56 protein-coding genes, 2 tRNA genes and 3 pseudogenes (2 of these 61 cut by a window edge) are annotated in these 54,492 nt (G+C 66.2%); 35 read left to right on the top strand and 26 right to left on the bottom strand.

All coding sequences use genetic code 11. The features are described from left to right. Positions 1 to 646, bottom strand: the 5' portion of a protein-coding gene (locus ACMVY4_RS19065) for a haloacid dehalogenase type II (protein ID WP_416897541.1). Its footprint begins 62 nt before the window's first position; the window shows 646 of its 708 coding nt (coding positions 1–646); its start codon is at positions 644 to 646; its stop codon lies beyond the left edge, outside the window. 123 nt (positions 647 to 769) lie between these two features. Between ACMVY4_RS19065 and ACMVY4_RS19060 the strand changes: the two are divergent. Next, positions 770 to 2,037: pseudogene (locus ACMVY4_RS19060) on the top strand (LLM class flavin-dependent oxidoreductase). Further along, positions 2,034 to 2,738, top strand: a complete 705-nt coding sequence (locus ACMVY4_RS19055) for a hypothetical protein (protein ID WP_416897540.1) — start codon at positions 2,034 to 2,036, stop codon at positions 2,736 to 2,738. Before ACMVY4_RS19060 ends, ACMVY4_RS19055 begins: the two are co-directional and overlap by 4 nt. Here the strand turns inward: ACMVY4_RS19055 and ACMVY4_RS19050 are convergent. Next, entirely contained in the window at positions 2,731 to 3,363 is a 633-nt protein-coding gene (locus tag ACMVY4_RS19050; protein WP_416897539.1) for a TetR/AcrR family transcriptional regulator, read from the bottom strand. The genes ACMVY4_RS19055 and ACMVY4_RS19050 overlap by 8 nt on opposite strands. A 151-nt stretch (positions 3,364 to 3,514) precedes the next feature. Between ACMVY4_RS19050 and ACMVY4_RS19045 the strand changes: the two genes are divergently transcribed. Continuing rightward, complete coding sequence (locus ACMVY4_RS19045) at positions 3,515 to 4,708, top strand: amidohydrolase family protein (RefSeq protein WP_416897538.1); 1,194 nt, start codon at positions 3,515 to 3,517, stop codon at positions 4,706 to 4,708. Between the two features lie 9 nt (positions 4,709 to 4,717). Here the strand turns inward: ACMVY4_RS19045 and ACMVY4_RS19040 are convergent, their stop codons facing one another. Then, positions 4,718 to 5,068, bottom strand: coding sequence for a hypothetical protein (locus ACMVY4_RS19040; RefSeq protein ID WP_416897537.1), 351 nt, complete (start codon positions 5,066 to 5,068; stop codon positions 4,718 to 4,720). A 93-nt stretch (positions 5,069 to 5,161) separates the two neighbouring features. Here ACMVY4_RS19040 and ACMVY4_RS19035 point away from each other — a divergent pair, with 93 nt between their 5' ends. The 10 genes and pseudogenes from ACMVY4_RS19035 to ACMVY4_RS18990 all read left to right on the top strand — a co-directional run bounded on the left by ACMVY4_RS19035 (position 5,162) and on the right by ACMVY4_RS18990 (position 12,387). Further along, complete coding sequence (locus tag ACMVY4_RS19035) at positions 5,162 to 5,857, top strand: glutathione binding-like protein (protein ID WP_416897536.1); 696 nt, start codon at positions 5,162 to 5,164, stop codon at positions 5,855 to 5,857. After that, complete coding sequence (locus ACMVY4_RS19030) at positions 5,854 to 6,993, top strand: trans-sulfuration enzyme family protein (RefSeq protein WP_416897535.1); 1,140 nt, start codon at positions 5,854 to 5,856, stop codon at positions 6,991 to 6,993. Before ACMVY4_RS19035 ends, ACMVY4_RS19030 begins: the two co-directional genes overlap by 4 nt. Positions 6,994 to 7,019: 26 nt before the next feature. Then, complete coding sequence (locus ACMVY4_RS19025) at positions 7,020 to 7,637, top strand: glutathione binding-like protein (protein ID WP_416897534.1); 618 nt, start codon at positions 7,020 to 7,022, stop codon at positions 7,635 to 7,637. A gap of 108 nt (positions 7,638 to 7,745) precedes the next feature. Next, complete coding sequence (locus ACMVY4_RS19020; RefSeq protein WP_416897533.1) at positions 7,746 to 8,495, top strand: TVP38/TMEM64 family protein; 750 nt, start codon at positions 7,746 to 7,748, stop codon at positions 8,493 to 8,495. Continuing rightward, positions 8,476 to 8,967: a YbaK/EbsC family protein gene (locus ACMVY4_RS19015; RefSeq protein ID WP_416897532.1), complete on the top strand. Its 492-nt coding sequence runs from the start codon at positions 8,476 to 8,478 to the stop codon at positions 8,965 to 8,967. Before ACMVY4_RS19020 ends, ACMVY4_RS19015 begins: the two co-directional genes overlap by 20 nt. 103 nt (positions 8,968 to 9,070) lie before the next feature. After that, positions 9,071 to 9,343: a hypothetical protein gene (locus ACMVY4_RS19010; protein ID WP_416897531.1), complete on the top strand. Its 273-nt coding sequence runs from the start codon at positions 9,071 to 9,073 to the stop codon at positions 9,341 to 9,343. Between the two features lie 48 nt (positions 9,344 to 9,391). Beyond that, the gene (locus tag ACMVY4_RS19005) at positions 9,392 to 10,054 is read left to right on the top strand and encodes a hypothetical protein (RefSeq protein WP_416897530.1); all 663 of its coding nucleotides are present in this window, start codon (positions 9,392 to 9,394) and stop codon (positions 10,052 to 10,054) included. After that, on the top strand, positions 10,032 to 10,769 hold the full coding sequence (locus ACMVY4_RS19000; protein ID WP_416897529.1) for an enoyl-CoA hydratase/isomerase family protein: 738 nt from the start codon (positions 10,032 to 10,034) through the stop codon (positions 10,767 to 10,769). Before ACMVY4_RS19005 ends, ACMVY4_RS19000 begins: the two co-directional genes overlap by 23 nt. Before the next feature lie 4 nt (positions 10,770 to 10,773). Next, a pseudogene (locus tag ACMVY4_RS18995) lies at positions 10,774 to 11,810 on the top strand (LLM class flavin-dependent oxidoreductase). A 19-nt stretch (positions 11,811 to 11,829) separates the two neighbouring features. Then, a complete protein-coding gene (locus ACMVY4_RS18990; RefSeq protein WP_416897528.1) occupies positions 11,830 to 12,387 on the top strand; it encodes a TMEM165/GDT1 family protein in 558 nt (185 codons plus the stop codon). Here ACMVY4_RS18990 and ACMVY4_RS18985 read toward each other — a convergent pair. Genes ACMVY4_RS18985 through ACMVY4_RS18970 form a run of 4 tightly spaced genes read right to left on the bottom strand, consistent with a single transcriptional unit; the run spans position 12,384 to position 16,193 of the window. Then, on the bottom strand, positions 12,384 to 12,770 hold the full coding sequence (locus ACMVY4_RS18985) for an MAPEG family protein (RefSeq protein WP_416897527.1): 387 nt from the start codon (positions 12,768 to 12,770) through the stop codon (positions 12,384 to 12,386). The two genes, ACMVY4_RS18990 and ACMVY4_RS18985, sit on opposite strands and share 4 nt — an antisense overlap. Before the next feature lie 55 nt (positions 12,771 to 12,825). After that, positions 12,826 to 13,797 carry a dienelactone hydrolase family protein gene (locus ACMVY4_RS18980; RefSeq protein ID WP_416897526.1) on the bottom strand — a complete coding sequence of 324 codons (972 nt, stop codon included), beginning with the start codon at positions 13,795 to 13,797 and terminating at the stop codon, positions 12,826 to 12,828. A gap of 21 nt (positions 13,798 to 13,818) precedes the next feature. After that, the gene (locus ACMVY4_RS18975; RefSeq protein ID WP_416897525.1) at positions 13,819 to 14,871 is read right to left on the bottom strand and encodes an LLM class flavin-dependent oxidoreductase; all 1,053 of its coding nucleotides are present in this window, start codon (positions 14,869 to 14,871) and stop codon (positions 13,819 to 13,821) included. A gap of 23 nt (positions 14,872 to 14,894) precedes the next feature. Further along, a complete protein-coding gene (locus ACMVY4_RS18970) occupies positions 14,895 to 16,193 on the bottom strand; it encodes a paraquat-inducible protein A (RefSeq protein ID WP_416897524.1) in 1,299 nt (432 codons plus the stop codon). A gap of 164 nt (positions 16,194 to 16,357) precedes the next feature. Here ACMVY4_RS18970 and ACMVY4_RS18965 point away from each other — a divergent pair, with 164 nt between their 5' ends. The 4 genes from ACMVY4_RS18965 (at position 16,358) to ACMVY4_RS18950 (ending at position 19,547) form a co-directional block, all read left to right on the top strand. Next, positions 16,358 to 17,143 carry a 3-hydroxybutyrate dehydrogenase gene (locus ACMVY4_RS18965; protein WP_416897523.1) on the top strand — a complete coding sequence of 262 codons (786 nt, stop codon included), beginning with the start codon at positions 16,358 to 16,360 and terminating at the stop codon, positions 17,141 to 17,143. 47 nt (positions 17,144 to 17,190) lie between these two features. Beyond that, positions 17,191 to 17,934: an acetoacetate decarboxylase gene (locus tag ACMVY4_RS18960; protein ID WP_416897522.1), complete on the top strand. Its 744-nt coding sequence runs from the start codon at positions 17,191 to 17,193 to the stop codon at positions 17,932 to 17,934. Between the two features lie 13 nt (positions 17,935 to 17,947). Continuing rightward, on the top strand, positions 17,948 to 18,973 hold the full coding sequence (locus ACMVY4_RS18955) for a patatin-like phospholipase family protein (protein ID WP_416897521.1): 1,026 nt from the start codon (positions 17,948 to 17,950) through the stop codon (positions 18,971 to 18,973). 85 nt (positions 18,974 to 19,058) lie between these two features. Continuing rightward, a complete protein-coding gene (locus ACMVY4_RS18950) occupies positions 19,059 to 19,547 on the top strand; it encodes a hypothetical protein (protein ID WP_416897520.1) in 489 nt (162 codons plus the stop codon). A gap of 6 nt (positions 19,548 to 19,553) precedes the next feature. On the opposite strand, the gene ACMVY4_RS18945 is transcribed toward ACMVY4_RS18950, so the two are convergent. The 3 genes from ACMVY4_RS18945 to ACMVY4_RS18935 form a co-directional block, all read right to left on the bottom strand. Next, positions 19,554 to 19,826, bottom strand: a complete 273-nt coding sequence (locus tag ACMVY4_RS18945; protein ID WP_416897519.1) for a hypothetical protein — start codon at positions 19,824 to 19,826, stop codon at positions 19,554 to 19,556. A gap of 92 nt (positions 19,827 to 19,918) precedes the next feature. After that, positions 19,919 to 19,993: transfer RNA gene (locus ACMVY4_RS18940), tRNA-Thr, on the bottom strand. Between the two features lie 35 nt (positions 19,994 to 20,028). Beyond that, the gene (locus tag ACMVY4_RS18935) at positions 20,029 to 20,190 is read right to left on the bottom strand and encodes a DUF2256 domain-containing protein (RefSeq protein ID WP_416897518.1); all 162 of its coding nucleotides are present in this window, start codon (positions 20,188 to 20,190) and stop codon (positions 20,029 to 20,031) included. Positions 20,191 to 20,350: 160 nt separating this feature from the next. Here ACMVY4_RS18935 and paaA point away from each other — a divergent pair, with 160 nt between their 5' ends. From paaA to ACMVY4_RS18905, 6 genes are all read left to right on the top strand, one after another. Next, positions 20,351 to 21,325 (top strand): 1,2-phenylacetyl-CoA epoxidase subunit PaaA, encoded by a 975-nt coding sequence (gene paaA / locus ACMVY4_RS18930; protein WP_416897517.1) that lies wholly within the window; start codon positions 20,351 to 20,353, stop codon positions 21,323 to 21,325. Positions 21,326 to 21,342: 17 nt separating this feature from the next. Continuing rightward, positions 21,343 to 21,633 (top strand): 1,2-phenylacetyl-CoA epoxidase subunit PaaB, encoded by a 291-nt coding sequence (gene paaB / locus ACMVY4_RS18925; RefSeq protein ID WP_416897516.1) that lies wholly within the window; start codon positions 21,343 to 21,345, stop codon positions 21,631 to 21,633. After that, positions 21,633 to 22,403, top strand: a complete 771-nt coding sequence (paaC, locus tag ACMVY4_RS18920) for a 1,2-phenylacetyl-CoA epoxidase subunit PaaC (protein ID WP_416897515.1) — start codon at positions 21,633 to 21,635, stop codon at positions 22,401 to 22,403. Before paaB ends, paaC begins: the two co-directional genes overlap by 1 nt. Positions 22,404 to 22,414: 11 nt before the next feature. Then, on the top strand, positions 22,415 to 22,909 hold the full coding sequence (gene paaD, locus ACMVY4_RS18915) for a 1,2-phenylacetyl-CoA epoxidase subunit PaaD (RefSeq protein ID WP_416897514.1): 495 nt from the start codon (positions 22,415 to 22,417) through the stop codon (positions 22,907 to 22,909). Between the two features lie 153 nt (positions 22,910 to 23,062). Next, entirely contained in the window at positions 23,063 to 23,527 is a 465-nt protein-coding gene (locus ACMVY4_RS18910) for an FAD-binding oxidoreductase (RefSeq protein ID WP_416897513.1), read from the top strand. Further along, positions 23,410 to 24,141, top strand: a complete 732-nt coding sequence (locus ACMVY4_RS18905; protein WP_416900353.1) for a 2Fe-2S iron-sulfur cluster-binding protein — start codon at positions 23,410 to 23,412, stop codon at positions 24,139 to 24,141. The genes ACMVY4_RS18910 and ACMVY4_RS18905 overlap by 118 nt, the downstream gene beginning before the upstream one ends. On the opposite strand, the gene ACMVY4_RS18900 is transcribed toward ACMVY4_RS18905, so the two are convergent. Next, positions 24,138 to 24,836, bottom strand: a complete 699-nt coding sequence (locus ACMVY4_RS18900) for an alpha/beta fold hydrolase (protein ID WP_416897512.1) — start codon at positions 24,834 to 24,836, stop codon at positions 24,138 to 24,140. The two genes, ACMVY4_RS18905 and ACMVY4_RS18900, sit on opposite strands and share 4 nt — an antisense overlap. Positions 24,837 to 24,919: 83 nt before the next feature. On the opposite strand from ACMVY4_RS18900, the gene ACMVY4_RS18895 reads away from it, so the two are divergent. The 3 genes from ACMVY4_RS18895 to pncA are packed head-to-tail and all read left to right on the top strand — an operon-like array spanning position 24,920 to position 27,432. Beyond that, positions 24,920 to 26,545, top strand: coding sequence for a DEAD/DEAH box helicase (locus tag ACMVY4_RS18895; RefSeq protein WP_416900352.1), 1,626 nt, complete (start codon positions 24,920 to 24,922; stop codon positions 26,543 to 26,545). A 16-nt stretch (positions 26,546 to 26,561) separates the two neighbouring features. Next, positions 26,562 to 26,804, top strand: coding sequence for an Lrp/AsnC ligand binding domain-containing protein (locus tag ACMVY4_RS18890; protein WP_416897511.1), 243 nt, complete (start codon positions 26,562 to 26,564; stop codon positions 26,802 to 26,804). Between the two features lie 7 nt (positions 26,805 to 26,811). Further along, positions 26,812 to 27,432, top strand: a complete 621-nt coding sequence (pncA, locus tag ACMVY4_RS18885; protein ID WP_416897510.1) for a bifunctional nicotinamidase/pyrazinamidase — start codon at positions 26,812 to 26,814, stop codon at positions 27,430 to 27,432. A gap of 5 nt (positions 27,433 to 27,437) precedes the next feature. Here pncA and ACMVY4_RS18880 read toward each other — a convergent pair whose 3' ends face one another. After that, positions 27,438 to 28,496 (bottom strand): Leu/Phe/Val dehydrogenase, encoded by a 1,059-nt coding sequence (locus tag ACMVY4_RS18880; protein ID WP_416897509.1) that lies wholly within the window; start codon positions 28,494 to 28,496, stop codon positions 27,438 to 27,440. A gap of 289 nt (positions 28,497 to 28,785) precedes the next feature. On the opposite strand from ACMVY4_RS18880, the gene ACMVY4_RS18875 reads away from it, so the two are divergent. The 8 genes from ACMVY4_RS18875 to ACMVY4_RS18840 all read left to right on the top strand — a co-directional run bounded on the left by ACMVY4_RS18875 (position 28,786) and on the right by ACMVY4_RS18840 (position 37,679). Further along, the gene (locus ACMVY4_RS18875) at positions 28,786 to 29,775 is read left to right on the top strand and encodes a DUF3179 domain-containing protein (RefSeq protein ID WP_416897508.1); all 990 of its coding nucleotides are present in this window, start codon (positions 28,786 to 28,788) and stop codon (positions 29,773 to 29,775) included. A 77-nt stretch (positions 29,776 to 29,852) separates the two neighbouring features. After that, complete coding sequence (locus ACMVY4_RS18870; protein ID WP_416897507.1) at positions 29,853 to 30,665, top strand: division plane positioning ATPase MipZ; 813 nt, start codon at positions 29,853 to 29,855, stop codon at positions 30,663 to 30,665. 170 nt (positions 30,666 to 30,835) lie between these two features. Beyond that, positions 30,836 to 33,613 carry a DNA gyrase subunit A gene (gene gyrA / locus ACMVY4_RS18865; protein WP_416897506.1) on the top strand — a complete coding sequence of 926 codons (2,778 nt, stop codon included), beginning with the start codon at positions 30,836 to 30,838 and terminating at the stop codon, positions 33,611 to 33,613. 34 nt (positions 33,614 to 33,647) lie between these two features. Beyond that, entirely contained in the window at positions 33,648 to 34,145 is a 498-nt protein-coding gene (coaD, locus tag ACMVY4_RS18860; protein ID WP_416897505.1) for a pantetheine-phosphate adenylyltransferase, read from the top strand. Positions 34,146 to 34,154: 9 nt separating this feature from the next. After that, entirely contained in the window at positions 34,155 to 35,180 is a 1,026-nt protein-coding gene (gene queA / locus ACMVY4_RS18855; protein ID WP_416897504.1) for a tRNA preQ1(34) S-adenosylmethionine ribosyltransferase-isomerase QueA, read from the top strand. Then, entirely contained in the window at positions 35,177 to 36,304 is a 1,128-nt protein-coding gene (gene tgt, locus ACMVY4_RS18850; protein ID WP_416897503.1) for a tRNA guanosine(34) transglycosylase Tgt, read from the top strand. Before queA ends, tgt begins: the two co-directional genes overlap by 4 nt. 20 nt (positions 36,305 to 36,324) lie before the next feature. After that, the gene (locus tag ACMVY4_RS18845; protein ID WP_416897502.1) at positions 36,325 to 37,524 is read left to right on the top strand and encodes an acyl-CoA dehydrogenase family protein; all 1,200 of its coding nucleotides are present in this window, start codon (positions 36,325 to 36,327) and stop codon (positions 37,522 to 37,524) included. Positions 37,525 to 37,603: 79 nt separating this feature from the next. Further along, a tRNA-Lys gene (locus tag ACMVY4_RS18840) sits at positions 37,604 to 37,679 on the top strand. Between the two features lie 477 nt (positions 37,680 to 38,156). Here ACMVY4_RS18840 and ACMVY4_RS18835 read toward each other — a convergent pair. Both ACMVY4_RS18835 and ACMVY4_RS18830 read right to left on the bottom strand, forming a co-directional pair. Beyond that, a complete protein-coding gene (locus tag ACMVY4_RS18835) occupies positions 38,157 to 40,088 on the bottom strand; it encodes a cation:proton antiporter (protein WP_416897501.1) in 1,932 nt (643 codons plus the stop codon). Further along, the gene (locus ACMVY4_RS18830; RefSeq protein ID WP_416897500.1) at positions 40,081 to 40,698 is read right to left on the bottom strand and encodes an NAD(P)H-dependent oxidoreductase; all 618 of its coding nucleotides are present in this window, start codon (positions 40,696 to 40,698) and stop codon (positions 40,081 to 40,083) included. Before ACMVY4_RS18830 ends, ACMVY4_RS18835 begins: the two co-directional genes overlap by 8 nt. Positions 40,699 to 40,986: 288 nt before the next feature. On the opposite strand from ACMVY4_RS18830, the gene ACMVY4_RS18825 reads away from it, so the two are divergent. After that, positions 40,987 to 41,760: an enoyl-CoA hydratase/isomerase family protein gene (locus tag ACMVY4_RS18825; RefSeq protein ID WP_416900351.1), complete on the top strand. Its 774-nt coding sequence runs from the start codon at positions 40,987 to 40,989 to the stop codon at positions 41,758 to 41,760. Positions 41,761 to 41,769: 9 nt separating this feature from the next. On the opposite strand, the gene ACMVY4_RS18820 is transcribed toward ACMVY4_RS18825, so the two are convergent. From ACMVY4_RS18820 to ACMVY4_RS18765, 12 genes and pseudogenes are all read right to left on the bottom strand, one after another. Further along, positions 41,770 to 43,407, bottom strand: a complete 1,638-nt coding sequence (locus ACMVY4_RS18820) for an AMP-binding protein (protein WP_416897499.1) — start codon at positions 43,405 to 43,407, stop codon at positions 41,770 to 41,772. Beyond that, entirely contained in the window at positions 43,404 to 45,044 is a 1,641-nt protein-coding gene (locus ACMVY4_RS18815; RefSeq protein ID WP_416897498.1) for an AMP-binding protein, read from the bottom strand. Before ACMVY4_RS18815 ends, ACMVY4_RS18820 begins: the two co-directional genes overlap by 4 nt. Positions 45,045 to 45,092: 48 nt before the next feature. Then, on the bottom strand, positions 45,093 to 46,142 hold the full coding sequence (locus ACMVY4_RS18810) for a peptidylprolyl isomerase (protein WP_416897497.1): 1,050 nt from the start codon (positions 46,140 to 46,142) through the stop codon (positions 45,093 to 45,095). Further along, positions 46,139 to 46,636 carry a DUF4340 domain-containing protein gene (locus ACMVY4_RS18805; protein ID WP_416897496.1) on the bottom strand — a complete coding sequence of 166 codons (498 nt, stop codon included), beginning with the start codon at positions 46,634 to 46,636 and terminating at the stop codon, positions 46,139 to 46,141. The genes ACMVY4_RS18810 and ACMVY4_RS18805 overlap by 4 nt, the downstream gene beginning before the upstream one ends. A gap of 1 nt (position 46,637) precedes the next feature. Next, positions 46,638 to 48,170: a DUF7088 domain-containing protein gene (locus tag ACMVY4_RS18800; protein WP_416897495.1), complete on the bottom strand. Its 1,533-nt coding sequence runs from the start codon at positions 48,168 to 48,170 to the stop codon at positions 46,638 to 46,640. Next, on the bottom strand, positions 48,167 to 48,877 hold the full coding sequence (locus ACMVY4_RS18795; RefSeq protein WP_416897494.1) for an ABC transporter permease: 711 nt from the start codon (positions 48,875 to 48,877) through the stop codon (positions 48,167 to 48,169). The genes ACMVY4_RS18800 and ACMVY4_RS18795 overlap by 4 nt, the downstream gene beginning before the upstream one ends. Continuing rightward, entirely contained in the window at positions 48,874 to 49,827 is a 954-nt protein-coding gene (locus ACMVY4_RS18790; protein ID WP_416897493.1) for an ABC transporter ATP-binding protein, read from the bottom strand. The genes ACMVY4_RS18795 and ACMVY4_RS18790 overlap by 4 nt, the downstream gene beginning before the upstream one ends. Continuing rightward, complete coding sequence (locus tag ACMVY4_RS18785) at positions 49,820 to 51,070, bottom strand: CaiB/BaiF CoA transferase family protein (RefSeq protein ID WP_416897492.1); 1,251 nt, start codon at positions 51,068 to 51,070, stop codon at positions 49,820 to 49,822. The genes ACMVY4_RS18790 and ACMVY4_RS18785 overlap by 8 nt, the downstream gene beginning before the upstream one ends. Beyond that, positions 51,067 to 52,260, bottom strand: a complete 1,194-nt coding sequence (locus tag ACMVY4_RS18780; RefSeq protein ID WP_416897491.1) for a CaiB/BaiF CoA transferase family protein — start codon at positions 52,258 to 52,260, stop codon at positions 51,067 to 51,069. Before ACMVY4_RS18780 ends, ACMVY4_RS18785 begins: the two co-directional genes overlap by 4 nt. Further along, positions 52,257 to 53,230, bottom strand: a pseudogene (locus tag ACMVY4_RS18775) (ABC transporter ATP-binding protein). The gene ACMVY4_RS18780 and the pseudogene ACMVY4_RS18775 overlap by 4 nt, the downstream one beginning before the upstream one ends. After that, complete coding sequence (locus ACMVY4_RS18770) at positions 53,227 to 54,234, bottom strand: ABC transporter ATP-binding protein (RefSeq protein ID WP_416897490.1); 1,008 nt, start codon at positions 54,232 to 54,234, stop codon at positions 53,227 to 53,229. The pseudogene ACMVY4_RS18775 and the gene ACMVY4_RS18770 overlap by 4 nt, the downstream one beginning before the upstream one ends. Continuing rightward, positions 54,231 to 54,492 carry the final stretch of an ABC transporter permease gene (locus tag ACMVY4_RS18765; RefSeq protein WP_416897489.1) on the bottom strand. It continues 671 nt past the right edge of the window, so 262 of the gene's 933 nt are visible here — the last part of the coding sequence; the start codon falls outside the window, past its right edge; the stop codon is at positions 54,231 to 54,233. Before ACMVY4_RS18765 ends, ACMVY4_RS18770 begins: the two co-directional genes overlap by 4 nt.

Below are 54,492 nucleotides of genomic sequence, written 5' to 3'. Positions count from 1 at the left end.
TTGCGGGGTAGGGGCCGCCGTCGTCCTTGAACTCCAGCGGCCGCTCGACATAGGCGGTCATCAGGCCGAAGCTTTTCGCCGCGGCCAGGTCGTCATTGTGGGCGGCGACCATGCAGCACTCGCCCGGATCGAGACCCAGCGCAGTGGCGGAGCCCAGGTAGCATTCCTGCATCGGCTTGTAGGCCTGCGTGACCTCGGCGCCGAGGATGACATCCCAGGGCAGGCCCGCATTCTTGGCCATGTTCACCATCAGCGCGATGTTGCCGTTGGAGCAGGTCGCGAGAATGTGCCGGCTCTTCATCCGGTTCAGGCCGCCCACCGAATCCGGCCAGGGCGCGAGGCGGTGCCAGGCCAGATTCAGATCCTGCTTTTCGGCTTCGGACAGGCCGTCGACGCCGAGATCGCTCAGCACCTGATCCAGGTTCTCCCGATGAAGGACATCCAGCTTCACGAAGCCCCGGTTGCCGGCGCGGATGCGTTCCATGGCCGGCTGGTAGAGCTTGCGCCAGCTGATGGCGAAGTCATTGCCGTCGATACTCCAGCCGCGTTCGGCCGCCATCCTGTCGACCTCGCGCGCGATGGAGCGCCGCCAGTCGACCACCGTGCCAAACACGTCGAACAGCAACGCCCTGGGTTTTCTGCTCATCCCGTCCTCCCCTTCGCCAAGAGACTGGCGCGGCATGGCCCGGACGGCAAGGCTGCGCTTCTACCCACGGGTCAGGGCTGCTACCATCGCGTTTCGGGAACCGTTGCGACTGGGGAGGACACAATGGAATTCGGCGTTTTCTATGAGCTGCAGCTGCCGAAGCCTTGGAACGAGGGCGACGAGCATCGCCTGTTCCAGGAGGCGCTGGAGCAGGTCGAACTGGCCGACCGGCTGGGCATCGACTACGCGTGGGCGGTGGAGCATCACTTCCTCGAGGAATACTCGCACTGTGCTTCGCCGGAGGTGTTTCTTGCGGCGGCGGCCGGCGGACGAAGAACATCAAGGTCGGTCACGGCATCCGTCAGGTGATTCCGAACTACAACCACCCGGCGCGGACTGCCGAGGGCATCGCGACGCTCGATCTGGTCAGCAGCGGGCGGGCGCAGTTCGGCATCGGCGAGGGCGCGACGCGCCTGGAACTGCACGGTTTCGGCATACCGGCCAAGCAGAAGCGGGCCATGTCGCTGGAGGCTGCCGAGCAGGTGGCCAACATGATGGTTATGAACCCCTATCCCGGCTACGAGAGCGAGAACTTCTCGGTGCCCTGCCGGAACGTGATCCCCAAGCCGCTGCAGAAGCCGCATCCGCCGATGTGGATGGCCTGCACCAACCGCGACACGATCAAGGTGGCGGCGTCCAAGGGCGTCGGCGCGCTGGCCTTCTCCTTCGTGGATCCGGAAGAGGCCAAGACCTGGGCCGACATCTACTACGACATCATCAAGTCCGAGGAATGCGTGCCCATCGGCCATGCGGTGAATGCCAACATCGCCATGGTCAGCGCGTTTTCGCTGAACCACGACCGCTCGGCGGCCATCCGGGAGGGTCAGGAAGGCTTCGAGTTCTTCAGCTTCGCCATGCGCAAGCTGGTGGCCGAGGACACGGTGCCCGGCCGCACCCGGATCTGGGACGAATTCCAGGCGGCGCGGAAGGTCGACAGCGAGGAGATGATCGACGCGGCGCTGAAGGGGCGTGACCTGATGCACGCGCCGGGCATCGGCACGCCCGACGATTTCCGCGAACACATCCGCAATTACGAAAAGGCCGGCGTCGATCAGATCATCTTCCTGCAGCAGGCCGGCCGGAACAGCCACAAGCAGATCTGCGAACTCGCTGAACCTCTTCGCGGCCGAAGTGCTGCCGGAGTTCAAGGAGAAGGAAGCCGAGCGCAAGGCGAAGAAGGATGCCGAACTGGCGCCCTATCTCGAGGCGGCGATGGCCCGGAAGAAGCGGATGCCCGAACTGGCCGACGACGAGATCCCGGTCGTGAAGGCATCGGTGAAGAAGATGGTCGTCAACAAGGGCACTGCTGCCTGACAGCCGCACGCACATGAGTGAAATCATCATTGAACGGCGGTTCCAGGGACCGTCGCAATCGGCCAATGGCGGCTACTTCGCGGGCTTGCTGGCGGAACTGATCGACGGTCCGGCGGAGATCACCCTGCGTGCACCGCCGCCGCTGGAGACGCCGCTGGAACTGGCGAAGACAGCCGACGGCTACGAGGTCCTGCACGAGGGGAACGCTGTCGGCTCCGTCCGGCCCGGCAGCTTCTCCGTCGAGGTGCCGGCGAAACCGTCGGATGCCGAAATCGAGGCGGCATTACCCAACTATCCCGGCGCGAAGAACAGCCCGATCCCGCACTGTTTCGTCTGTGGGGTGAAGAACGCGCCGGGCGAGGGACTGCGGGTCTTCGCCTCGCCCATCGAGGGCCGCGATCTCGTCGCCGCGAAGTGGGACGCGCATCCGAACATGGCCGGGGATGATGGCTTCATTCTGGAGCGTCATGTCTTCGCTGCGCTGGACTGTCCGGGGGCCTATGCCTGGTTCGGTCAGACGTCGGGCAGCATGCTGCTCGGCCGCATTGCCGGCGAGGTGACGGGAAAGGTGAAGGCGGGCGACCGTTGTACGGTGCTGGCCTGGCGCGAAGGGATCGACGGCCGGAAGGCCTATGCGGGTTCGGCGGTGCTGGATGCGGACGAGCGGGTCGTCGCCAGCGCGTTCGCCACCTGGATCACGGTGCCTTCGGTCAGCTGACCGAAGGCTTGTAGATGGCGCGGCACCACATCGCGCTGAGTTCCTTGGCGACGGCCTCGAACTCGAAATCGCCTTCGTCGAGGTTCCAGCCGAAGGACAGCCAGCTGTAGGCGAAGAACTCGACCATCATGACGATGGCGTAGGAGGCGATGCGGACGTCGAAATCGTGGCAGCGTCCGGCTGCCTTCGCCCGTTCGAGGTGGCTGCGAAGGCGTTCGAGGAAGCGCCCGCGGAGATCGTTCAACGCGGTCGAGGCGTCCTGATTGTAGGTCGCCATCTGAAGGGCGCAGCGCATGAAGGCGCCATGGTTCCGGAAGGCCTCAAGATAGCTCCGGTTGGCCCGTTCGACCCGGTCCTCGAAGGAACCGCCATGCTCCGCGGGCAGGACGAACATCTCGTCGACAATGGTCGTCAGCAGGGCGAGGAACACGTCCTCACGGTCCTGGAAATAGAAATAGAAGGTGCCTCGGCTGACGCCCGCCTTGCTGACGATGTCGGCCACCGTCGCATCGAAGAACCCCTTGTCGGAAAAGATCTTCTCTGCAGCCCCGAGGATCGCCGCTTCGGTCCGGGCATCGCCGCCGCGGTGGGCGGCGGGACGGGGCTTTCTCTCGGTTGCGGTCATCCAAATTCCTTTGCCGGTCGCGCCCGGACGCTAGCAGAGGCGGTCCGTGCGGCAAACGCATTTGACACTGACATCAGTGTCAGTGACACTCCGGCCGCAATCAATCCGGCTGCGCCAGGACCATGGCGGGCGGCCGCAAGGGGAGAACGACATGCCGTACGCCGAAGGCCGCATCATCCACGATGCCGACAGCCACCTGATGGAGCCGTCCGACTGTCTCGATCCCTATCTGGAAGCACGGCTCAGGGAACGGTTGCACCAGACGCGGAAGTTCATCGATCTGAAGACGCGCCAGCAGGCGGCTCTGGATGCGGCGCGGGAGAACCACGCCGATGCCGATTTCCGTGCGGCCGCGAACGAGAACGTCATGCTGCGCAAGAACTACGACGCGCATGGCTCGTTCCTGAAGGACGACCGGTCGGAGGCGCTCGACTACATGGGCTTCGCCAGCCAACTGGTCTTCACGACCTTCTGCCTCGGCAATTTCGAGCTCGATCAGAGCGATGACATGGAGCTTTGCTACGCCGCGGCCAGCGCCCACAACCGGATGATGACGGACTTCTGCGCGACCGACCGCCGGCTGCTGCCGACCGCCTACATTCCGCTGGAGGATTTCGCCCGGACCCGCGCCTGTGCCGAGGAGGCGATCCGGATCGGCGCGAAGGCCCTGATGGTGCCGTCGAAATGCCCGCAGAATCACAGCCCCAGCCATGTCGATCTCGATCCGCTCTGGGCCATGGCCCAGGAAGCCGGCCTGCCCGTCCTGTTCCATGTGGGCGGCGAGCAGAAACTCAATCCGGCCTACAAGGAAAACGGCCTGCCGCCGGTGAAGGATTTCCACGGCGGCGACGACAACTTTACCTCGGTCAGCTACATGCCGATCCCCGAGGCCGCCATGCAGACCGGCGCGACGTTGATCTTCGACGGCGTGTTCGACCGGTTTCCAAACCTGAAATGGGGCGCCATCGAACTGGGCGCGAACTGGGTGCCGGGCTGGATGCGGGCCATGGACTCGGCGGCGCACGCCTTCGTCAGGAACGAGGAACGGCTGCAGAAGCTGAGCGCGAAGCCGTCGGAAATCGTCCGCCGTCAGTTCCGCGCGGCGCCGTACCCGCACGAGGATGTCGGCTGGATCATCGCCAATGCGGGTGAGGAAGTTGCGATGTTCTCATCGGACTTCCCGCATATCGAGGGCGGCCGGAACCCGCTGAAGCGTTTCGGCAACTCGCTGCAGGACACGCCGGCCCGCGCGGTCGATCGGTTCTACTGCGACAACTTCATCGATCTGATGGGCGAGGGCCTGGCAGCGGATCTCAGGCGGCCGGCGCATCTGGCCGTCGCCTGAGGCGGTGGCTCAGCCGATGCGCTGATAGAGGCCGAGGATGTAGTTCCGGTCGTCGGGGTCGAGTTCGCCCTTCTCCAGCGCCGCCTTGTATTCGCGCAGGTCCTCGGCGGTGTCCTCGTTCAGGTCGTCGCGCTTCAGCAGCGCGTCGATGGCCTTGCGCACCGAGTCGTCATCCTCGCCCAGTTCGATGGCGGGCCCGGTCGACGGCGGCTTCAGCCCGGTCCGGATGACCTCTTCCCACTCCATGTCCGCCTTTTCCAGCATGGCGGTCGCCTCGCGCGCGGCGGCGGCCACGGCGGCATCATCCTCGCCGGTCATGCGCTCCAGGCAATCGATCAGGGCGTCGCGGTCGAGGCTCATGTTGACGGTCTCCGTTGAGGTGCGTTCACTTGGTTCCGGAGCGCGCCATATCACGAAGCGCGCGAATTGCACAGGTTTCCCGGGGAGCGCTGCATGATCGACCTCTACTACTGGCCGACGCCGAATGGCTGGAAGATCTCCATCATGCTGGAGGAATGCGGGCTGGAATACCGCATGATCCCGGTGAATATCGGCGAGGGCGCGCAGTTCGAGCCGGACTTTCTCAAGATCAGTCCCAACAACCGCATGCCGGCCATCGTCGATCACGATGGACCCGGCGGCGACTACCACCTGATGGAATCGGGCGCGATCCTGATCTTTCTCGCCGAGAAGACCGGCAGGTTCCTGCCGGCGGATCCGCGCCGATACCGCGCTATCGAATGGCTGATGTGGCAGATGGGTGGCGTGGGTCCGATGTTCGGCCAGAACGGGCACTTCAAGCTCTATGCGACCGAGGACATTCCCTACGCCAAGAAGCGGTATCTCGACGAATCCAACCGTCTCTACGGCGTGCTCGACCGGCGGCTGGCCGAGGCCGAGTACCCGGGCGGCGACGAATACACCATCGCCGACATGGCGCTGATGCCGTGGTTCATGCTGCACCGGATGCAGGGGATCGTGATGGACGATTATCCGAATGTCCGACGCTGGTACGACACGGTGAAGCAACGTCCGGCGGTGCGCCGCGGGGTCGATTTGGGCCGGGATCTGCGCCGGAAGCCCGAGGAGATGGGCGAGGAGCAGAAGCGGAACCTGTTCGGTGACAAGCAGTTCGGAAATCGCGCGTGAGCGGCGCGGACGACAGGCCGGCGACATACCTGGCGCAGGCGCTGGGTCACGTCGAACCGAAGAGCCGCGGCCTTGCCCCGGCGATCTATCCGGCGACCACCTACGAGCGCGATCCGGATCTGAGCCTGCCGGGCGGCGCCGTCTACGCCCGCGACGAGAATCCGTCGTTCCACCTGGCCGAGGAGATGCTGGCCCGTCTTGAGGGCGGGCAGCGGGCCCTGGTCTTCGCTTCCGGCATGGCGGCGGCAGCGGCCCTGTTTCAGGCGCTGAAGTCCGGCGACAGCGTGATCGCGCCGGAGGTGATGTATTTCGCGCTGAAGGTTTGGCTGAAGGATTTCGGCGAGCGCTTCGGCCTCGATATACGCTTCGTCGGCAATGATGCGGCCTCCTATGCCGCGGCGCTGAAGGAGCGTCCGGCGCGGCTGGTCTGGGTCGAGACGCCCTGCAACCCGCTCTGGCACGTCACCGACATCGCCACCGTGGCCGAGGCCTGCAAGGCGGCCGGCGCGAAGCTCGCGGTCGACAACACCGTGCCGACGCCGCTGCATACGCGGCCGCTTGATCTGGGCGCCGACTTCGTGATGCATGCGGCGACCAAGTCGCTGAACGGGCACTCCGACGTCATGGCCGGTGCGCTGGTGACCGGCGATGCGGGCGACGCGCTCTGGCAGGGCGCGGCGGCGCAGCGCCACATGTCGGGCGCGGTTCTCGGACCCTTCGAGGCCTGGCTGCTGGCGCGGGGCATGCGCACGCTGGCGATCCGTGTCGAACGGGCTTCGGCCAACGCGATGAGGATCGCGGAATGGCTGGAAGCGCGGGACGGCGTCTCGGTGCTCTATCCGGGCTTGCAATCGCATCCGGGTCACGCCGTGGCAGCGCGGCAGATGACCGGCGGCTACGGCGCGATGCTGTCGGTCCTCATAGGTGGCGGGGCGGAGCGGGCAAAGGCTGTGAAGGCAAGGCTTCGCATATTCCGTCGCGCCACCTCCCTCGGTGGCGTGGAGAGCCTGGTCGAGCACCGCCACACGGTCGAGGGCGCGGCGACGATGGCGCCGCCCGATCTGCTCCGGCTGTCGGTCGGTATCGAGGACGCGGACGATCTCATCGCCGATCTGGCGCAGGCGCTGGACGGCTGAAAAAAGACAATCTCAGGGAGCGAACGATGATCGAGCTTTACACTTGGGGAACGCCGAATGGTCGCAAGATCTCGGTCATGCTGGAGGAATGCCGCCTCGACTATCAGGTCTATCCGGTCGATATCAGCAAGGACGAGCAGTTCGACCCGGACTTTCTGAAGATCTCGCCCAACAACAAGATTCCCGCGATCATCGACAGTGACGGCCCGGAAGGGCGGCCCATCTCGGTCTTCGAGACCGGCGCGATCCTGATCTACCTCGCCCAGAAGACCGGCAAGTTCCTGCCCGCAGACCCGCGCGGCTTCACCGATACCATGCAGTGGCTGATGTGGCAGATGGGCGGCGCCGGTCCGATGATGGGGCAGGCGCATCACTTCCGCCGCTTTGCGCCGGAGAAGATCCCCTACGCCATCGACCGCTACACCAACGAGACCCGGCGGCTCTACGGCGTTGCCGACAAGCAACTGGCCAATCACGATTGGCTGGCGGCCGATCAGTACACCATCGCCGACATTGCCACCTTCCCCTGGATCGCGCGGCATGAATGGCAGGGCATGGAACTGGAGGACTTCCCGAACCTGAAGCGCTGGTACGACACCATCTGGGCGCGCGATGCCGTGAAGAAGGGTTTCGAGGTCCCCTGACGCCTCGCACTGCGTCACACGGGGTCAAGCCCGCGTGACAGGCATGGCGCTGCGCTTTCCATCGTCCCAGATCTGTCGTCTATGCTGGCAATGAACGGGCGTTGGAACATGGGTGCGATGGCGGAAGGTGCCGGAAACGGCGAACGCAGTGGAATGCCGGCCTGGGCGAAGGCGCTGCTCGCCGCCGTTCTGGTCGGCGGTCTGATCGCGGCCTATGCCGTCCTGCCTCTCAGCGACTGGATCGAGGGTTTCCGCACCTGGATCGAGGGGCTGGGTCCCATCGGCTGGGTGGTCTTCGTCTTCGCTTACGCGTTTGCAGTCACCGCGCTGGTTCCCGGCGGGCTGGTGACGCTCGCCGCGGCGGTCGCCTTCGGGCTCTGGGCCTTTCCGCTGGTGGTCATCGGCGCGACGCTGGGTGCGGGCATGTCATTTCTGGCGGGCCGCTATCTGGCGCGGGAGCGCGTCCGGCGGCTGATCGCCGACCGGCCCAAGCTGCGCGCTGTCGATCAGGCGATCAAGGAAGAAGGCTGGAAGATCGTCGGCCTGCTGCGGCTTTCGCCCGTGGTGCCTTTCAGCCTGCAGAACTGGGTGCTCGGCGCGACCGCGGCCGAGTTCGGACCTTACATGCTGGCGACCTTCTTCGGCATCATGCCGGGCACGCTGCTCTATGTCTGGATCGGATCGATCGGCGGCGCCGCGGCGGCGGGTGAGGAGGCCTCGACGCTGCAGTATGTCTTCTTCGGCATTGGCATTCTGGCGACCCTGGCGGTAACAGTCCTCGTCGGCCGCAAGGCGTCGGCCAGACTGAAGCAACACGGTGTCGAGGAGCCGGAACAGGGTGACGGAACAATTGCTTGAGCGGGAACCGGTGCGCCGGGTGCGGGCGGCGCTGAAGGCGGCCGGGTCGGCTGCCGAGGTGATCGTCCTGGCCGACACGGCGCGGACGGCCGAGGACGCCGCCCGGGCGCTGGGATGCGAACTGGGCGCGATCGTCAAATCGCTGGTCTTCCGGTCCGGCGAGCAGGCCGTGATGGCGCTGGTTGCCGGCGACAGGCAGTGCGACCTGAAGGCGCTGCGCGACGAACTCGGCCTCTCCGGCAAGCCGAAACAGGCGGAACCCGACTTCGTCCGCGAGGCCACCGGATTCACCATCGGCGGCGTCGCTCCGCTCGGCCATACCACCGAAATTCCGGTCGTCGCGGACGCATCGCTTGGCCGCTTCGAAAAGATTTTCGCCGCCGCCGGCCATCCGCACTGCGTATTTCCGACAACTCTTCAGGAACTTGCGGGCGCGGCGGGGGCGGCGGTTTCGGAAAAGATCGCGGGTTAACCCAATCCTTACCTAACGAGAACGTCCCGTTAACCTTTACGCCCCACGATTTCCCTGACGTCGGGAACCGGTCCTGCCGGGTCCCGCATTCAGGAGAAGGCAAATGGGACATTATGAACCGAAGATACTCGACACCCTGATGGCCATGGCTGACGCCGGAGATCGTGACGCGCAGTACCGCATCGGGCTGATCTACGCGACCGAATCCGGCGAGGCTGGTCTGATCCACGCCCACAAGTGGTTCAATATCGCGGCCACTGCCGGCGATGCCCGGGCCCGCGCCGAACGCCAGGAAATGGCGGAGATGATGTCTGCAGCGCAGATTGCGGAAGCCCAGAAGATGGCCCGCGCCTGGATGAGCACCCGCGCCGCCTGACCCGCATTCCGGCTTGACCTGACGCCCGGCTGCCGCCACTTCGGCGGCATGAACGATTTTGTAGACGGCTATTGCGAACGTCTCGTGCCCGGCTTCTGGGACGAGCCCCTTAACGCGGTCACGAACCTTTCCTTCATTGTGGCCGCCGTCCTGATCGCGCGGCTGGCGGGGAAAGACGGCACGCTCGCCCGCCCGTCCCTTCTCATTCCCCTTCTTCTGCTGATCGCCACGGGCATCGGCAGCTTCCTGTTCCACACGCTCGCCAACAGCTGGAGCGGCGCAGCTGACACGCTGGCCCTGGGCTTCTGCCTGCTGGCGACGATCTACTTCGCCGCCCGGCGCTTTCTCGGCATGGGATGGCTGACCGCCTTCGTCTGGCCGGCGGCAATGATCGGCGGCGCCTTCCTGTTCGGGCGCTTCGCCCCGGTGCCCGGCGCCTTCTATCTCGGCCCCTTTGCCGCCGGCATCGCGATCTCGGCCCTGCTGCTGGTGCGCGGTCATCCGGCGGGGCGCTGGATCGGGGCCGCGGTGCTGGTTTTCGTGCCGTCCTTCATCTTCCGCACGCTCGACGGGCCGCTCTGCGAAGACTGGGCCTTTGGCACGCACTTCCTTTGGCATATCCTCAATGGCGTGGTGCTGGGGCTGGCGATACGGCCCCTCGCCTGGGGAGACGAGGGAGGACGAACCGATGGCGCTGGTCGAGCGGCATGACGACAACGGGCTTTGCATACTCACACTGAACCGGCCCGAGGCGCTGAACGCGCTGTCGCCGAAGCTGGTCATGGAACTGCGCGATCATGTGGATGCGCTACATCGCCAGACCGACGAGATCGGCGTGGTCATCCTGCGTGCGGAAGGCCGGTCCTTCTGCGCCGGCAATGACCTGAAGGCGATCCAGTCCGGCGAGGAAGCGCCGACGCCGAACTACCAGTCCGACACGGTCGATCTGATCGAGCGGCTGCCGCAGCCGGTGATCGGCGCGGTGCAGGGCCACTGCTACACGGGCGGTCTGGAACTCGCGCTCTCGGTGGATCTGATTGTTGCCGGCAGTTCCGCGAAATTCGCCGACACGCACGGCAAGTGGGGCATGACCCCGCGCTGGGGCATGAGCCGCCGTCTGCCGGACCGCGTCGGCGTGCAGCGCGCCAAGGAGATGATGTATTCGGGCCGCGTCGTGGGCGCCGAGGAAGCGGTGAAGATCGGCCTCGCCGTCGAGACCGTGCCGGACGAGCAGTTGCAGGATCACGTGATCGCCATGGCGCGGACCTTTCTCGCCAATTCCTGGCACACGCTGCGCGGCGACAAGATGCTGGTCAACGAGGGCCAGAACCGCGGTCACGCCGACGCGCTGACCTTTGAACGGGCGCACAGCCCGGGACGCTCCCCCGACGTGGCGGAGCGGGTGAAGAACTTCGGCAAGGGGTGAGGCGATGGCGCTTCTGAAGGTTTCGATCAGCGTCGGCGGCTACGACCAGTCGGGCATGGGCACGGTCTCCGAATTCGTACAGGCGGCCGAGGCGATGGGCGTCCACGCGGCATGGTCGGCCGAGGCCTGGGGCCGCGACGCTGTCAGCGCGCTGGCCTATCTCGCGGCGAAGACGGAGCGGATCAAGCTGGGCACCGGCATCATGCAGATCAGCGCCCGCGTGCCGTCGATGACGGCCATGTCGGCGCTGTCGCTGAACAGTCTCTCGAACGGCCGCTTCATCCTGGGACTGGGTGTCAGCGGCCCGCAGGTGGTCGAGGGCCTGCAGGGCCAGGACTACCGCAAGCCGCTGACCCGGCTCAGGGAGACCGTCGATGTCATCCGGATGGCGTTCCGGGGCGAGAAGATCAAGTATGAGGGCGAGACCATCACGCTCCCGAGGCCCGGCGGCGAAGGCAAGGCGATCCGGCTCGACTGGCCGCCGACCGAGATTCCGATCTATCTGGCCACGCTGGGGCCGAAGTCGCTGGAATATACCGGCGAGGCGGCGGACGGCTGGCTCGGTACCTCCTTCTCGCCCGACCGGCCCGAAGCGCATCTGGACTTCATCCGCAGAGGCGCCGAGAAGGCCGGCGCAAGCTTTCGGACATTCACCTGAACGCCGCCTGTTCGGTCGGTATCGGCGACGATCCGGAAGCGCTGATCGACGCCCGGCGGCCCGGCATTGCCTTCCAGATGGGGGCGATGGGGTCCGCCGAGACCAACTTCTACAACGAGGCCTTCCAGCGCTCCGGCTTCCAGGACGAGGCGCTGGAGATCCAGCGGCTCTGGATCGCGGGCAAGCGCGACGAGGCGGCGAAGGTCGTGCCCGACGAGATGATCACGATGTTCGGCGCGGTCGGCACGCCCGAGATGGTCCGCGAACGCTTCGAGGCCTATGCGAAGGCGGGCGTCAGCGGGATCACGGTGCGTTTCGACACCTCCCTCGACGTCGACGGGCAGCTGAAGCAGCTCGAGAAGGTGATGGAGCTGGTCGACTAGTCCGGGCCGCTCCCCATCCGTGGAAGCCTTGCTCGTATCCACCGGCGTCGTCGCGCTGGCCGAGATCGGCGACAAGACGATGCTGCTGTCGCTTGTGCTCGCGGCCCGTTTCCGTGCGCCTGTTCCACTGATCGCGGGCATTCTGGCGGCGACGTTGCTGAACCACGGTCTCGCCGCCCTTCTTGGCCAGTCGGTGGCCGGTCAGCTGGGCGACGAAATCCTCCGCTGGCTGCTCGGCCTTTCGTTTCTCGCCATGGCCGCCTGGCTCCTGTTCCCGGACAGTGCGCCGGAAGAGGAAAGGCGGTTCCGAGGGGCCGGACCCTTCGTCGTTGCCTTGATCGCCTTCTTCATCGCCGAGATGGGCGACAAGACACAGGTGGCCACCATTGCGCTGGCCGCCCGCTACGAGTCGGTTCTGCTGGTGACTGCTGGCACGACGATCGGGATGCTCCTGGTCAATGTGCCGGCCGTGCTGGCCGGTGGTGCGCTGGCCGGCTGGACTTCCGGGCCGTATTTCCGCTACCTCGCGGCGGCGGTCGTTGCAGCGCTCGGGATTGCGACGCTCGTCTTCGGCTAGACCGCGAACGCCGCGACGCACCAGATGCTCAGAATGCCGATGGTGCTCAGGGTCAGGACCATGCCCCCGACGCGTCCCGCCACGCTGCCTTTCGGCTGCGACAGCGCCCAGCCATGCATCACCCGGCCGAGCACCAGGGCGATCCCGAGGACGTGGATGGCCCAGACCGGCTGACCGTTCATTTCCAGCAGGCCGAGCAGGATCAGGCCGATGGGCGCGTATTCGACGAGGTTGCCCTGCGCACGGATGCGGCGGGCCATGTCGGGATTGCCGCCATCGCCCAGGCTGGGGCCGTCCGGCCCGCGGCGCAGCGCGATGACGCGGACGGAGAGAACGAGCAGCAACAGGCCGATCAGGCCGGCATAGAGCATGGTGACGGGCATGAGCGGCTCCGGGCGGGGAAGGAATGCCTTGGATACGCCGGCACGCCTCGGCGGATCACACCATCACGCGTTGCCAGAACTCGCTGATGTCTTCCTTGAAGAGGGTGGCGCTCTCGGCGGTGCCGCCGATCTTCGCGCCCTTTCTGCCGAACCCGGCCTTGATCCCGTAGATCATCAGGTCGCGGTCGACCAGCCGCATGTCCGGGGCATCCGACAGCGGGTGCAGGAAAGCGCCGTCGTCTGCGATGTAGGCGGTCGGGGCCGCCGGCGAGACAGAGGCCTCCGGGATGTTCACCACCGGCGCGCCCCTGTCGAAGCTGTGGTGCACGCCGCCGAGCAGCCTGAAGGACGAAACGCCGCCGGCGAGGCGGATCGCCTGCATGTGCCCCTGTGCCTGCATCGGCGAGCACCATTCATCGGCGTCGCCCATGATCGTGCGGACAATGGTGCTGCCGACGCCCGGCGACAGGAACTGGTGGCCGCTCCAGGGGTAGGCCGCATAGACCGCGCAGAGACCTTCGCCGGGGCCGAGAACCGCATTCGCGAACACCCTTGTCGCTGCGGTCAGAACCGCGGTGCCGCCGCGGCTGTGGCCTTGCGCGCCGATCCGGTCGGCGTCGATCTCCGGCAAATCCCGCAGCACCCGGACCGCGGCGAGCACATCGAGGGCGGATGCGGCAAAGGAGAACTGGGTCTGGTTGGCGACCGTCGAGGTCACGGCGCGGGCGCCGAAGCTGTCGAGGACGAAGGCCGCGAAACCGAGATCGGTGAGCGTCTCGGCGTGGCCGACATGGGAGTCCGCGACGCCCAGGCTGCCTGGCGTGACGATGACACAGGGCAGCGTCCCGCTCGCACCCGTCGGTACGAACAGCTTGCCGTCCACCGTCACTGTCGGTGCGGCTTCCGGTTCGGCGATGGCTTGATGGTAGTTCCGAGGATTGGCCGAGGTGATGTCGAGGTTCCGCCCGGCCGCCCCGTTGGCGAAGGTGACGTCCCGGTCGCGGAACCTGTCATTGCTCGTGTTCACGGCATCCTCCCTATCGCGCGTTCACGCCAGGCGCGGCATGACCTCTTTCGCCATCCGTTCAAGGCTCCGGACGGCGCGGTCGAGCGGCAGTCCGGGCGGCTTCGGCTGCCAGATCAGATGCTGCAGTCCGAAGCGCTGCTGCCATTGATTGATCCCGTCGGCAACCTGCTCCGGCGCGCCGACGAACCAGCGCGCGGACATGAACTCGCGTGACAGATAATAGGGGTCGTCGAGCGTCAGCGGAATGCGCTCCCCGGTTTCGGGATCCTTGCGGGTCAGTCCGGTCCGCGACGGCGCGTATTGCTGGCGGTAGACGAGATCCAGCGCGTCCGAATGCGCCTCGACGGCTTCCTCGAAACTGTCGCCGATCATGATCTCGCGCATCAGCGCGTGGGGCAGCAGTCCGGCGCCTTCGGCCTCGGAAGTCGCGTCGTAATCCGCGAACTGGCGGGCGGCGTGTTCCAGTTCGATCAGCGGCGCGATCAGCAGACCGGCGCGGTGACGGATCGCCCGCGCCCGCGAGACCGGGGCGGCGGCGCCGAGCCAGAGCGGGGGCTTGCCCGGCCTGACGGGCGCCGGCCGCAGAAGCCCGCCCTCGACCTTGTGGATGTCCCCGTCATAGTCGAAGCGTTCACCCGTCCAGGCGAGGTTGAGAATGTCGAGAGTCTCGTCGAAGGAACGGGTCCGGCGCTTGTAGTTCCACCCATAGGCCGCGAACTCCTCTGGCCGGTAGCCCTGACCCAGCCCGATCTGCGCGCGGCCGCCGGACAGGTTGTCGAGAACGGCGAGGTCTTCGGCCAGCCGAAGCGGATGCCCGTAGAGCGGTGCGATGGCGATGCCCTGGGAGATCAGGCAGTTCGGAGCGGCGTGCGACAGCGCAGCCCCGGCGACGACGGGCGAGGGGCAGTAGCCGTCTTCCTCGCCGTGATGCTCGCTGACCCAGATGCTGCGGATGCCGAGACGGTCGGCCTCGGCCGCGAGTTCCAGAGCCTCGGCGTAGACGCGGTCCCAGGTCTCGCCCAGCGCGGCATGGCGCTGGAAACTGATGGTGATGCCGATTTCCGGTTTCGTCATGGCAGTCCTCCCCGTCGGAAAGGCTAGCCCGTGGTTGCCGCCGCGCGCCAGCGTTGCACCCATGCAGCCATCAGGATGCCGTAGAGCGCAAACAGCAGGAAGGCCCAGAAGCCCGGCTCCAGCGAGGTGCCGTTGGTGGTCAGGACCGAGACCGCGCCGCCGTCCTGCTGCAACCCGCCGAGCTGATCGTTCACCAGGCCGCGCATGCCGAGATAGGCCATGAACATGGCGACCACGAAGACGTCGGCCATGGCCCACTTGCTGGAGTGATAGGCGAAGAACCGCATCACCGGGCCGGGCTGGCCGTCCGGCCGCCGCCAGGTCAGGGCCAGGCTGGCGATGATCTTGGCCAGCGGAAAGCCGACGCTGAACAGCGCGATCAGTCCGGCGACAAGGATCATGTCCGGTTCGGCCGTGCGGGCCAGTACTTCCACCACATCCAGGGTCGACTTGGACTGGAAATAGACGACCTGGTTCTCGAAGCGGATGCTGTCGCCGAGCAGGTCGAACTGCAGTTCGGTGATGCGGGCGTCGATCTGGATCATGGGCGCGAAAAGGCCGGCGCCGAGCAGTCCGGCTGCGGCGGTGGCGAGCATCAGCCCGGAGATGCGCGGGTTGGCCCCGTTGCGCCGGCGGGTCAGCAGCAGAAGCAGGATCGCCAGGGCTGTCATCGCTGCGAGCCAGATAAGGGCGCGCTGTTTCAACGGTTCGGCCACTTCCGCGATGGCCGCCTCGCAGGCGGCCGGATAGCCGCAGTCGTGCCGGATCTGGATGGCGGTGAGGGCGGCGCGGTCGGCAGGCGGCAGGTTCTCGGCGGCAAGTTCCGTCAGCGCGCCGTGCATCAGCAGCACGAGTTCCTTCTTCGTCTCCGGCTTCTGCAACTCGTCGATGAGCGCATCCGCCAGTTCCGGCGCCTTTTCCTTCAGGCCGGTGGCGCGAACCATCAGTTCCAGCGCCTTGTTGGTCGTGTCGCCGAACAGCCGCTCGACCGCGTTGCCACCGCTGTTCTCCAGATTCACCAGAATCGACGGCAGTTCCGTGATCAGCCGTTCGATAACCCGGGTCAGCAAGGCCTTCAGATGCGGACGGCTTTCCGGCGTGATCTCGAAGCGTTCGATCCGCTCGGCCAGGATCGGCGAAAGCCTGGCAACCCACTCGTCGGCGTCCAGCGCGCCGTAGCGGATGTTGTGCAACTCGGCGCGTTCGGTCTCCAGGCGGCTGACCCCGCGCGCGTCGACGGCCAGCAGGGCAGCGAAGGCGAGTATGCCCAGACAGGCCGCGGCGGACAGGATCAGGCTGAGGCTTCCGGGGCGCTGGCTCATGCGCTCATGAGATAGGCCTGATGCTCCGAAAACGCCAGCGGAAGCAAATACTGCATTGCAAAATCAGATTTTGCGGTGCAGCATTTGATTGAAATATAGCCGGATTGCCCATCTGCATAATTCTTATGCAGATGGGCATCCTGCAGGCATTGTGGGGGACACAAATGGCCAAACCTCAGAACGTCATCGTTACAGGATCCACCAGCGGCATCGGCCAGGGCATGGCGCACGAGTTCGCCAAGGCCGGCGCGAAGGTCATGCTGAACGGCCGCAAGCTGAACGACGCTGCGCAGGCCGTGCTGACCGAGTTCCAGGACGCATATGGCAAGGACATGGTCAGCTTCGCGTCCTGCGACGTGGCCGTGCCCGAGCAGGTCGAGGCGATGGTCGAACAGACGGTCGCGGAGTTCGGCTCGGTGGATGTGCTGGTCCAGAACGCCGGCATTCAGCACACCTCGAAGGTGCACGACTTCCCGCTGGACAAGTGGGACCAGATCATCGCCGTCGACCTGTCGTCGGTCTTCTACGGCATCCGCGCGGCGCTGCCGAAGATGCTGGCCCAGGATTTCGGCCGCATCATCAACGTCGCCTCGGTGCACGGCCTGATCGCATCCAAGGAGAAGGCGGCCTATGTCGCGGCGAAGCACGGCGTCGTCGGTCTGACCAAGGTGACGGCGCTGGAGACGGCGACCACGAACGTGACCTGCAACGCGATCTGCCCCGGCTGGGTGCTGACCCCGCTGGTGGAGAAGCAGATCCACGCCCGCGCCGAAGCGAACGGCACGACCTTCGAGCAGGAAAAGCTGGCGCTGGTGGCCGAGAAGCAGCCGTCGCAGGAGTTCGCGACCCCGTCCCAGATGGGCGCCCTTGCGGTGTTCCTGGCGTCCGAGGCGGCGGCGCAGATTACCGGGCAGTCCATGCCCGTCGATGGCGGCTGGACCGCTCAATAAGAATCCGGAGGGGAGGAGCCACAGAAGCTCAACCATAGGATCCCGCCATGGATGCCAGTGCCGTCCTGAACGCCTCTTCGATGCCGCTGATGAACCCCAGCTATCCGAAGGGGCCGTACCGGTTCATCGACCGGGAGTACTTCATCGTCGTCTACGAGTTGGATCCGGAGGCCATCCGCGCGGTGGTGCCGGAACCGCTGGAGCCCAACGGTTCCAACCGCGTCTTTTACGAATGGATCAACATGCCCGACTCGTCGGGCTTCGGCTCCTACCAGGAATCCGGCACGGTCATTCCCTGCACCTACAAGGGCGAACACATCAACTACACGGCGATGATGTTCCTCAACGACGAACCGCCGATCTCGGCCGGGCGCGAGATCTGGGGCTTTCCCAAGCGCTGGGGCGTGCCGAAACTGTCGGTCAAGGTCGACACGCTGACGGGAACGCTGGACTATTCCGGCGAACGCGTGGCGATGGGCACCATGGTCTACAAGGAAGACGGCAATTTCGGCGATCCGCAGAAGCGCGCGGAATCGCTGGCCGCGACCCAGTGCAACCTGAAGCTCATCCCCGACGTGGACGGCAAGCCGAAGGTCGCACAGCTGGTCGCCTACAACCTCACCGACATCACGGTGAAGGGCTACTGGAACGGCCCGGCGCGGCTGCATCTGGTTCCGCATGTCAACGCGCCGGTGGCCGACCTCCCGGTCCGCAAGATCGTCGGCGGCCGCCACTTCATCGCAGACCTGACGCTGCCCTATGGCCGCGTGCTGCACGATTATCTGAGCTGACCCCCGGAGTATCATGACAACACGCAACGGCAAGCCGCTGATCAACATTGCGCTACAGGGCGGCGGCGCCCACGGCGCATTCACATGGGGGGTCCTGGACCGCTTCTTCGAACGCGATCTCATCGAGGTCGAGGGCATCGTCGGAACCAGCGCCGGGGCGATGAACGCCGCGGCGCTGGCCTACGGCCTTGCCAAGGGCGGCCCGGAGGGCGCACGCGAGGTGATGCGGCAATTCTGGTCGGCGATCTCGGAGGCGGCGCGCACCAGCCCGCTGCAGCCGAGCCCGATCGACAAGCTGTTCTCGCCGGGCAACATGGACTTCTCGCCGCTCTGGGCGACCTACGACGCGATCTCCAAGATATTCTCGCCCTACCAGCTCAACCCGATGAACCTCAATCCGTTGCAGGACGTGGTGGAATCCGTGGTCGATTTCGAGGCGATCCGGAAGTCCAAGGACGTGAAGCTGTTCATCTGCGCCACCGACTGCATGAACGGCCGCATTCATGTCTTCAAGGGCGAAGAGATCTCCTGCCGCGCCGTGATGGCCTCGGCCTGCCTGCCCTTCCTGTTCCAGGCGGTCGAGATCGACGGGCACTACTACTGGGACGGCGGCTACATGGGCAATCCGCCGATCTACCCGCTGATCTACGGCACGAAGACCAGCGATGTCCTGCTCTGTCAGATCAACCCGGTGGTGATCGAGAAGCTGCCGACGACGGCGCAGGAGATCATCGACCGCATCAACACGCTCTCCTTCAACTCCTCGCTGATGCGGGAGATGCGGATCATCGAATTCGTCACCTCGCTGATCGATGACGGCCATCTCGACCAGGAGCACTACAAGCGCCTGCTGATCCACGTCGTCGAGGCCGAGGCCGAGATGCGCGAACTCGGCGTCTCGTCCAAGCTCAACGCTTCCTGGGACTTCCTGATGTACCTTTTCGAACTCGGCGTGCAGAAGGCCGACGAGTGGATCGAGGCGCATTTCGAGAAGATCGGCAAGCAGTGCTCGGTCGACATCAAGGCCAAGTATCTCTGACGCCCGGTCTATGACCGGCATCAACGGCCACCGGTTCCCGATGCGGTAACATCGCACCCGTCTGATCACGGCGAACAGGTGCGTCATGCGAATTTGCACGACACTGCGCGCGGGCCTGCTGGCCACGGGCCTCACGGCCCTCGGTCTGACCAGCGCCTGCGAGAGCGACCGGGAGCCTGTCGCCCGCATCTCCATCACCGACGTTCAGGTGCGTCGCTCGGCGACGGTTGCGGGCACGGCGCTGCCGGCTGGACTTCGCGACAGCATGATGGCCATCGTTCCGGGCTGCGCCGGCAAGGGTATTCCTCACCTGGCCATGGTCGAGGTCCTGGCCGTGCGACGTGACCGCAATGACGGCGTGCTGCGGCAACAGGGCGTGACGCTGGTGGCGGAAGTCAGCTTCATATCGCGCGTTTCCGACGACCGCTCGGCACCCTACCGCGTCAGCGTCTCGACCGCCGGGACCGGCCTTGCCGGCGCCCCTGCGGGCAACCCTGACAGCGTGTTGCCCAACCTCTTCGCTGCCGCCGTCTGCCGGGATGTCTTCGGTGTGGAGCTGGATCTGGGGCGGTAGCAGGTCTCAGCGCTGAACTGCAGGCTCGGCCGCCGATCGTCCGTGCCGGGCAAGGAGGGCTCTGCCCGCGTCGGTCGCTTCGATCCAGACGCCTTCGCCCTCGACACGGCGTCGGGTGACGAGATCGCGCTCCATGCTTTCTTCCCACACGGTCAGGCGCGGGCAGTTGGTGCGCCAGATCCCGATCACGTCGCCATAAAGGCGCGGCGCGCGCGCCACCCACTCGACGAAATCGAGAATGAGCGGTGTCAGATCGCTGCCTTCGTCCGGTGGGGACATCGCGTCGACGCTCCAGTCGCCGGGAAAGCCATTATCCGCGCCCGAGGGCCAAGCCGCAAACGGGATGAATTCGACGATGTCAGGAGGTCGGATGGTGCCGCCGGAGTGATTTGAACACTCGACCTCTCCCTTACCAAGGGAGTGCTCTACCCCTGAGCTACGGCGGCGGTGCGCGCCCAACTACCCCAAGGCGGGGGGGCGGTCAACTGCTGATCGGGGCCTTCGGGCCGCGCCGACAGCGTTCCGAGCAGTAGCGCACGTTCTCCCAGTCCCGGGCCCACTTCTTCCGCCATGTGAAAGGACGCCCGCAGGCGGCGCAGACCTTCTCCGGCAGGTGGGGCTTCGTGTGGCCGCCGCGCTTCATGGCCCAGCTACGTCCCTGAACCGCATCACGGATTAATGTGATACAGAATTATTGTAGAATCCGGAAAATCGTGTATCATATTGTCGAGAGATGACGCTGGGGCAGTCCCGGACTCCGTCCGTGCCCCGAACCAGACGTCGCCCGACATGGGGAGGACCGGATGAACGACCAGATCCGAGCGGTGGACCAGGACGATCCAGAGCTGGAGGCAGCCTTCCAGGCGGCCGTCGACGACGAGCGCAAGATCGAGCCGCGCGACTGGATGCCCGAGCGGTTCCGCAAGTTCATGGTCCGCCAGATTTCCCAGCACGCGCATTCCGAATATGTCGGCATGCTGCCGGAGGGGAACTGGATCACGCGCGCCCCGACGCTCCGCCGCAAGGCCGCGCTGCTGGCCAAGATCCAGGACGAGGCCGGCCACGCCGCCTATCTCTACAGCGCCGCCGAGACCCTCGGCTTCAGCCGCCAGCAGATGCTGGAGGACCTGCATTCGGGCAAGGCGAAGTATTCGTCGATCTTCAACTATCCGGCGCTGACCTGGGCCGATATCGGCGCCATCGGCTGGCTGGTCGATGGTGCGGCCATCGTCAATCAGGTCGCGCTCTGCCGCACCTCCTACGGCCCCTACGCCCGCGCCATGGTCCGCATCTGCAAGGAAGAGAGCTTCCACCAGCGTCAGGGCTTCGAGATCATGACCACGCTGGCGCATGGCGCGCCGGAGCAGAAGGCGATGGCGCAGGATGCGCTGGACCGCTGGTGGTGGCCGGTGCTGATGATGTTCGGGCCGCACGACGCCGACTCGCCGAACTCCGCGATCTCCTTCGGATGGAAGGTGAAGCGCCAGTCCAATGACGAGCTGCGCCAGAAGTTCGTCGACATGACCGTGCCGCAGGCGGAGTTCCTGGGCCTGACCCTGCCCGACGCCGATCTGAAGTGGAACGAGGAGCGCGGTCACTACGATTTCGGCGCCATCGACTGGGACGAGTTCTGGCAGGTCGTGAAGGGCAACGGGCTCTGCAACCGTGATCGCCTGCGCAACCGCCGCGAGGCGCACGAGAACGGCGCCTGGGTGCGTGAGGCCGCGCTGGCCCATGCCGAGAAGAAGCGCGCCCGCGCCGCGAAGTCCGCAGCCTGACCGGGGAGGAAACCAGGATGACCGCACGCCGCGAATGGCCCCTCTGGGAAGTCTTCATCCGCAGCCGCGACGGGCTGAACCACAAGCACGCCGGCAGCCTGCACGCGCCTGACGCCGAGATGGCGATCCAGAACGCGCGCGACCTCTATACCCGCCGCTCAGAGGGCGTCTCGATCTGGGTGGTGAAGTCGGAAGACATCGTCGCCTCCGAGCCGTCGGCCAAGGGCGAGCTGTTCGATCCGGCCGGCGACAAGGTCTACCGCCATCCGACCTTCTATTCCGTGCCCGACGGCGTGGAGAACCTTTGATGGCCGCGCCGACGCATGAAGAGGCGCTGTTCCGCTACCTCCTCCGGCTGGCCGACACGGCGCACATCCTCAGCCACCGGCTGGGCGAATGGTGCGGCCATGGTCCCATCATCGAGGAAGACATCGCGCTGACCAACGTCGCGCTGGACCTGATCGGCCAGGCGCGGCTGTTCTACCAGTACGCCGCTGAGGTCGAGGGCAAGGGCCGCAGCGAGGACGATCTCGCCTTCCTGCGCGCCGAGCGGGACATGAACAATCTGCTGCTGGTCGAGCAGCCGAATGGCGACTATGCCGTCACCATCGCCCGGCAGTTCCTGTTCGACGCCTTCAACCTGCGCCTGATGCAGGCACTGGTGAACTCGACAGACACCCGCATCGCCGAGATCGCCGCCAAGGCGGTGAAGGAAGTCGCCTATCACCGCCGTCATTCGGCCAGCTGGGTGGTTCGTCTCGGCGACGGCACCGATGAAAGCCATGACCGCATCGCGAAGGCCTTCGCCGAGCTCTACGGCTTCACCGGCGAGTTCTTCGAGATGGACGGGATCGACCGGCAAATGGCCGAGGCCGGTGTCGGCCCGGATCTGGGCTCGCTGCGCGAGGACTGGGAGGCCGATATCCGCGGCGTGCTCGCCGAAGCCACCCTGGACTGGCCGGATCAGGGCTGGACGGTCATCGGCGGCCGCCACGAGGGCAAGCATACCGAGCATCTCGGCTATCTGCTGTCCGAGATGAGCTTCATGCAGCGGACCTATCCGGGAATGACCTGGTAGGCGGGCGCGACATGCAGGCCGTATCCGAAGAGGACGTCTGGGCGATGCTCGCCGAGGTGCCGGATCCCGAGATCCCGAATCTCAGCCTGCTGGATCTCGGCGTCATCCGCGGCGTCGAGGTGACGGGCGGGGGCGCGGCGACGGTGCGCATGTCGCCGACCTATACCGGCTGTCCGGCAACCGACATGATGAAGCTGCTGATCCACGAGAGACTGGTCGAGGGCGGGTGCACGGCGGTGAATGTGGATCTGGTGCTGTCGCCCGCATGGTCGACGGACGAGATCACGCCCGAGGGTCACGCCAAGCTGAGGGAGGCGGGTATCGCCCCGCCCGTGGGCCGCGCAACCGACAAGCGTCACTTGCTCGGCGAGGAGCCGCAGGTCGACTGCCCGCATTGCGGCGCGGCCGACACCGAACTCAAGAGCCTGTTCGGCTCCACGGCCTGCAAGGCGCTCTACCAGTGCCGCACCTGCCTGGAGCCGTTCGACTATTTCAAGTGCCACTGAACCTGACCGGGCCGGAAGGCGCAAGCCAGCCTGTCATGCCCGCCTTGTGCGGGCATCCGGTCGAACCTGAAGATTTGCGGCGGAGCCGCTCCGGACCCCCGCACAAGGCGGGGGTGACAGTCTTGACCCCGTTTCCAGGCGGAGGATAACCGCATGTCCCTGTTCAACACGCTCACCGTTGCCGACGTCCGCCGGGAGACCGCGGACAGCGTCTCCATCGCCTTCGACGTGCCGGAGGCGCTGAAGGGCGACTTCGCCTTCACGGCCGGGCAGTATCTGACGCTCAAGGCCGATGTCGGCGGGCGCGAGGTGCGGCGGTCCTATTCGATCTGCTCCGGCCCCACCGACGGCGAACTCCGCGTCGCCATCCGCAAGGTCGAGGGCGGTCTGTTTTCCACGTTCGCCAATGACGATATCGGCCCCGGCGACCCCATCGACGTGATGAAGCCGGACGGCCGCTTCGTGCTGAAACCGGATGCGGCGCGCGAGGCCCATTACGTCTGCATCGCGCCGGCTCCGGCATCACCCCGATCCTGTCCATCGTCCGCGCGGCGCTGCTCTGCGAACCGAAATCCTCGGTCACGGTCGTCTATGGCAACCGGGCCACGGTCTCCGTGATCTTCCGCGAGGAACTGGAGGACCTGAAGAACCGTTTCCCCTCGCGCCTCTCGATCATGCACGTCCTCAGCCGTGAACTGCAGGACGCGCCGCTGCTGAACGGCCGCATCGACCGGGAGAAGCTGGACACCATGCTGGAGCGCGTGATCGACGTGGACGGCGCCGAGGCGTTCTATCTCTGCGGCCCGCAGGAGATGATCGAGGCTGCACAGGCTGCGCTGGCCGCAAAAGGCGTGGAGCGCGAACGCATCCGCTTCGAACTGTTCACGCCGGCCGAGGACGGCAACCCGAAGCCGAAGAAAGTCGCCGCGCCCGGCGAAAGCCTGCCGGTCCGCCATGTCGGCGTCATCGTCGACGGTCACCGCATGGACTTCGACATGGTCGATGACGGCACCGCCATTCTGGATGCCGCGCTGGCCAATCAGGCGGACCTGCCCTTCGCCTGCAAGGGCGGCATGTGCTGCACCTGCCGCGCGAAGCTGGTCGAAGGCGAGGTCGAGATGGACAAGACCTACGGCATCGACCCCGAAGAGATCGAGGCCGGCTACGTCCTGTCCTGCCAGGCCGTGCCGCTGACCGACAGGGTCGTGCTGGACTTCGACGACCGCGGCTAGGCGGCCAGCCATGCCCTGAGTTCGGTGTTCACCTCGTCCGGCCGCTCCATCGGAGACAGGTGGCCGCAATCCTCGATGATGACCATTCGCGAGCCGGGAATGAGCCCGTGCATCTCCTCATGCATGTGGATCGGCGTGCGCGTGTCCTGACGGCCACAGAGGACCAGCGTCGGCACGTCGATGGTCCGGCAGGTCGGTCGAGAATCCACACGGCCCATGATCGCCTTGGTCTGATTGACGAACCCGTTCTTGCCGGTTTCGGTCGCCATGCCGGTGATGGCGTCGATCAGCGCGGTCTCATCTGCCCGGTCCGGATGCACGAAGCTGGGCGCCAGCTTGCGGTGGATGCCGGTGAAGCGGCCCCTTTCGATCAGCTTGAGCTGTTCCAGGCGTTCCTTCGTGGTTTCCGGCGGATCGAGGGTCGCACGGGTATCCAGCAGGGCAATGCGGCTTACCCGCTCCGGCGCCTGACGCCAGATCTCGAAGACGATGTAGCCGCCCATCGAAAGCCCCGCCAGCGCGAACCGGTCCGGCGCTTCCGACAGCACCCGCCGGGCGATCTCCTCGATCGAGGCGTCGAGCTGATGCCGCGCCACGGTCATCTCCGCGATGTCGTCCAGGCCCTCGATCTGGTCGCGCCAGAGACGCGCCGTGCAGAGCAGGCCGGGCACCAACAGGAGGTTCTGCTTCCGCATGCGTCCTTCCGCCCTTGAATCCTTGATTGACAAGGGATAGCGGCTCTACTACGTCCTCCGCAATACGGTTCGGGACTGACAGAATCGACGGCGCTCGAGGCAAGTATTCGAAGCGCACCCCCGAAGGAGAATTCGGTATCAGCACTGCAAAGACGTTCAGGGACCTGGGGCTCAGCGATGAGGTATGCCGCGCCGTCGAAGAGGCCGGCTACAAGACCGCCACTCCGATTCAGGAGAAATCGATCCCCCATGTCCTGATGGGCAAGGACATTCTCGGTACCGCGCAGACCGGCACCGGCAAGACGGCGGCCTTCCTGCTGCCCATGATCGACGTCATGGCGCAGGGCGTGTCCAAGCCGCGCATGCCGCGGGCGCTGGTGCTGGAGCCGACGCGCGAACTGGCCGCCCAGGTCGCCGACAGCTTCGACATGTACGCGAAGAACAGCAAGATGACCCGGGCGCTGGTCATCGGTGGTCTGGGCGCGAAGGAGCAGGAAGCCGATCTGGACGGCATCTGCGACATCATCATCGCGACGCCGGGCCGGTTGCAGGACATGTTCGACCGCGGCCTGATCATGCTGCGCGGCATCCAGTTCTTCGTCATCGACGAAGCGGACCGGATGATGGACATGGGCTTCATCCCGGATGTCGAGCGCATCGTCTCGCTGCTGCCGAAGCAGCGCCAGACGCTGTTCTTCTCGGCCACCATGCCGAAGCCGATCCGCAAGCTGGCCGACAAGTTCCTGACCGAACCGCGTGAGGTCGAGGTGGCCCCGCCGGCCTCGCCCGCCGAGACGGTTGAGCAGCGGCGTCTGTTCGTGCGCGGCGACGCGCCGGCCAAGCGCGCGGCGCTGCGCAAGCTGATCGATGCCGAGAACGTCCGCAACGCGCTGATCTTCTGCAACCGCAAGTCGGACGTGAAGCTCCTGCTGAAGTCGATGCAGTCGCACGGCTACGACGCGGTCGCCCTGCATGGCGACATGGACCAGGTCGACCGCATGGCGACGCTGGAGAAGTTCAAGACGAACCAGGCCCGATACATGGTCTGTTCGGACGTGGCGGCCCGGGGACTGGATATCCAGGGCCTCAGCCATGTCTTCAATTTCGACGTGCCCTTCAATGCCGACGACTACGTGCACCGCATCGGCCGCACCGGCCGCGCCGGTCAGCGCGGCAAGGCCTTCATGCTGGTGACGGCCAAGGAGCAGAAGGCGCTCGACGCCATCCATACGCTGATCCGCAAGGAAATCCCCGAAGTCGACGGGATGGGCGCCGATCTGAGCGCCGATGCGCCCGCCGAAGCGGATAACAAGGACGACGCTGCGCCGGCCGACGAGAAGGACGAGACCGCCGCCGAGGACAAGCCGAAGCCCCGCCGCCGCAGCCGCCGGGCGAAGTCCGACGAGGAACCGCAGGAGAACAAGGCGGCGTCGAAGTCGGCGAAGTCCGACGACGAATCGAAGGGCAGCAAGGGCGGATCGAAATCGAAGCCGGCCAAGGCCGACGACGAGGCGAAGGAGAGCGAGGAAGCACCCGCCAGCGGGTCCAGCGGCACCCGCTCCCTGCCGAACGGCGATGGCGACCGTCGCGAGACCAGGGCGCCCGCGCCGCGCAAGAGCGGTTCCAGGGGCGACGGCAACACGCCCCAGGGCATGGGCGACCACATGCCGGCCTTCATGAAGCGGCCGCTGCGCGAAAAGCAGGCCTGAGGCGCGAGGGGCGGCAATGCAGACGATCTTCATCTGGGTGAAGTGCGAACTCGGCAAGTCCTACGACGTCGCCGCCGATGCGGTGGAAACGGTCGAGCAGGTCTCCGAGGTGCATTCGGTCTCCGGCGAATGGGATCTGCTGATGAAGTGCTACCTGGCCGACGATCAGGACATCGGACACTTCGTCTGCGAGTCGCTGCAGAAGCTGCCCGGCATCAAGGACACCTTCACGACGATCACGTTCAAGGCCTTCGCCTGATCCCGCAATGACTGCCGATCCGACACGCGATCTGCTGCTGCTGATCGACATCCAGAACGATTTCTGCCCGGGCGGTGCGCTGGCCGTCGCCGATGGCGACAAGGTCGTGCCGGTCGCGAATGCGTTGATCGAGCGGTTCCGCCATGTCGCGCTGACCCAGGACTGGCATCCGGCGGGCCACGCCTCCTTCGCCTCATCGCATGCCGACGCCGAACCTTTCGGCCAGATGCAGGCCGCCTACGGCCCTCAGACGCTGTGGCCGGACCATTGCGTGCAGGGCACCGACGGCGCGGCGTTTCATCCGGTTCTGAACCTGACGCCCGCCGAGCTGATCGTGCGCAAGGGCTTCCGGCCTGAACTGGACAGCTATTCGGCCTTCTTCGAGAACGACCAGAAGACGCCGACCGGTCTCGGTGGCTGGGCGCAGGAGCGCGGCTTCGGCCATATCGTGATGTGCGGACTGGCGACCGATTTCTGCGTCGCCTGGTCGGCGCTGGATGCGCGCCAGCTCGGCTTCGACGTGACGGTCGTGCTGGAAGGCTGCCGGGCGATCGATCTGGATGGCTCGCTCGACGCCGCCATCGACGACATGCACGACGCCGGCATCGAACTGATCCAGAACCTCTAGGCTTGTCAGGCTGCTAGAAGACGGGCCTTCTTGCGGGCCTCGGCGATGACCTCCTGCGCCATGCGGTCGGCCATCCGGTGTGGCGCGACGCCTTCCTCTGCAGACCGGGCGAACAGGCCGGCCAGCGTCTTGCCGATGGTCTCGACATGGGCGAATGCCTCGGCCTGATCGTAGCCTTTGCCTTCATGGGCGATGTTGATGATGCCGCCGGCATTGATCACGTAGTCCGGCGCATAGAGCACGCCGCGTTCGGCCAGCACGTCGCCGTGGCGGTCCTCGGCCAGCTGGTTGTTGGCCGATCCGGCGACGATCTTCGCCTTCAGCTTCGGCAGGGTGCGGTCATTGATCACGGCACCCAGGGCGCAGGGCGCGAACACGTCGGCGCTGGCGGCGTGAATGCTGTCGACGCCGACGGCTGTGGCGCCGAATTCGCGGACAGCGCGGCTCGTGATCTCGTCACGGATGTCGGAGACGACCAGCTCCGCGCCCGCCGAATGCAGGCGCTGGCAGAGGTCCCAGCCCACGTGGCCGAGGCCCTGGACCGCGACGCGGACGCCGGTCAGATCGCCGGAGCCGGTGCTGTGCTTCAGGGCGGCCTTGATGCCGACAAAGGTGCCCAATGCGGTGGCCGGGGAGGGATCGCCGGACTGGCCGGCAAGGCCGGCGACGTGGCGGGTGGTCTCGCGGACATGCGCCATGTCGGCCGGCGAGGTGCCGACATCCTCGGCGATGATGTAGCTGCCGCCCAGACCCTCGACGAAGCGGCCCATGGCGCGGAAGAGGTCGGGCGAGCCGATCCTGCGCGGATCGCCGATGATGACCGACTTGCCGCCGCCGCGGCCGGTGCCGGCCAGCGCGGCCTTGTAGGTCATGCCGCGGGAGAGGCGCAGCGCGTCGGTCAGCGCCTCGTCCTCGGTCTCGTAAGCCCAGAAGCGGCAGCCGCCCAGACCGGCGCCCAGCGTCGTGTCATGAACCGCGATGATCGCGTTCAGGCCCGTTTCCGCGTCCCGGCAGAACACTACTTCCTCATGGTCGTCGAAATGTACGGAGCTGAAGACGGACATCGCCGTGCGTCCTTCTGTTGCAATGAAGACCTTCAATTCACCACAACACGGTTAATTTTCAACCAACCGTCGCGTAAGCGATGAAAATAGACCGATCCTGCGGTTTCTGTTCGATGTGTGAGGGCCTCAGTGTCGGCGTGAATAACTGACGCGAAAGATTGTTGCGTGTCTGTTGCGGTGCAATAGGCGCCTGTGCGGCGCGGAATCTGTCGTTTTCGTCACGGCCTTGTGTGTCGCCCGGCTGACCACCCGCGGATAGTCCTTCCTGTATCCGACTCTGGAGACGCCCATGATCCGCCTTGCCGCACTCATCGCCCTGCTGCTTGCCGCCATTCCGTCCTGGGCGCAGACGGACGAGCAGTACATCAGATACTGGAAGTCCGAGTTTCCGATGACCGACTTCTCGAAGCGCTCGGTTGATTTCGGCGAGATCCTGAGCGGTGGGCCGCCCCGTGACGGCATCCCGCCGATCGACGAACCGGCCTTCGTGCCGGTCGCCGAGGCCGAAGGGCTGTCGGACCGCGATCCGGTGATCGGTTTGGTGATCGACGGCGAGGCGAAGGCCTACCCTTTGTCGGTGCTGATGTGGCACGAGATCGCCAATGACGACCTGGCCGGCGTGCCGGTGGCGGTCACGTTCTGCCCGCTCTGCAACGCCGCGATCGTCTTCGACCGGCGGCTGGACGGACGGGTGCTGGATTTCGGCACCACGGGCCGGCTCCGCCACTCGGATCTGGTCATGTACGACCGGCAGACCGAGAGCTGGTGGCAGCAATTCCTTGGCGAGGCGATCATTGGCGAACTCACAGGTAAACGCCTGAAGATCATTCCCTCGCGGCTGGAGTCCTTCGGGAACTTCCGCAAACGGGCGCCCGATGGCGAGGTGATGGTGCCGAGCGGGCGCTACGTCCGGAACTATGGCCAGAACCCCTATGTCGGCTATGACACGCTCGCTCAGCCTTTCCTGTTCAGGGGCGATCTGCCCGAGGGGCTTCCACCGATGATGCGGGTCGTCTCGCTCGGTGCCGAAGGGGCCTGGAGTCTGCCGCTCGTCCGCCAGAAGGGCGAGATCGAGTTGCCGGACGGCCGCCTCATCCGCTGGACACCGGGGCAGGTCTCCGCGCTGGACGAGAATGTCATCTCCGAAAGCCGCGACGTCGGCAATGTCACGGTGACGCGAATACAGGACGGCCAGGAGATCGACGTCGCCCACGGCATCGATTTCGCCTTCGCCTATCACGCCTTCTACCCGGACGCGCCCATCCACCACGTCGAGTAGAGGCGTTGCGGCGCATTTCGTGACGGCGGAATTTGTTCTAGGACTGCCAGCCTGATCATTCCGGATTCGGGCGGAGCATGAGCCAGAGCGCACACGCCATCGTCGTCGGCAACGAAAAGGGCGGGACCGGCAAGTCCACGACCGCGATGCACATCATCGTGTCGCTGGTCCGTGACGGCCGGCGCGTCGGCGCCATCGACCTCGATGCCCGGCAGGGCACGCTCAGCCGCTATTTCAGCAACCGCGCCCGCACCGCCGTGCGCCGCGGGGTCCGGCTGCCCATGCCGGAGATCGCCGCGGTCCAGCCGACCGACAACCCGGATGCCGATACCCGCAAGCTGATGGCCATCCTGGAGAACTTCGCGCCGCGTCTTGAATTCGTGGTGATGGACTGCCCGGGTCATGACAACCCGCTCAGCCGGCTGGCCCACAACTTCGCCGACACGCTGATCACGCCCATGAACGACAGCTTCGTCGATCTGGACAACCTGGCGGACGTGGATCCGGAGACCTTCGAGGTGCTCAAGCCCAGCCGGTATGCGGAAACGGTCTGGGAGGAGCGGAAACGCCGCATGCTGCGCGACCGCGGCTCGGTGGACTGGATCGTCATCCGCAACCGGCTCAGCCAGCTTGACGCCCGCAACAAGCGCCGGGTCGGCGACGTCCTGGAGAAGCTCAAGGACCGCATTGGCTTCCGCGTTGCGCCGGGCCTTTCCGAGCGCGTCATCTACCGTGAACTGTTCCTCGACGGGCTGACCCTGCTGGACGTGATGGACGACGATTCCGGGGTCGAAGTCAGCATGTCCCACATCGCCGCGCGGCAGGAACTCCGCGATCTGATGGATGCCTTGCATCTGCCGGCGCCGGAGACGCGCAGCGAGGCCTCCTGAGCGGCGGAAAAGTGCCTCTGACGCTTGCCCGGCGGCCTGATACGGGCTATCAAAAACAGAACCTTATCTCACTGATTCACTGCGATTTCATGACGGCCTGATCTGATCCCTGATCGGCTGTCGTTCAGGCGTAGAATACGCCGGTCGCAGGTCGACGGAGGCCCTGCCACTTGGCCAGCGATGATACCCCCCAGGCTCCCGGCCCCCTGCCGCCGGGTGACGTAGCGCCCATCGCCATCGAAGACGAAATGCGGCAGTCCTATCTGGACTACGCGATGAGCGTCATCGTCTCGCGCGCGCTGCCCGATGCGCGCGACGGGCTGAAGCCGGTGCACCGGCGCATCCTCTATTCGATGAACGAGAACGGCTACACGTCCGACAAGCCGTACCGCAAGTCGGCGCGCGTGGTCGGCGACGTGATGGGCAAGTATCACCCGCACGGCGACAGCGCGATCTACGACGCGATGGTCCGCATGGCGCAGGACTTCTCGATGCGGCTGCCGTTGCTGGACGGGCAGGGCAACTTCGGGTCGATGGACAACGATCCGCCTGCGGCCATGCGCTATACCGAGATCCGTCTCGACAAGGCCGGCGAGGCGATGCTGGAGGACATCGATCTCGACACGGTCGATTTCCAGGAGAACTACGACAACACGACCAGCGAGCCGAAGGTTCTGCCGGCCCGTATTCCGAACCTGCTGGTCAACGGCGCCGGCGGCATCGCCGTCGGCATGGCGACCAACATCCCGCCGCACAATCTGGGCGAGGTCATCGACGCCTGCCTGGCGCTGTCCGAGGATCCCGCGCTGACGGCCGAGGACCTGATGCAGTACGTGCAGGGTCCCGACTTCCCGACAGGCGCCACGATTCTGGGCCGCTCCGGTATCCGGTCAGCGCTGCTGTCCGGCAAGGGCTCCGTCGTCATGCGAGCCAAGACCTCGATCGAGGAGGTCCGCAAGGACCGCTGGGCCATCGTCGTGCACGAGATCCCCTACCAGGTGAACAAGGCCGCGATGCAGGAGAAGATCTCCGAAGCGGTGAAGGTGAAGCGTATCGAGGGCATTTCGGCGATCCGCGACGAGTCCGATCGCGACGGCGTCCGCGTGGTGATCGAACTGAAGCGCGACGCCATGCCGGAAATCGTGCTGAACCAGCTCTACCGGTTCTCGGCGCTGCAGACCTCGTTCCCGGTCAACAGCCTGGCGCTGCTCGGCGGCCGGCCCGAGGTCCTGAACCTGCGCGACATGATCGACGCCTTCGTGCGCTTCCGCCAGGAGGTCATCACCCGGCGCACGCGGCACCTGCTCGGCAAGGCCCGTGACCGCGCCCATGTGCTGGTCGGTCTCGCCATCGCCGTCGCCAATATCGACGAGATGATCCGCATCATCCGGAACGCCCCGGATCCGGCAACGGCGCGGGAGGAGATCATCGCCCGCGACTGGCCGGCAGAGGACGTCCGCGCGCTGGTCGAACTGATCGACGATCCGTCCCACAAGGTCGTGGATGGCCGTTACAGGCTTTCCGAGGGCCAGGCCCGTGCGATCCTGGACCTGCGCCTGCACCGTCTGACCGCACTGGGCATGGACGAGATCGGCAACGAGTTGCAGGGTCTGGGCGAGAAGATCACCGACTATCTGGAGATCCTGTCCAGCCGTCCGCGCCTGATGGGCATCCTGCGCGACGAACTGATCGAGATCCGCGAGAAGTTCGCCACGCCGCGGCGGACCACGATCGAGGACCTCGAGTTCGAACATGACGACGAGGACCTGATCCCGCGCGAGGACATGGTCGTCACCGTCAGCCACGCCGGCTACGTCAAGCGCGTGCCGCTCTCGACCTACCGGGTGCAGCGCCGCGGCGGCAAGGGACGGGCGGGGATGTCCGTCCGCGACGAGGATTTCGTCGCCAAGGTCTATGTGGTGAACACCCACACGCCGGTGCTGTTCTTCTCCTCGGCCGGCAAGGTCTACAAGATGAAGACCTACCGCATCCCGCTGGCGCCGCCGAACGGGCGCGGCCGCGCGATGCAGAACCTGCTGCCGCTGGAACAGGACGAGGTAATTCAAACCCTGCTGCCGCTGCCCGAGGACGAGGCGGAGTGGGAGAACTACCAACTCATGTTCGCCACCCGCTCGGGCAATGTCCGGCGCAACCTGTTGTCCGACTTCGGCAATGTCATGTCGAACGGCAAGATCGCGATGAAGCTCGACGAGGGCGATTCCATCGTCAATGTCCGCATCTGCACCGGCGACGACGACGTGCTGCTGGCGCTGCAGGGCGGCAAGTGCATCCGCTTCCGCGCCGACGATGTCCGTATCTTCAAGGGCCGCGACTCGACCGGCGTCCGGGGTGTCCGGCTGGCCGGCGGGGACCGCGTGATCGCCATGTCGATCTTGCGTCATGTCGAGGCCGAACCGGCGGAGGCGCGCGCCTATCTGAAGCATGTCGCCATGTTGAAGCGCGGTGAGCAGAATGGGGTCGATGAGCCGGATACCGGCGACGAGAACGGCAACGCGGAAGAGGTGCATCTGACCTCCGAGCGGATCGCCGAACTGGGCGCCGCCGAGCAGTTCATCGTCTCGATCACCGAGAACGGCTACGGCAAGCGCAGCTCGGCCTACGAGTACCGCGTGACCGGCCGTGGCGGCCAGGGAATCGTCAATATCGTCACCAGCGCCCGCAATGGCGGCGTGGTGGCATCGGGCCCCGTGGACGACAGCGATCACATGATGCTGGTGACCAACGGGGGCAAGCTGATCCGCATCCGGGTTGACGAAGTCCGCATCGCGGGGCGGAATACCCAGGGTGTGACGCTGTTCAGCGTCGGCGACGGGGAGCGGGTCGTGTCGGTGACGCGGCTTGCGGACGCCGACGAGGACGACGAGGACGAGAACGGCGCCGGTCCGGAGGAGGACGGCGCGGAAAATGGGGACGGGGCGGAGGAGTAGCCGCAGGAGCCGCCCCGGGGGAGGAACCATCAGCATGTCGCGTGAGATTGTCGGGCTCTATCCCGGCACCTTCGATCCGATTCATCTGGGCCATTTCGACATCATCAGGCGCGCCGCGCGTCTGGTGGACCGGTTGGTCATCGGTGTGGCCATCAATGCCGGCAAGGGGCCGCTCTTCTCGCTGGAGGAGCGGGTCGAGATGGTCGAGCACGAAGTCGCCTCCTTCGAGGGACAGTGCGAAGTGCGCCCGTTCGAGGGCCTTTTGATGCATTTCGCCGAGGAATGCGGCGCCCGCGCCATCATCCGCGGCCTGCGCGCCGTCTCGGACTTCGAGTACGAGATGCAGATGGTCGGCATGAACGTGCGGCTGAACGCCGACATCGAGACCATCTTCCTGATGGCTTCCGACAGTCACCAGTTCATCGCCTCCAAGCTGGTCAAGGAAATCGGCATGCTGGACGGCAATGTCCGGCCTTTCGTCTCGCCGGCCGTGGCCGAACGGCTGATCGCGAAGCTCGAAAACAAGGGCTGACCGGACGCGGTGAAGGTCGATCTCTTCGATTTCGACCTGCCGGAAGAGCGTATCGCGCTCCGGCCCGCGGAACCTCGTGAGAGCGCCAGGCTGCTGGACGTCGGTCCCGGCGGTCTGGCCGACCGCACCATCGCCGATCTGCCGGACATCCTGGAGCCGGGTGACCTGCTCGTCGCCAACGACACGAAGGTCATCCCGGCGCGCCTGAAGGGCCGCCGCGGCGAGGCGCGGATCGAGGCGACCCTGCACATGCGTCTGGACGGCAGTAGCTGGGCCGCGTTCGCGCGACCGGCGAAGCGGCTGCGTGAAGGCGATACGGTGATCTTCGATGGGCTGACGGCCGAAGTTGCCGAGAAGCGCGAGGCCGGCGAGGTGGTTCTGCGTTTCGACCGCGGCGAGGCCGAGTTGATGGCGGCGCTGCATGCGGCCGGGGAGATGCCGCTGCCGCCCTACATCGCCTCCAAACGGCCGACGGACGAGCGGGACCGCACCGACTACCAGACCGTGCTGGCCGACCGCGAGGGCGCGGTGGCGGCGCCGACGGCAGGGTTGCATCTGACCGAGGCCCTGCTGGCGAAGCTGGCGGCGAAAGGCGTGGAACTGGCCCGCCTCACCCTGCATGTGGGCGCGGGGACCTTCCTGCCGGTCAAGGCCGACGATACCGACGATCACCGGATGCACGCCGAGATCGGCGAGATCACTGCCGAGACCGCGGACAGGATCAACGGACGGACGGGGCGGCTGATCGCCGTCGGCACCACCTCCCTGCGGCTGCTGGAATCCGCCGCCGACGACAGCGGGCGTGTGCAGCCGTTCTCCGGCGCGACCGACATCTTCATCACCCCCGGCGTCCGGGTACGCACTGCCGACATGCTGCTGACGAACTTCCACCTGCCCCGGTCGACGCTGTTCATGCTGGTCTCGGCCTTCAGCGGTCTGGAACGGATGCATTCCGCCTACGCTCATGCCATAGAGACGGGCTACCGCTTCTATTCCTATGGCGACGCCTGCCTGTTGCACCGCGTGGACGCATGACCGCATTCGCATTCGACGTCGAGGCCACGGACGGCCGGGCCCGCGCCGGCCGCCTCCGCACCGCCCATGGCGAGATCGAGACGCCCGTCTTCATGCCGGTGGGCACCGCCGGCACCGTGAAGGCCATGCTGCCGGCATCCGTGAAGGCGACCGGTGCGTCGATCATTCTCGGCAACACCTATCACCTGATGCTCAGGCCGGGCGCCGAACGCGTCGCGGCGCTTGGCGGACTGCACCGTTTCATGAACTGGCCGGGGCCGATCCTGACCGACAGCGGCGGTTTCCAGGTCATGTCGCTGGCCGGCCTGAGAAAGCTCGACGAGGAGGGCGTCACCTTCGCCAGTCATATCGACGGCCAGAGGGTGAAGCTGACGCCGGAAAGCTCGACGGAAATCCAGGACCTGCTGGACGCCACCATCACCATGGCCTTCGACGAGTGCACCGAGTATCCGGCGCCGCACGAGAAGGCTGCGGAATCGATGCGTCTTTCGATGCGCTGGGCCGAGCGCTCCCGCAATGCCTTCCGCAACCGGGAGGGCTATGGCCAGTTCGGCATCGTCCAGGGCAGCACTTTCGAGGATCTGCGCCGGGAATCGGCCGAGGCGCTGACCGGTATCGGCTTCGAGGGCTACGCCATCGGCGGTCTCGCGGTGGGCGAGGGACAGGACGAGATGTTCCGCACGCTCGACTTCACGGCGCCGATGCTGCCGGAGGCGCATCCGCGCTACCTGATGGGCGTCGGCAAGCCGGACGATCTGGTGGGTTCGGTCCAGCGCGGCGTCGACATGTTCGACTGCGTGGCCCCGACCCGTTCGGGCCGGAACGGACAGGCTTTCACCCGCCGCGGGACGGTGAACATCCGCAACGCCCGTCACAAGGACGATCCGCGGCCGCTGGACGATGAGTGCGGTTGCCCCGCCTGCACCGACTACAGCCGAGCCTATCTGCACCATCTGGTGAAGGCGAAGGAGATCCTCGCCTCGATGCTGCTGTCCTGGCACAACCTGCACTACTACCAGTCGCTGATGAGGGGCATGCGGACCGCCATCCGGTCCGGCGGGCTGGACAACTTCGCCGCGGCCTTCCGTGCGGAGCAGGCCGCCGGCGACATTCCGCCCATCTAGTCGCGAGGAGGACACCGGGGATGGACATCCGGCTTTCGGCAGAGGATCAGGCGTTCCGGCAGATGGTGCGCGACTGGCTCGAAAGCGCCATGACGCCGGAACTGCGGGACGGCGCGCGCAAGCGGACCAGTCTCTGGCAGGACATCGAAACCTCGATGGCCTGGCAGCGCATCCTGCACGAAAAGGGCTGGGCCGCCCCGGACTGGCCCGAAGAACATGGCGGCACCGGCTGGGGCATCATCCAGCGCTACATCTTCGCCCAGGAATGCGTCCGCGCCGAGACACCGGGGCTGATCCCCATGAGCCTGAAGATGTGCGGCCCGATGCTGATCGGTCACGGCACGGAAGCACAGAAGGCGTACTACCTGCCGCGTATCCTCTCTGGCGAGGACATATGGTGTCAGGGCTATTCCGAGCCCGGCGCCGGGTCGGATCTGGCGTCCCTGAAGACCATGGCGGTCGGTGACGGCGACGACTACGTGGTCAACGGGACCAAGATCTGGACCAGCTACGCCCAGCACGCGAACATGATGTTCGCACTGGTCCGGACCTCGACCGGGGGCAAGCAGCAGGAGGGGATCTCCTTCCTGCTGATCGACATGGCCTCGCCCGGCATCACCGTGAAGCCGATCATCAATCTCGCCGGCGCGCACGAGCTCAACCAGGTCTTCTTCGACGATGTCCGTGTGCCGAAGGCGAACCGTGTCGGCCCCGAGAATGGCGGCTGGACGGTGGCCAAGTATCTGCTGGAATTCGAGCGCTTCGGCATGGGCTCGATCGAGATCAACCGTACCCTGGAGAAGGCCGAGACGCTGGCCCGCATGACGCCGGCCGGCGGCGCGACGCTGGCCGATGATCCGGCCTTCGCCGCGAAACTGAGCCAGCTCCGCACCGCCAACATGGCGCTGGAAGCGACCGAACAGCGGGTGATGGCGAGCCTCAGCGCCGGCGGGCCGCCAGGCGCCGCGTCGTCCTTCGTCAACATCCTGGGCGCGGAAACATCGCAGCGGGCCGACGAACTGGGCGTCGAGGTCTGCGGCTATTTCGCAGCGCCCTGGCAGCCCGAGGCGCTGGAGCCCGGCGTCAACCGGGAGCCGGTCGGGCCGGAACTGGCCGTGCCGCTGCTGCCGTCCTGCCTGTCCAACCGGATGCGGACCATCGCGGGCGGGTCGTCGGAGATCCAGCGCAACATCGTCGCCAAGGCCATTCTCGGCCTCTGAAGGCGGTTCAGCGGCTTGACCCCCGGCGGGCCGCGGCCTAGGTTCCGCGCCGCTGTCCGGCGCGCCGCGCAGCCTCGGTGGGCCCGTAGCTCAGTTGGTAGAGCAGCTGACTTTTAATCAGCGGGTCACAGGTTCGAATCCTGTCGGGCTCACCACTTAATCCCTTGATTTTCCTGAAGATTTTTTCTCCCGCCCTTCAACGTCATATAGACGACATCATCTTATGTGTAGAATTTGTGTCGTCTTCGATGTGGCGAACACGAACCAGCTGTTTGTCGATTGTGCCAAGATTGTGCCGCCGATCGCTCATTTCTAAGTCCCTGGTAAATCAGTCAAAATCGGTCGAGACTCCAAATGCTGTAAATTTGGCCGAAAAAATATATTTTAAATCAATGACTTATAACATGTCATGGCGACTTTTAATCAGCGGGTCACAGGTTCGAATCCTGTCGGGCTCACCAATAATTTCAATGGCCCGGGTGGTGTGCGGCAGGCAGGTTTGGCCCTCGGCAGTCAACGTCTGCCGAAAGTGCATCTGATCGAGTCGCAGGGGTTCGCCAAGAGGGGCTGATGGTCACTGGCCTGCAAACGGCGGGGCAATCGACTGGCGCCTTGAAAGACGGGCTCCTGGATCACTCGGGCTCCTCTGACCTGCGTTTCTCGGTCTCTACGTCATTCACCGAAGGCGGCGACCAGCCGCGCTCGGCGCGAATCGCGAACCCGCGATCCTCGCCTGTCAGAGCCGCTTCGATCTCGGCCCTGACCTCGTGTGTCTTTTCGATGAATGCCGGGTTCTCGTGAAGCGGCACATTCGGAACGTAGAGATCGGCCAGCGCCCTAAGATGCTTGCGGTCGTTGACGACATATTGCCGGGCCTTTCGTTCCGCATCGAAAGGATGCTCCCCAAGGGCCTCTAGAGCCGAACGTCCGGCCCGGACGGCGCTATCGAAGGTTTCGCGGATCACGTCTCGCGCGCCGGCGGACCAGAGTTCGTAGACATGTGTCCGGTCGACGGCGCGGGCGACCACATGGACCTGCGGATGGTTCTTGCGGACGTGGCGCACAAGTTCGGTGATGCGGTCTCGGCCATCGATGGCGATCACGATCATCGCTGCCTTCTCGATACCCGCGGCATGCAGCAGGTCGGGGCGCGTGGCGTCGCCGTAGTAAACGCCGAGCCCGAAGGCCCGCAGCATCTCAAGCTGCGCCGAGGAATAGTCGAGCACCGTTGTGGTGTAGCCGGATTCCCGCAACATCCGGTTGACCACACCGCCGAAACGGCCATGCCCGGCGACGATGATCGGTCCGATCTCGTCGATCGGATCGGGGCTGTCCGACGCCGTGTCGATGAAACGATGGGCGATGACGCGGTCGTGCAGAATGAAGAGAGCCGGTGTCAGCAGCATCGAGATCGCCACGACCAGCAGCAACTGATCTGCCAGCGCTTCGGGCATCACCGACTGCGCCACGGAAAAGGACAGCAGCACGAAGCCGAACTCGCCCGCCTGTGCCAGTCCGAGGGCGAGGAGCCAGCGGTCCGAACCGCGGATCCGGAACAGGAAGGAGAGCCCCAGCAGAATGACGGCCTTGACCACCATGAGGCCGATGGCCAGTCCCACGATCATGCCCGGGCTTTCGGACAGAAGGCCAAAGTCGATGCCGGCGCCGACCGTGATGAAGAACAGGCCCAGCAACAGTCCCTTGAAGGGATCGATGTCGCTTTCCAGTTCGTGACGGTACTCGCTGTTGGCGAGCACGACGCCGGCGATGAAGGTGCCCAGGGCCGGTGACAGACCGATCAGGGTCATCAGAAGCGCGATGCCGACCACCCAGAGCAACGCTGCGGCGACGAAGATCTCCCGCATGTTGGCCAGCGAGACGAAGCGGAACATGGGGCCGGTCAGCCGGCTGCCGATGACGATCACGATGGCGATGCCGGCGACAGTCACCAGAGCTCGCTGCCAGCCGGCGAGCCCTTCGACCAGGTTGAGTCCGTGCCCGTGACCGTCGCCCTCATGCCCGGTGGCGGCATGGGACATGTCCTGCAACTCCGGCATCGCCAGCAGGGGAATGAATGCCAGCATCGGGATGACGGCAATGTCCTGGAACAGGAGTACCGAGAAGCCGCCCTGCCCGCCGTCGCTCTTCATCAGGCCCTTTTCGTTGAGGGTCTGCAGCACGATCGCCGTCGACGACAATGCCAGCACGAGACCGATGGTCAGGGCGACCGTCCAGACCTGCCCGAGTGCAAGGGCGACGCCCATTACCACGGCCGTGGTGAGCACGACCTGCAGTCCGCCGAGTCCCAGAAGCCGCGCGCGCATTGACCAGAGCAGACGCGGCTCCAGTTCCAGTCCGACGAGAAAAAGCATCATCACGACACCGAACTCGGCAAAGTGCTGAATGCTGACGACGTCCACTCCGAAGGCGGAGAGCAGCGGGCTGATGGCGATCCCCGCGATCAGGTAGCCAAGGACCGAGCCGAGCCCGAAACGGGTCGCGACGGGTACAGCGAGGACGCCCGCGATCAGGAACACGAAGGTGATGAGAAGGATGTCACCCATGGCCTGTTGCCTCGTGGATCGGCAGGTCGCGCGCGGTTGCCACATCCATCGTGCATGCGCGATCGAATGCGTAGCGGTCATCCCTGATGGCCTCGATCAGCCTCACATATCCATCGACATGCTCAGGGATGCGGCCGTCCGAGGGGGCGAGCAGGGACGCATACAGGACATAGGGCGCAGCGAAGCGCATTCCGCAGAGTCGTGCGGTCTGTTCCAGCGGTGTCAGGAAGGTCCGGAGCGGAAAATGCTGGTATCCACCCTGCGCATAGGCCTCTTCCGGCCCGGCTGCCGACACCGCCAGCATCATCGTCTTGCCATGAAGGCGTTCGCCGCCAAGGCCGTAGGCAAATCCGTGTTCCAGCACAAGGTCCTGCCACTCCTTGATGATCGAGGGAGTCGAGTACCAGAACAGAGGGAACTGGAAGAGGATCACGTCATGGGCCAGCAGACGCTCCTGCTCGCGATCGATGTCGATATCGTGGCGTGGATACAAGGCGTAAAGATCCACGAACGATATCCCGTCAACTCCGCCCACTGCACGGGCCATCTCGCTGTTGACGTGTGAACGCCGGTGTCCGGGATGGGCGTAGTAGATCAGCAGTCGAGCCATGCCGCTTCCAGGATGCTGGTGATTGTTCAGGCGCGCAGTTCAGACTCCTTGTAGCGCTTCGGCAAGCCCGTCGAAGATTCCAGCGATGAGCTCGTTGTGGCCGGTCTGCCTTCAAACAGCGCCGTGGTGCAGCGCCCGCGGACCGGGATCGACCAACTCACGGAGATCGAGCCGGACAAGAAGTCAAGGATCCTGTCCTCAGGCTGCGGCTTCCGGGTTCTGACAGGCGCCGGATTTCCTCTAGTATGGCCCGTCACTGGGGAGAGACGGGGACCGTCTGTGAACGACATGCATGTACTGGACGAATTCGCGGACGGCGTGCTGACGCTGACGCTGAACCGGCCCGAGAAGCTGAATGCCATCACCAACGGCATGATTGCGGCGCTGCTGGCGCATCTGGACCGCGCGAGCGGCGACGATGCGGTCCGCACGATCGTGCTGAAGGGCGCAGGCAAGGCTTTCTCGGGCGGGGACGATCTGAAATCGATGGGCGATATGCCCTGGCCGATGCCGCCCGGCGCGCATCCGATCCGCGAGGTGCAGCAGCGCCTGATCAAGCGCTGGTACTGGTTCGAGAAGCCGACCGTCGTGGCGATGCGCGGCCGTGCCCACGGCATCGCCGAGGATCTGTTGTTGTCGGCCGATTTCCGGGTCATTTCCGACAGCGCCATCCTGGGTGATATCCGCGCCCGGCGGGCGGTGCCGGTCGGCTCCGGCGGCACCTGGCTGCTGCCGCGGATGATCGGCCTTCCGGCGGCGACCAGGCTTATGCTGACCGGCGACACCATCGGCGCCGACGAGATGGAGCGGCTGAATCTGGTGTCCGAACGTGTGCCCGACGACGAACTCGAGGCCGCGGCGCACCGCCTTGCCCTGCGGCTCGCAAAAGGGCCGACCAGGGCCATGGGCATGCTGAAGCACCAGATGCGCCGCGGGCTGGTCACCGACTTCGAGACCGCGCTGGAACTCGAGATGGAATGGCTCGACGCCCCGGTCGAGGACCGCGAGGAGGGCCGGCTCTCCTTCATCGAGGGCCGGGAGCCGAACTTCACCGGCCGGTAGACCCTTTCGTCAGGCGCTCTGGCGCAGGTCCTGGCGTTTGACGGTGATGCCGGCAGCCTCGCGGTCGAAGGTGTCTGCGGTGATGCCTTCGTCGCGCAGCTTGTGCTTCTGGACCTTGTGGGTCTCCGTCTTCGGCAGCGCCTCCATGACCCGCACGAAGCGCGGCACCATGAAATGGGCCATGCGCGGGATCAGGTATTCCACGAGCTGTTTCGGATCGACGCTCCGGCCCGGCTGCGGCTGCACCACCACCATCACCTCGTCCTCGCCATGCTCGGACGGAACGGCGATGGCAGCCGTCTCCTGCACGTCGGGATGGGCGTTCACCTCGGCCTCCACCTCGAAGGAGGAGATGTTCTCGCCGCGCCGGCGGATCGAATCCTTCATCCGATCGAGGAAGTAGAAGTCGCCATCTGCATCCACGCGGAAGGCGTCGCCGGTGTGGAACCAGCCGTTACGCCAGGCATTCGCCGTGGCCTCGGGGTTCTTGTAGTAGCCGGTGGCAAGCTCCCACGGCGCATCGGTGCGCACGATCAGTTCGCCGACTTCGCCCGGCCCGGCTTCGCAGTCGTTCTCGTCGACCACACGGCATTCGACGCCGGGCCGGGGCCGCCCGCAGGTGCCGTTCTTCGCCGGATCGGCTTCGGTGACCAGCACCGACGAGATTTCCGACATGTTGAAGGTGGAGAACCAGCTTGCGCCGATGCGCTGCGCGACGCCGCGCGTCTCCTCGTTCAAGGGCGCCAGCAGCACCAGCCGGAGTGGCGTCTGCCGTTCGTCTTCGGTGACCGGCAGCTTGCCGAGGAAGCTCGCGATCGAGCCCATCATCGTGCAGGTGGTGATGCCGAGCCGGCGGACCGTCGGCCAGAAATCGTCGGTCCGGAAGCGGTTCAGCACTGCCACCGATCCGCCGCAGACCAGTGCTCGGGTGATGGGGGTCATGCCGGCCACGTGGAAGATCGGCAGGTGCATCATCGCCCGGTCGTCGGGCCGGAAAAAGCGGCGGAAGGCCGACGCCATGGCTGCGAGCTGGGCGTAGGACGAGAGTACGCCCTTGGACGGGCCCGTGGTGCCGGAAGTGAAGATGATCGACTGCGTGTCCCAGGGCTCGATGGGCCGGCTCAGCGGCGGTCCGTCGTCGCGGGCGTCGGGCCGTTTCCCCGGCAACAGCGCGTCGCGGCCGTGCAGGACCAGACCGTCGGGACAGCCGGCCGGTTCGGTCAGCGCGACGGCCTGCGCCAGCATGTGCCGTTCGATCCCCTCCAGATGCGGCAGCAGATCACCGTGGGCGACGATGACCTTGGCATCAGAGAGGCGGATCACGTGTTCCAGCAGCAGGCCGCGATAGGCCGTGTTGAAGGGCACGTAGACCGCGCCCAGCCAGTTGATGCCGAGCCAGGTCCGGATCGCGTCCGGTCCGTTCGGCTGCCATGAGGCGACATGGTCGCCCTGGGCGACGCCGAGCGCGGCGAGGCCATTCGCGGCGTGCACGGCCTCGGCCTTCAGATCCTCGAAGGTCCAGCTTGTCCCGTCCTCGAACACGGCGAACACGGCTTCCGGCTTCTCGGCGGCGAAGCGGTTGATCAGATAGCGGAAGACGACGGATTCGCGGATCGGGACGCGGGGGTCGGTATGGGCCTGGCTCATGCGCTTTTCCGGAAATCCTGACGTTTGACGACGATCCCCGCTGCCTCGCGGTCGAAGGTATCGTCGGTGACACCGGCGTCGCGCAGCTTGATCTTCTGCACCTTCAGGGTCGGTGTCTTGGGCAGGGCGTCGATGACCCGCACATAGCGGGGCACCATGAAGTGGGCCATGCGGGGGATCATGAACTCGATCAGCGCCTTCGGATCGACCGTCCGGTTCTCGACCGGCTCGACGACGATCATGACCTCGTCCTCGCCATGCTCCGACGGCACGGCGACGGCGGCGGCCTCCTTCACGTCGGGATGGGCGTTGGCTTCCACCTCGACCTCGAAGGAGGAGATGTTCTCGCCGCGGCGGCGGATCGAGTCCTTCACCCGGTCGATGTAGAAGTAGTTGCCGTCCGCATCGACCTTCAACGCGTCGCCGGTATGGAACCAGCCGTTGCGCCACGCCTTCGCCGTCGCTTCCGCGTTCTTGTGATAGCCGTGGTTCATCGCCCAGGGCGCGGCGTCCCGGACGATCAGCTCGCCCACCGTACCGACGGGCACCTCGCAGTCATTGTCGTCCACAATGCGGACTTCGGCGCCCGGACGGACCAGACCGCAGGTGCCGACAGTCTCGGGATTGCGCCCCGACATGATCTGGCAGGAGATCTCGGTCATGTTGAAGGTCGTGTACCAGTCCAGGCCGACGCGTTTCGCCAGCGCCATCGACTCGGCGGTCAGCGGCGCCAGGATCACCGATTTCAGCGTGGTGTTGCGCTCCAGGTCGCTGACTTCCAGCTTGGAGAGGAAGGTCGCGATGGAGCCCATCATCACGCAGAAGGTGACGCCGAGGCGGTTCACCGTTTCCCAGAACGTATCGGTCTTGAAGGACTCAAGCACGGCGACCGATCCGCCGACGCAGAGCATGCGTGTGACAGCGGCGATGCCGGCGACGTGGAACAGCGGCAGATGCATCATGATGCGGTCGTCGCCGCCCAGCCAGTAGGTGCAGATGTTCGACATGCGGGCCATGTGCATGTAGGACGAGAGCACGCCCTTGGATGGACCGGTCGTGCCGGATGTGAACAGGACCGACTGCGTGTGCCAGGCCTCGACGGGCCCCGGCAGTTCCGGCGGGGCCTCGTTCGCGGCAGGCACAGGTCCCGGCGTCAGCGCGTCCTGTCCCAGGACGGTCAGACCAGGGATTTCGACCGGTGCGCCGCCGGTCACGATCACCGTCTCCAGATCGAAATGCTTCACATCTGCCAGCCGGTCCGCCAGTGCGGCATGGACCACCGCCACCTTCGCATCGGACAGCCAGACCACGTGCTCCAGCAGGCCGCCGCGGTAGGCAGTGTTGAACGGGACATAGACCGCGCCGAGATAGTTGATGCCCAGCCAGGTCTGGATGGTGTCGCCGGAATTCGGCTGCCAGGAGACGACGTGATCGCCCTGTTCGACACCCAGCGCCGCCAGCCCGCGCGCGGCGTGCACCGCCTTGGCCCTCGCTTCCGCATAGGTCCATGAACCGCCTTCGTCGAAGACCGCGAAAGGCCTGTCGGGCTGAACCTCGGCCCAGTGTTCCAGCAGTTCGCGGAAGACGACCTCGCTGCGGGCCGAGACCTGGCTGTAGTCGATATCCGGCAAGTCCATCATTTCCTCCCCATACGCTGTTCCGCCAATCCTGAACCCTCGTTGACGCTACGGCAACGCAGACCGGCCCTGCGCCACCAGCGCAAGCGTCTCCGAACTCCAGTTGAAGCGCACCTCGCCAGCCGTTCTGGCCCGGGCAAGCGCCGCCATCGCCCACCGGTCCAGGGCCTTGCGGCGCAGCTCGGCGGCCAGCGCCGGCGAGACTGGCCGGGCGTCCCGTTCCACGACCTGCAGGACCACGAAGCCCTCCGGCGTCAGCAGCGGCGGCGAAACGCTGCCCACGGGCATTCGCAAGGCGATGTCGTCGATCAGCCGCCCGCCGGGAATGCTGTCCAGCAGTGTGCAATCGCCCGAGCTGCTGCCGGCCGGCGTCACGACAGGCTCCAGATCCGGGAACCTCTCGCGCGCCCGGTCGATCGGCAGCCAGACCGGACCGTCGCCGCAATCGAGCCTTGCCTGACCGGTAGCCGTGCCGTCGTCCACCCCCGCAGGCGTCCAGCCGAGATCGCCACCAGGCAATCCACGCTCTGCCAGCGTCGCCGCGAGATCGCCGGAACCGGCTGCTGCGCGGGCGACATCATCGGCGGTCTGCCGGTCGTCGAACGCGGCGCCGGTCAGGCGGACCGCCGGAACCGTCTCGCCATCGACGCCGGACAGGTCGGCCGCCAGCGCTTCGGCCGCCCGCCGGAACCTGAATCGCGCGATCTGCTCTTCTTCCGAAATGCCCGCGCTTCTGCGGACCGCCTCCAGCCTCTGGTCCTGATCGTTCATGCCTGCCGACGTCTCGCCGGCCTGCCGGCTCAATTCCATGGCGATCTCCTTGGCGTCCGGCGCCAGCCCGCGCCGCTCCGCTTCCCGCAGGATCAGCCGTTCTCGCGCCATCGCTTCAAGTGTCTGCATGCTCGCTTGCAACAGGCCTTCGCCCGTGGCCGGGCCGGTGCGCAGCCGGGCGGCTACGTCACGCACGTCGAAGGTCTCGTCGCCGACCGTCAGCACCGTCTGTTGCCACGGCCGGACATGGACCATGTACCAGGGCACGCCGATGATGGCAGCCACGGTCAGCGCGTAGAGGGTGAGGATGATCGCCGTGCGCTTCATCTGGCGGCCTTCGCGTCCGGCAGAAGCAGCATCAGTGCCTCGAACCAGCTCTTCGCGACGAGGAAAACCGCATCGTCTCCATCGCGGTGGACATAGCGCTGGCTGCCGTCAGGCGTCGCGTCGCCGACCTTGATCGTCGTCGTCGTGTCCGGCCCGCCGAGCGCGATCTCCAGCAAGGGCGGATCGAGGCCGTAGTCGGCCGTAGCGTTGCCGTCAGGGGGCAGACGGCGCACCGCCTCAGGCGCCGCCAGCAACAGCAGCGCCGCATCGATCCGGGCGTTGTCGCCCTCGCTCCAGCCGTCTCCCTGCCGCTCGAAACGACGGGAGACGCCGGCAATGTGCCGAAGTTCGAAAGTGCTCACGTCGGCAGTGTCGATCCGCCACATCACCGGTTTGGTTTCGCCGGGCTCACCTTCCCGATCCCACCAGACAGTCACGGCGACGACGGCGCCGGCAAGCAGCAGGAGCAGGCCTATGGTCGTCGTTATCCGCATGTCAGCGCCGCCGCCACCAGAGGAACAACGCCATCAGCAGGGCGAGGCCCGGCAGCACGGCGAGGCTGGTCAGCCGGAGCGCCGAGGTCTGACTTTCGTCGAGCACCAGCCGCCGGAAGGCGTAGGGACGTGCACGGATGTCGGTGAGCGGCTTCGCGCCGGTCAGCCAGCGCGCGGCGTTGATCAGCAACTGTCCGTTGCCGCCTGAGTAGATGTGGGCGTTGGTGGCAAAGTCGCTGTCGCCGATCACGACGGCGCGGCTCTCTGTCTCGCCCAGCCTGCGGAGCGCGATCGCCGCCAGTGCGTACCGACCCGGCTGACGGTTCCCGCCGGGCTGGATCAGAACGCCCGCCTCGGTCGTCACGGCCACTGGCGCTGCGACGCCGTTCGCATCGACGGCCGGTGCGCCGGGCCACTCCGTGGCGTCGTCGCGGACAAGCTCGACCGGCGCGGCGCCGGGGAAGTAGGTTGTCTCCAGCCCGCGGCCGACCTCGGAAGGCGGATAACGGTCCGTGAGGACGGCGGGCGTCAGCGGGTCGTCGCCGACATGCACGGACCTGTCGGCCACCTGGGCCTCGCCGACTGTCAGGCCGAGGGGCTCGGCGAGGCTGCGGATGAAGGCCGGCGACTGCGGGTCGGCGAGCAGCAGCAGCCCACCTCCGCCGTCGCGCCAGGCTTCCAGCGCCGCCAGCCTCGGTCCGTCGATGGGTCGCCGCGGCCCGGCGATCATGACCGCGGTGCAGCCGTCCAGATCCGGCGCCGCCGCAGAGACCGGCCGGAGAGCGAACAGGGCGCGCTGCAGCCCGTCTGCAGCGCGGGAGAGTCCGGCCGGGCCGGTATCGCCGGTTTCCGGTCCGCCCAGATCGGTCATCACGCAGATTGTCCTGGCCGCAATCCCTGCCACCTGCATCAGCCCCTCGGTAAAGGCGCGTTCGCCGATGGCGGCCGTCTCGACAGACCGCTCGCCCTGCCGGAAGACGGTCACGCCCGATCCGGTCACACCCAGGGTTCGGGCCGCGCCCGGGTTCAGTTCGGGATCGACGAAGCGGATGGTCAGCGCCGCACTTTCGCGAGCATAGAGATCGAGCAGACGCCGCGCCGCCTCGCGTTGCGCGCGGAATGCCGCCGTGTCGGGGAACAGCGCCACCGCCTCGACCGGCTTGTCGATACGGGCCAGCGCCTCCAGCGTGGTCGGCGAGAGCGTGTACTGGCTGGACGCAGTGACGTCGGCGCGCCAGGGGGCGAGGCTGACGACGACGTTGGCGAACACGGCCAGCGCGATGAGGATGGCCGACATCGTGGCGACATTGCCGCCAATCAGCGCCCGCCGCAGGCCGATGTCCCGGATGCTCCGGATGCCACCCGCCGCCGCCCAGAGAGCGGACAGCAGCGCCGCGAGCAACAGCAGCAGGATCCATGAAATGCGCAGTTCCGGCCAGAGCAGACCGACCAGCGCGGCCAGCGCCAGGCTCGACGCCGAGAGCGCCAGCCAGAGGTGGCGGTCCCGTCCTGAGATCCTTTCCGAACTACTCACAGCCAGCGCCTCGTCTCGATGACCCGGACGGCGAGAAACAGGGCCACGGTGGCCACACTGACGGGCAGCACAATCGCCCGAAGATCGACGATGCCACTGGCCAGTTCATCGAACTGGTTGGCCAGCGAAAGGGCGGCCTGCGCTTCCGGGGTGACCGCCGGCACCAGAGACAGAAGGGCCCCGGAAAACCAGACGGCCAGGATCAGGCCCGCTCCCAGCACGAAACCGAGTGCCTGATTCCGTGCCAGTGCCGCGCCAAGTGTCGCCAGCGCAAGAAACAGCGAAGCCACAAGCGCGATGCCGAGGTAGCTGCTCAACAGGACGGCCCAGTCCGGATCGCCGTAAAGCGCAAGCAGCCCGGCCAGCGGCAGCGTTCCGGCGAGCCAGCCCGCGACCGTCAGCAGCCCGGCGAGATACATCCCGGCGATGACTTCCAGATCGGAAACCGGCGCGGTGAGTGTGAGTTCGATGGTGCCTTCCTCGAACTCGCGCGTGACCAGCCGCGCGGCGAGGGCGGGCACCAGAAACATGAGCGCGAAGAGGATCCAGCTCAGTGCGCCCCGCATCGAGGTTTCGAGATGGGTGGCCGGGCTGGTCGCGAAACCGTAACCGGCGGCGAACAGGAACACGGCTGTCAGCACCCAGGCCGCGGGTGAGCGGCAGAGCACGCCAAGTTCCGCGGTGGCGATGGCGAAGATGCGGCTCACGATGCCCGCGCCGCCGCCTCGTCCTCGCCCAGCAGGCGGAGAAAGGCGCCCTCCAGATCGTCCCGTTCGCTTGTAAGCCGCTGCAGCGGGATGCCGGCGCCGACCACGGTCTCGGCGACTCGCGCCGTATCGGTTTCGGCACCCAGCACGAAGCGGCAGACCGTGAGACCGTCAGCCTCCGAGGCTTCGATGTCTCCGGCAGCCAGCGGCGACAGCAGGGCGATGAGGCGAGCCGCGGGTGCGCCAGCCTCGACCACGAAGCGGGCCTCGGAGCCGTCGCTCCGGCGGCGCTCGCCGAGGATCCGTCCGCGGCCCATCACCAGAACCCGGTCGCAGATCTGTTCGGCCTCGGGCAGCACATGGCTGGAGAAGACAATGGTATGCGATTGCCCGAGCTCGCGGATCAGGTTCCGAACCTCCACGATCTGTACCGGATCGATGCCGCTCGACGGCTCGTCCAGGATCAGGATGTCCGGTTCGTGCAGGATGGCCTGGGCGAGGCCGGCGCGCTGTTTCAGCCCCTTGGAGAGCCGGCCGATCAACGTATCGGCGCGCGGGGCAATGCCGCAGCGTTCCATCGCCCGGTCGATCATCTCGCGCCGGCGCGCGCGCGGCAGGCCGTAGATCCGGGCGCGCGCCGACAGGTAGTCGCGGACGGTCATGTCGCGCCGGATCGGGGTGCCTTCGGGCAGATAGCCGATGCGCCGTCGCATGTCGCGTGCTCCCGGTCCCGCGCCGCCAACGCTCTCGCCGCCGACTTCGATCGATCCCGCCGTCGGCGCGAGGAAGCCCGCCAGCATCCGAATGGTCGTGGTCTTGCCCGCGCCGTTGGGGCCGAGCAGGCCGACGGTCTCCCGCGGGGCGACGCTGAAGCCGACGCCGCGGACCGCCTCGGCGGCTCCGTAGCGTTTCACGAGGTCCACGGCGCGGATCGCCGGCGTTTCAGCCACGCTTTGCCGCCTTGGGGACGAAAGGCACGTTGCCGATGATGCCAATGTCGGAAAGCTCCCGGCGCTCGGCCTCGCTCAGCCCGAGAATGCCGCCGAGAACACCGTCATTGTGCTCGCCGACGGTGGGGGCGGGCCATTCAAGCGCGCCGCGTTCGCCATCGATGCGATAGGGCGAGGCAGGGTGCGGCTTCCGGCCGACATGGGCGCGTTCGATCTCGACCCAGAACCCGCGCGCGGCAAGCTGCGCGTCGTCCAGCAGTTCGTCGCCCCGCAGCACAGGCGCTGCGGCCACGCCGGCCGCCTGCAGCTTCTCGGCCGCCTGCTTCGCGGACATGCCACGCGTCCAGCCGGCGATGGCCGCGTCCAGTTCGCCGTGTCCGGTGTGGCGGCCTTCGGCGTTGGCGAACCGGTGGTCTGATGCCAGATCGTTCCGTTCCATGGTCCGCGCCAGCGCCTGCCACTCTTCGTCCGATGCCACCGCGACCGTGAGCCAGTCGTCCTCGCCGGCGCAGGGATAGATGCCCTGTGGTGCGTAGAGCGGATGCCGGTTGCCTGTCCGCGGCGGCGCCTCGCCGGTCAGTCCCTGATGAATGGGGCCGTGAATGCCGAGCTGAAGCATGCACTCGACCTGGGCGATGTTGATGAACTGGCCCTCGCCCGTGCGCTTGCGGTGGAGGATGCCGACGAGCAACGCCGCCGCGGCGTTGATGCCACCGCAGGCGTCGCCATAGGCGATGTGCGTCTGGATCGGCGGCCCGTCCGGCTCGCCCGTCAGATGCGGCAGGCCGGCGCCGTGCTCCACGGTCGAGCCGTAACCCCGATATCCCGCCCACGGCCCGGTCGACCCGAACCCCGGCATGGACAGCATGACGATCGACGGATTGACCTTCTTCAGGTCCTCGTAACCGAGGCCGAGCTTCGGCATGACCGGCTGGGCTTGGTTCTCGATCACGGCGTCGGCGCGTTCGACCAGCCGCAGCACCAGAGCGCGGCCCCGCTCGGTCGTCAGGTCCAGCGTCACGCCCAGCTTGTTGCGGTTCATCAGGTTGAAGGCCGCGGTGGTCTCGTGGACCATCTGGCTGAGGGTCTCCTCGGTGTGCTCCCAGCCGCGCCACCAGTCGGCGTACTGGCAGGCCTCCACCTTGATGACCTCGGCGCCCATGTCGGCAAGATGTCGTGCTGCCAGAGGACCGGACCAGCCCATGGTGAAGTCGACCACCCGGACATCGCGGAGCGGCTTCATGCGGCGCCTCTCAGGTCCGAGGCGGCGAGCGCGTCGATCTCCGGATCGGCCATGCCGAGCCGTCCGGACAGGATCGTGCGGGTATCCGCACCCAGCCGCGGCGCGGTGCCGCCCTGACGCAGTGGCGTGGCGGCGAATTTCCACGGGATCACAGGCGCCTGGAAGCTGCCGCCGTCCGGCAGGCCGTAGGTCCCGAAGACCTCGCGGGCCTGGAAGTGATCCAGTTCCGACAGCTCCTCCATGGTCGGGATCAGCGCGAATGGCAGCCGTCGGGCCTGGCCCTCGTGGAACCATTCCTCGGCGCGCCGCGCGGCCAGCTGCCGGACGAAGACGTCGTCGATCTCGCGCCAGTTGTCGTTGCGGTTCTCGGATGTCTGCAGCCGCGGATCGTAGGCGAACTCGCGCACGCCGATCAGGTCGCAGGCCGCGTACCATTGCAGCGGCGTGACCGTCGAGACGCCGAGCCACGTGCCCTCGGCGCAGGGATAGAGCGTCTGCGGATAGGTCGGACGGAAGCGGTTCACGCCCTTTCGCACGGATTTCTCGCCATCATAGATATGCTTGACCGGACCGATCTCGGTGTAGGTCAGCGTGGCCTCCAGAACGCTCTGGTCGATGGTGCAGCCGGCGTCGCCGGACTCCCGGCCGATCAGCGCGGTGACAATGGCGATGAAGGCCGTCACGCCGGCGGTGATCTGGGCCTGATAGCCGCCCGGAATGACAGGCGGTCCCACCTCGGGGCCGATGGGATAGATGAAGCCGGTCATCGACTGGATGACCGCATCGGTCGCGCGCCAGTCCCGGCGCGGGCCGGTCTGGCCGAACCAGCTCAGGATCGCGCGGATGAGATCGGGACATTCCTGGCCCAGCGGTTCCCGGTCTTCGAGCCCGACCTCGACCAGAACGTCCGCTCCAGCCACCAGCCTTTCTGCCGCCTGCCGGCCCGAGTTCGCACCGATGTCCAGCACCACGCTCTGCTTGTTCGCATTGAGGAACAGGTGCATGCCGCCGTTCTCCGGCGGCGCGCCGACCTTTGCGAAGGGTGGCAGGGTGCGCACCGGATCGCCGGTCACTGGCGGCTCGATCTTGATGACCTCCGCGCCGCAGGCGGCCAGCAGCGCCCCGCAATAGGCCGAAGCGACATTGCCGGCGACCTCGATGACGACATAGCCCGACAGCGCACCGGTCATGCGGATTGCCTCTGCAGCAGGTGGCAGCCGGCGGCACGTTTGCCGCCGATGGATTGCAGTTCGGGCCAGTCCTGCCGGCACACATCCATCACGTGCGGGCAGCGCGGATGGAACTTGCAGCCCGACGGCGGGTTCAGCGCGCTGGCGATCTCGCCTGTGACAAGCTGTTCGCTGAGGCCGTGTTTCGGGTCCGGCCGAGGACGGCCGCCAGCAGCGCCTGGGTGTAGGGATGCTTCGGGTCGTCGAAGACCTCAGCGGTGGGACCGATCTCGACCAGATTGCCCAGATACATCACGCCGACCGTGGTCGAAACATGCTCCACCAGCGCGAGATCGTGGGCGATGATCAGGTACGTCAGGCCGAATTCCTTCTGCACGTCCTCCAGCAGGTTGAGGATCTGCGCTCGGATCGAGACGTCGAGGGCGGAAATCGGTTCGTCCAGGACGATGAATTTCGGATTGAGCGTCAGCGCCCGGGCCACGGCAATGCGCTGGCGCTGGCCGCCGGAGAACTCGTGCGGGTAGTTCCCCTTGGACCGCTGCGGCAGGCCGACGATTTCCAGCACTTCGTCGAGACGTTTCTCCAGCTGCTTGCGGTCCATGGCCTGATGCGCGCGGATCGGTTCGGCGAGGATATCCCGCACCTTCATGCGCGGGTTCAGCGAGCTGTAGGGGTCCTGAAACACCGCCTGCGCGTTGCGGCGGTAGGTCTTGATCTGGTTGCGGTCGAGCTTGGTCAGATCGACACCGTCGAAGACGATCCGGCCCTCGGTCGGCTGTTCGAGCAACAGGATCAGCTTGGCGATGGTGGTCTTGCCGCAGCCCGACTCGCCAACCAGCGCAAAGGTCTCGCCGGCCTCGATGCCGAAGCTGACGCCGTCGACCGCCTTAACCGCGCCCTTGGAGCCGCCGAAGGGGAAGCCGCCGCCGACGGGGAAGTGCTTCACCAGATTGTCGATTTCCAGGATCATTTCTTCTCCGTGACCAGCCAGCAGGCGGCGGTATGGCCGGGTGCGATGGTCTCCTCGGGCGGGTATTCCTGCTTGCAGCGCTCCATCACATGCGGGCAGCGGGCCGCGAAACGGCAGCCCTGCGGCGGATTCTGCATGTCCGGCGGGTTGCCGGGGATGGAGTAGAGCCGCTCCCGCCGCCGTCCCAGATGCGGGATCGAATCCAGCAGGCCCTGGGTGTAGGGGTGGCTGGGGTTGGCGAAGATGGTGCCGACATCGCCGATCTCGACGATCCGGCCGGCATACATCACCGCCACGCGGTCGCAGATGTTGGCGGCGACGCCCATGTCGTGGGTGATGAAGATCAGCCCGACGCCGGTCTCCTTCTGGATCTCCCGCAGCAGACGGATGATCTGGACCTGGATGGTCACGTCCAGGTTGCTCGTGGGCTCGTCGGCGATCATGAGCCGCGGGGAGCAGGCGATGGCCATGGCCGCGACGACGCGCTGGCGCATGCCGCCCGAGTACTGGTGCGGGAAATCGTCCAGCCGGCGTTCCGGCGAGGGGATGCGCACCCGGCGCAGCACGTTGACGACGGCTTCCCGGATCGCGGAACGGCCGCGCACCAGATCGTGGTAGCGGAAGGCGGCGCCGACCTGTTCGCCAATGGAGAAGACCGGATTGAGCGATGTCATCGGATCCTGGGAGATCATCGAGACCTTCTTGCCGCGGATCTCCCGGACCATGGTCTCCTCGTCGAGGTCGAGCACGTTGACGCCTTCGATCTCGATCCGGCCCGAGACGGTGCGCGCGCCGGGCTTCGGGATCAGCCGCAGGATCGACAGCGAGGTCATCGACTTGCCCGAACCGGACTCGCCGACCAGGCCCAGAGTCTCGCCGGCGTTCACGTGGAAGCTGACGCCGTCAACGGCCTGCACGGTGCCGCGCTTCAGGAAGATGTGGGTCTTCAGGTCCTCGACTTTCAGGACCGGCTGGTTCGCCTGTGCCGCAGGGTTTGCGTTCATAGCTGCCGCCGCTTCGGATCGAGGGTGTCACGCATCCAGTCGCCGAAGACATTGGCGGCAAGGCAGACGATCATGATGGCGATGCCGGGCAGGGTGATGGTCCACCAGGCGCGGGCCATGTAGGGGCGCGCATCGTTCAGCATCAGACCCCAGGACATCTCCGGCGACTGCACACCCAGCCCCAGGAAGGAGAGGGTGGCCTCGAAGATGATGACCGAACCGAGCTGCAGCGACGCCAGCACCAGCAGCGTGTTGAGC

It is taken from the genome of Minwuia sp. (assembly GCF_048007105.1).
Taxonomy (GTDB): Bacteria; Pseudomonadota; Alphaproteobacteria; order Minwuiales; family Minwuiaceae; genus Minwuia.
Note: the sequence above shows the minus strand (reverse complement) of the source record. Positions and strands in the feature narration are given on the sequence as shown.

What these genes read in the sequence shown, in the direction of transcription:
- ACMVY4_RS18890 (WP_416897511.1), top strand. Translation starts at nt 26,562, where the DNA reads ATGCAGACGATCTTCATCTGGGTGAAGTGCGAACTCGGCAAGTCCTAC.
- ACMVY4_RS19010 (WP_416897531.1), top strand. Translation starts at nt 9,071, where the DNA reads ATGGGACATTATGAACCGAAGATACTCGACACCCTGATGGCCATGGCT.
- ACMVY4_RS19035 (WP_416897536.1), top strand. Translation starts at nt 5,162, where the DNA reads ATGATCGACCTCTACTACTGGCCGACGCCGAATGGCTGGAAGATCTCC.
- pncA (WP_416897510.1), top strand. Translation starts at nt 26,812, where the DNA reads ATGACTGCCGATCCGACACGCGATCTGCTGCTGCTGATCGACATCCAG.
- ACMVY4_RS19005 (WP_416897530.1), top strand. Translation starts at nt 9,392, where the DNA reads ATGAACGATTTTGTAGACGGCTATTGCGAACGTCTCGTGCCCGGCTTC.
- ACMVY4_RS18880 (WP_416897509.1), bottom strand. Translation starts at nt 28,496, where the DNA reads ATGTCCGTCTTCAGCTCCGTACATTTCGACGACCATGAGGAAGTAGTG.
- ACMVY4_RS19040 (WP_416897537.1), bottom strand. Translation starts at nt 5,068, where the DNA reads ATGAGCCTCGACCGCGACGCCCTGATCGATTGCCTGGAGCGCATGACC.
- paaD (WP_416897514.1), top strand. Translation starts at nt 22,415, where the DNA reads ATGCAGGCCGTATCCGAAGAGGACGTCTGGGCGATGCTCGCCGAGGTG.
- ACMVY4_RS19020 (WP_416897533.1), top strand. Translation starts at nt 7,746, where the DNA reads ATGGGTGCGATGGCGGAAGGTGCCGGAAACGGCGAACGCAGTGGAATG.
- ACMVY4_RS18815 (WP_416897498.1), bottom strand. Translation starts at nt 45,044, where the DNA reads ATGGACTTGCCGGATATCGACTACAGCCAGGTCTCGGCCCGCAGCGAG.
- paaC (WP_416897515.1), top strand. Translation starts at nt 21,633, where the DNA reads ATGGCCGCGCCGACGCATGAAGAGGCGCTGTTCCGCTACCTCCTCCGG.
- ACMVY4_RS19025 (WP_416897534.1), top strand. Translation starts at nt 7,020, where the DNA reads ATGATCGAGCTTTACACTTGGGGAACGCCGAATGGTCGCAAGATCTCG.
- ACMVY4_RS18985 (WP_416897527.1), bottom strand. Translation starts at nt 12,770, where the DNA reads ATGCCCGTCACCATGCTCTATGCCGGCCTGATCGGCCTGTTGCTGCTC.
- ACMVY4_RS18785 (WP_416897492.1), bottom strand. Translation starts at nt 51,070, where the DNA reads ATGAAGCCGCTCCGCGATGTCCGGGTGGTCGACTTCACCATGGGCTGG.
- paaA (WP_416897517.1), top strand. Translation starts at nt 20,351, where the DNA reads ATGAACGACCAGATCCGAGCGGTGGACCAGGACGATCCAGAGCTGGAG.
- ACMVY4_RS18960 (WP_416897522.1), top strand. Translation starts at nt 17,191, where the DNA reads ATGGATGCCAGTGCCGTCCTGAACGCCTCTTCGATGCCGCTGATGAAC.
- ACMVY4_RS18805 (WP_416897496.1), bottom strand. Translation starts at nt 46,636, where the DNA reads ATGCGGATAACGACGACCATAGGCCTGCTCCTGCTGCTTGCCGGCGCC.
- ACMVY4_RS18910 (WP_416897513.1), top strand. Translation starts at nt 23,063, where the DNA reads ATGTCCCTGTTCAACACGCTCACCGTTGCCGACGTCCGCCGGGAGACC.
- ACMVY4_RS18780 (WP_416897491.1), bottom strand. Translation starts at nt 52,260, where the DNA reads ATGACCGGTGCGCTGTCGGGCTATGTCGTCATCGAGGTCGCCGGCAAT.
- ACMVY4_RS18835 (WP_416897501.1), bottom strand. Translation starts at nt 40,088, where the DNA reads ATGGGTGACATCCTTCTCATCACCTTCGTGTTCCTGATCGCGGGCGTC.
- ACMVY4_RS18825 (WP_416900351.1), top strand. Translation starts at nt 40,987, where the DNA reads ATGCATGTACTGGACGAATTCGCGGACGGCGTGCTGACGCTGACGCTG.
- ACMVY4_RS18770 (WP_416897490.1), bottom strand. Translation starts at nt 54,234, where the DNA reads ATGAACGCAAACCCTGCGGCACAGGCGAACCAGCCGGTCCTGAAAGTC.
- ACMVY4_RS18965 (WP_416897523.1), top strand. Translation starts at nt 16,358, where the DNA reads ATGGCCAAACCTCAGAACGTCATCGTTACAGGATCCACCAGCGGCATC.
- ACMVY4_RS18975 (WP_416897525.1), bottom strand. Translation starts at nt 14,871, where the DNA reads ATGACGAAACCGGAAATCGGCATCACCATCAGTTTCCAGCGCCATGCC.
- ACMVY4_RS18970 (WP_416897524.1), bottom strand. Translation starts at nt 16,193, where the DNA reads ATGAGCCAGCGCCCCGGAAGCCTCAGCCTGATCCTGTCCGCCGCGGCC.
- ACMVY4_RS19050 (WP_416897539.1), bottom strand. Translation starts at nt 3,363, where the DNA reads ATGACCGCAACCGAGAGAAAGCCCCGTCCCGCCGCCCACCGCGGCGGC.
- ACMVY4_RS18870 (WP_416897507.1), top strand. Translation starts at nt 29,853, where the DNA reads ATGAGCCAGAGCGCACACGCCATCGTCGTCGGCAACGAAAAGGGCGGG.
- coaD (WP_416897505.1), top strand. Translation starts at nt 33,648, where the DNA reads ATGTCGCGTGAGATTGTCGGGCTCTATCCCGGCACCTTCGATCCGATT.
- ACMVY4_RS18810 (WP_416897497.1), bottom strand. Translation starts at nt 46,142, where the DNA reads ATGAAGCGCACGGCGATCATCCTCACCCTCTACGCGCTGACCGTGGCT.
- ACMVY4_RS18845 (WP_416897502.1), top strand. Translation starts at nt 36,325, where the DNA reads ATGGACATCCGGCTTTCGGCAGAGGATCAGGCGTTCCGGCAGATGGTG.
- ACMVY4_RS18830 (WP_416897500.1), bottom strand. Translation starts at nt 40,698, where the DNA reads ATGGCTCGACTGCTGATCTACTACGCCCATCCCGGACACCGGCGTTCA.
- ACMVY4_RS18955 (WP_416897521.1), top strand. Translation starts at nt 17,948, where the DNA reads ATGACAACACGCAACGGCAAGCCGCTGATCAACATTGCGCTACAGGGC.
- ACMVY4_RS18820 (WP_416897499.1), bottom strand. Translation starts at nt 43,407, where the DNA reads ATGAGCCAGGCCCATACCGACCCCCGCGTCCCGATCCGCGAATCCGTC.
- ACMVY4_RS18945 (WP_416897519.1), bottom strand. Translation starts at nt 19,826, where the DNA reads ATGTCCCCACCGGACGAAGGCAGCGATCTGACACCGCTCATTCTCGAT.
- ACMVY4_RS19045 (WP_416897538.1), top strand. Translation starts at nt 3,515, where the DNA reads ATGCCGTACGCCGAAGGCCGCATCATCCACGATGCCGACAGCCACCTG.
- ACMVY4_RS18935 (WP_416897518.1), bottom strand. Translation starts at nt 20,190, where the DNA reads ATGAAGCGCGGCGGCCACACGAAGCCCCACCTGCCGGAGAAGGTCTGC.
- ACMVY4_RS18950 (WP_416897520.1), top strand. Translation starts at nt 19,059, where the DNA reads ATGCGAATTTGCACGACACTGCGCGCGGGCCTGCTGGCCACGGGCCTC.
- tgt (WP_416897503.1), top strand. Translation starts at nt 35,177, where the DNA reads ATGACCGCATTCGCATTCGACGTCGAGGCCACGGACGGCCGGGCCCGC.
- ACMVY4_RS18875 (WP_416897508.1), top strand. Translation starts at nt 28,786, where the DNA reads ATGATCCGCCTTGCCGCACTCATCGCCCTGCTGCTTGCCGCCATTCCG.
- ACMVY4_RS18900 (WP_416897512.1), bottom strand. Translation starts at nt 24,836, where the DNA reads ATGCGGAAGCAGAACCTCCTGTTGGTGCCCGGCCTGCTCTGCACGGCG.
- paaB (WP_416897516.1), top strand. Translation starts at nt 21,343, where the DNA reads ATGACCGCACGCCGCGAATGGCCCCTCTGGGAAGTCTTCATCCGCAGC.
- ACMVY4_RS19055 (WP_416897540.1), top strand. Translation starts at nt 2,034, where the DNA reads ATGAGTGAAATCATCATTGAACGGCGGTTCCAGGGACCGTCGCAATCG.
- ACMVY4_RS19000 (WP_416897529.1), top strand. Translation starts at nt 10,032, where the DNA reads ATGGCGCTGGTCGAGCGGCATGACGACAACGGGCTTTGCATACTCACA.